General features: G+C 69.9%; 52 protein-coding genes and 1 pseudogene (2 of these 53 running past the window's edge). 29 read left to right on the top strand and 24 right to left on the bottom strand.

The window, feature by feature from the left end:
- Nucleotides 1-650, top strand: partial view of a hypothetical protein gene (locus F9278_RS18760; RefSeq protein WP_226967304.1) — the 3' portion only. Its footprint begins 472 nt before the window's first position; the window shows 650 of its 1122 coding nt (coding positions 473-1122); the start codon falls outside the window, past its left edge; the stop codon is at nucleotides 648-650.
- 71 nt (nucleotides 651-721) lie between these two features.
- Here the strand turns inward: F9278_RS18760 and F9278_RS18750 are convergent, their stop codons facing one another.
- Complete coding sequence (locus F9278_RS18750) at nucleotides 722-2266, bottom strand: peptide MFS transporter (protein WP_152169396.1); 1545 nt, start codon at nucleotides 2264-2266, stop codon at nucleotides 722-724.
- Between the two features lie 645 nt (nucleotides 2267-2911).
- On the opposite strand from F9278_RS18750, the gene F9278_RS18745 reads away from it, so the two are divergent.
- Together F9278_RS18745 and F9278_RS18740 are read left to right on the top strand one after the other, a co-directional pair.
- Nucleotides 2912-3589 carry a response regulator transcription factor gene (locus F9278_RS18745; protein ID WP_028797028.1) on the top strand — a complete coding sequence of 226 codons (678 nt, stop codon included), beginning with the start codon at nucleotides 2912-2914 and terminating at the stop codon, nucleotides 3587-3589.
- A gap of 208 nt (nucleotides 3590-3797) precedes the next feature.
- Nucleotides 3798-5066, top strand: coding sequence for an ATP-binding protein (locus tag F9278_RS18740; protein WP_152169395.1), 1269 nt, complete (start codon nucleotides 3798-3800; stop codon nucleotides 5064-5066).
- Nucleotides 5067-5303: 237 nt separating this feature from the next.
- Here the strand turns inward: F9278_RS18740 and F9278_RS18735 are convergent, their stop codons facing one another.
- Nucleotides 5304-5882: a GtrA family protein gene (locus tag F9278_RS18735; RefSeq protein WP_152169394.1), complete on the bottom strand. Its 579-nt coding sequence runs from the start codon at nucleotides 5880-5882 to the stop codon at nucleotides 5304-5306.
- A 227-nt stretch (nucleotides 5883-6109) separates the two neighbouring features.
- On the opposite strand from F9278_RS18735, the gene F9278_RS18730 reads away from it, so the two are divergent.
- From F9278_RS18730 to F9278_RS18710, 4 genes are all read left to right on the top strand, one after another.
- On the top strand, nucleotides 6110-7270 hold the full coding sequence (locus F9278_RS18730; RefSeq protein WP_152169393.1) for a 5-(carboxyamino)imidazole ribonucleotide synthase: 1161 nt from the start codon (nucleotides 6110-6112) through the stop codon (nucleotides 7268-7270).
- Nucleotides 7267-7791, top strand: coding sequence for a 5-(carboxyamino)imidazole ribonucleotide mutase (gene purE / locus F9278_RS18725; RefSeq protein WP_152169392.1), 525 nt, complete (start codon nucleotides 7267-7269; stop codon nucleotides 7789-7791). The genes F9278_RS18730 and purE overlap by 4 nt, the downstream gene beginning before the upstream one ends.
- 144 nt (nucleotides 7792-7935) lie before the next feature.
- Nucleotides 7936-9123 carry a dipeptidase gene (locus tag F9278_RS18720; RefSeq protein WP_152173945.1) on the top strand — a complete coding sequence of 396 codons (1188 nt, stop codon included), beginning with the start codon at nucleotides 7936-7938 and terminating at the stop codon, nucleotides 9121-9123.
- Nucleotides 9124-9307: 184 nt separating this feature from the next.
- The gene (locus F9278_RS18710; protein WP_226966804.1) at nucleotides 9308-10723 is read left to right on the top strand and encodes a dipeptidase; all 1416 of its coding nucleotides are present in this window, start codon (nucleotides 9308-9310) and stop codon (nucleotides 10721-10723) included.
- Nucleotides 10724-10947: 224 nt separating this feature from the next.
- Here F9278_RS18710 and F9278_RS18705 read toward each other — a convergent pair whose 3' ends face one another.
- Nucleotides 10948-11310 (bottom strand): VOC family protein, encoded by a 363-nt coding sequence (locus F9278_RS18705; protein ID WP_152169391.1) that lies wholly within the window; start codon nucleotides 11308-11310, stop codon nucleotides 10948-10950.
- A gap of 117 nt (nucleotides 11311-11427) precedes the next feature.
- On the opposite strand from F9278_RS18705, the gene F9278_RS18700 reads away from it, so the two are divergent.
- Entirely contained in the window at nucleotides 11428-11934 is a 507-nt protein-coding gene (locus F9278_RS18700) for a CGNR zinc finger domain-containing protein (RefSeq protein WP_152169390.1), read from the top strand.
- A 135-nt stretch (nucleotides 11935-12069) separates the two neighbouring features.
- Here F9278_RS18700 and F9278_RS18695 read toward each other — a convergent pair whose 3' ends face one another.
- Entirely contained in the window at nucleotides 12070-13413 is a 1344-nt protein-coding gene (locus F9278_RS18695; protein WP_152169389.1) for a UDP-glucose dehydrogenase family protein, read from the bottom strand.
- A gap of 226 nt (nucleotides 13414-13639) precedes the next feature.
- Between F9278_RS18695 and F9278_RS18690 the strand changes: the two genes are divergently transcribed.
- Nucleotides 13640-14797, top strand: coding sequence for an acyl-CoA dehydrogenase (locus F9278_RS18690; RefSeq protein ID WP_152169388.1), 1158 nt, complete (start codon nucleotides 13640-13642; stop codon nucleotides 14795-14797).
- 199 nt (nucleotides 14798-14996) lie between these two features.
- Here the strand turns inward: F9278_RS18690 and F9278_RS18685 are convergent, their stop codons facing one another.
- Nucleotides 14997-16172, bottom strand: a complete 1176-nt coding sequence (locus tag F9278_RS18685; protein WP_152169387.1) for a tyrosine-type recombinase/integrase — start codon at nucleotides 16170-16172, stop codon at nucleotides 14997-14999.
- Nucleotides 16173-16308: 136 nt separating this feature from the next.
- Between F9278_RS18685 and F9278_RS18680 the strand changes: the two genes are divergently transcribed.
- The 6 genes from F9278_RS18680 to F9278_RS18655 all read left to right on the top strand — a co-directional run bounded on the left by F9278_RS18680 (nucleotide 16309) and on the right by F9278_RS18655 (nucleotide 20853).
- Nucleotides 16309-16860 carry a hypothetical protein gene (locus F9278_RS18680; protein ID WP_152169386.1) on the top strand — a complete coding sequence of 184 codons (552 nt, stop codon included), beginning with the start codon at nucleotides 16309-16311 and terminating at the stop codon, nucleotides 16858-16860.
- A gap of 69 nt (nucleotides 16861-16929) precedes the next feature.
- Nucleotides 16930-17097: a helix-turn-helix domain-containing protein gene (locus F9278_RS18675; RefSeq protein ID WP_226966803.1), complete on the top strand. Its 168-nt coding sequence runs from the start codon at nucleotides 16930-16932 to the stop codon at nucleotides 17095-17097.
- Nucleotides 17098-17182: 85 nt separating this feature from the next.
- Nucleotides 17183-17794: a hypothetical protein gene (locus tag F9278_RS18670; RefSeq protein ID WP_152169385.1), complete on the top strand. Its 612-nt coding sequence runs from the start codon at nucleotides 17183-17185 to the stop codon at nucleotides 17792-17794.
- 331 nt (nucleotides 17795-18125) lie between these two features.
- Nucleotides 18126-18476 carry a hypothetical protein gene (locus F9278_RS18665; RefSeq protein ID WP_152169384.1) on the top strand — a complete coding sequence of 117 codons (351 nt, stop codon included), beginning with the start codon at nucleotides 18126-18128 and terminating at the stop codon, nucleotides 18474-18476.
- A gap of 15 nt (nucleotides 18477-18491) precedes the next feature.
- On the top strand, nucleotides 18492-19403 hold the full coding sequence (locus F9278_RS18660; protein WP_152169383.1) for a hypothetical protein: 912 nt from the start codon (nucleotides 18492-18494) through the stop codon (nucleotides 19401-19403).
- A gap of 157 nt (nucleotides 19404-19560) precedes the next feature.
- On the top strand, nucleotides 19561-20853 hold the full coding sequence (locus F9278_RS18655; protein WP_226967303.1) for a DUF3987 domain-containing protein: 1293 nt from the start codon (nucleotides 19561-19563) through the stop codon (nucleotides 20851-20853).
- A 53-nt stretch (nucleotides 20854-20906) separates the two neighbouring features.
- Here F9278_RS18655 and F9278_RS18650 read toward each other — a convergent pair whose 3' ends face one another.
- The 6 genes from F9278_RS18650 to F9278_RS18625 form a co-directional block, all read right to left on the bottom strand.
- Nucleotides 20907-21374: a hypothetical protein gene (locus F9278_RS18650; RefSeq protein ID WP_152169382.1), complete on the bottom strand. Its 468-nt coding sequence runs from the start codon at nucleotides 21372-21374 to the stop codon at nucleotides 20907-20909.
- 90 nt (nucleotides 21375-21464) lie between these two features.
- Nucleotides 21465-21698 (bottom strand): DUF397 domain-containing protein, encoded by a 234-nt coding sequence (locus tag F9278_RS18645; RefSeq protein ID WP_152169381.1) that lies wholly within the window; start codon nucleotides 21696-21698, stop codon nucleotides 21465-21467.
- 92 nt (nucleotides 21699-21790) lie between these two features.
- Nucleotides 21791-21997 carry a DUF7848 domain-containing protein gene (locus F9278_RS49035; protein ID WP_450373538.1) on the bottom strand — a complete coding sequence of 69 codons (207 nt, stop codon included), beginning with the start codon at nucleotides 21995-21997 and terminating at the stop codon, nucleotides 21791-21793.
- A 350-nt stretch (nucleotides 21998-22347) separates the two neighbouring features.
- A complete protein-coding gene (locus F9278_RS18635; protein WP_152169379.1) occupies nucleotides 22348-23178 on the bottom strand; it encodes a helix-turn-helix domain-containing protein in 831 nt (276 codons plus the stop codon).
- Nucleotides 23175-23699 carry a DUF6879 family protein gene (locus F9278_RS18630; protein ID WP_152169378.1) on the bottom strand — a complete coding sequence of 175 codons (525 nt, stop codon included), beginning with the start codon at nucleotides 23697-23699 and terminating at the stop codon, nucleotides 23175-23177. The genes F9278_RS18635 and F9278_RS18630 overlap by 4 nt, the downstream gene beginning before the upstream one ends.
- Nucleotides 23683-23874 carry a hypothetical protein gene (locus tag F9278_RS18625; protein WP_152169377.1) on the bottom strand — a complete coding sequence of 64 codons (192 nt, stop codon included), beginning with the start codon at nucleotides 23872-23874 and terminating at the stop codon, nucleotides 23683-23685. The genes F9278_RS18630 and F9278_RS18625 overlap by 17 nt, the downstream gene beginning before the upstream one ends.
- A gap of 436 nt (nucleotides 23875-24310) precedes the next feature.
- Here F9278_RS18625 and F9278_RS18620 point away from each other — a divergent pair, with 436 nt between their 5' ends.
- Nucleotides 24311-24676 carry a four-helix bundle copper-binding protein gene (locus F9278_RS18620; RefSeq protein WP_152169376.1) on the top strand — a complete coding sequence of 122 codons (366 nt, stop codon included), beginning with the start codon at nucleotides 24311-24313 and terminating at the stop codon, nucleotides 24674-24676.
- Nucleotides 24677-24743: 67 nt separating this feature from the next.
- Here the strand turns inward: F9278_RS18620 and F9278_RS18615 are convergent, their stop codons facing one another.
- Both F9278_RS18615 and F9278_RS18610 read right to left on the bottom strand, forming a co-directional pair.
- Nucleotides 24744-26012 (bottom strand): LCP family protein, encoded by a 1269-nt coding sequence (locus F9278_RS18615; RefSeq protein WP_193241541.1) that lies wholly within the window; start codon nucleotides 26010-26012, stop codon nucleotides 24744-24746.
- A gap of 115 nt (nucleotides 26013-26127) precedes the next feature.
- Nucleotides 26128-27567: an LCP family protein gene (locus tag F9278_RS18610; protein WP_450372217.1), complete on the bottom strand. Its 1440-nt coding sequence runs from the start codon at nucleotides 27565-27567 to the stop codon at nucleotides 26128-26130.
- Between the two features lie 178 nt (nucleotides 27568-27745).
- Here F9278_RS18610 and F9278_RS18605 point away from each other — a divergent pair, with 178 nt between their 5' ends.
- Nucleotides 27746-28774, top strand: coding sequence for a glycosyltransferase family 2 protein (locus tag F9278_RS18605; protein WP_152169374.1), 1029 nt, complete (start codon nucleotides 27746-27748; stop codon nucleotides 28772-28774).
- A 98-nt stretch (nucleotides 28775-28872) separates the two neighbouring features.
- Here the strand turns inward: F9278_RS18605 and F9278_RS18600 are convergent, their stop codons facing one another.
- The 4 genes from F9278_RS18600 to F9278_RS18585 form a co-directional block, all read right to left on the bottom strand.
- Nucleotides 28873-30564 (bottom strand): LCP family protein, encoded by a 1692-nt coding sequence (locus F9278_RS18600; RefSeq protein ID WP_152169373.1) that lies wholly within the window; start codon nucleotides 30562-30564, stop codon nucleotides 28873-28875.
- Between the two features lie 260 nt (nucleotides 30565-30824).
- Nucleotides 30825-32567, bottom strand: coding sequence for an LCP family protein (locus F9278_RS18595; protein WP_152169372.1), 1743 nt, complete (start codon nucleotides 32565-32567; stop codon nucleotides 30825-30827).
- Nucleotides 32568-32812: 245 nt separating this feature from the next.
- The gene (locus tag F9278_RS18590; protein WP_152169371.1) at nucleotides 32813-34009 is read right to left on the bottom strand and encodes an LCP family protein; all 1197 of its coding nucleotides are present in this window, start codon (nucleotides 34007-34009) and stop codon (nucleotides 32813-32815) included.
- A 229-nt stretch (nucleotides 34010-34238) separates the two neighbouring features.
- Nucleotides 34239-34994, bottom strand: a complete 756-nt coding sequence (locus F9278_RS18585; protein ID WP_152169370.1) for a TIGR03089 family protein — start codon at nucleotides 34992-34994, stop codon at nucleotides 34239-34241.
- A gap of 120 nt (nucleotides 34995-35114) precedes the next feature.
- Between F9278_RS18585 and F9278_RS18580 the strand changes: the two genes are divergently transcribed.
- Together F9278_RS18580 and F9278_RS18575 are read left to right on the top strand one after the other, a co-directional pair.
- Nucleotides 35115-36572, top strand: coding sequence for a peptidoglycan recognition protein family protein (locus tag F9278_RS18580; protein WP_152173941.1), 1458 nt, complete (start codon nucleotides 35115-35117; stop codon nucleotides 36570-36572).
- A gap of 277 nt (nucleotides 36573-36849) precedes the next feature.
- Nucleotides 36850-37932: a mannose-1-phosphate guanylyltransferase gene (locus tag F9278_RS18575; RefSeq protein WP_152169369.1), complete on the top strand. Its 1083-nt coding sequence runs from the start codon at nucleotides 36850-36852 to the stop codon at nucleotides 37930-37932.
- Nucleotides 37933-38135: 203 nt separating this feature from the next.
- Here F9278_RS18575 and F9278_RS18570 read toward each other — a convergent pair whose 3' ends face one another.
- From F9278_RS18570 to F9278_RS18555, 4 genes are all read right to left on the bottom strand, one after another.
- Nucleotides 38136-39137, bottom strand: a complete 1002-nt coding sequence (locus tag F9278_RS18570) for a DNA-3-methyladenine glycosylase family protein (protein ID WP_152169368.1) — start codon at nucleotides 39135-39137, stop codon at nucleotides 38136-38138.
- Between the two features lie 151 nt (nucleotides 39138-39288).
- On the bottom strand, nucleotides 39289-40602 hold the full coding sequence (locus F9278_RS18565) for a coenzyme F420-0:L-glutamate ligase (protein ID WP_152173940.1): 1314 nt from the start codon (nucleotides 40600-40602) through the stop codon (nucleotides 39289-39291).
- Nucleotides 40603-40613: 11 nt separating this feature from the next.
- Nucleotides 40614-41573 (bottom strand): 2-phospho-L-lactate transferase, encoded by a 960-nt coding sequence (gene cofD / locus F9278_RS18560; protein WP_152169367.1) that lies wholly within the window; start codon nucleotides 41571-41573, stop codon nucleotides 40614-40616.
- A gap of 59 nt (nucleotides 41574-41632) precedes the next feature.
- A complete protein-coding gene (locus F9278_RS18555; RefSeq protein WP_152169366.1) occupies nucleotides 41633-42130 on the bottom strand; it encodes a cysteine dioxygenase in 498 nt (165 codons plus the stop codon).
- Between the two features lie 627 nt (nucleotides 42131-42757).
- On the opposite strand from F9278_RS18555, the gene F9278_RS18545 reads away from it, so the two are divergent.
- From F9278_RS18545 to F9278_RS18535, 3 genes are all read left to right on the top strand, one after another.
- Nucleotides 42758-43021 carry a WhiB family transcriptional regulator gene (locus F9278_RS18545; RefSeq protein WP_003975777.1) on the top strand — a complete coding sequence of 88 codons (264 nt, stop codon included), beginning with the start codon at nucleotides 42758-42760 and terminating at the stop codon, nucleotides 43019-43021.
- A gap of 247 nt (nucleotides 43022-43268) precedes the next feature.
- Entirely contained in the window at nucleotides 43269-46904 is a 3636-nt protein-coding gene (locus F9278_RS18540) for a glycosyltransferase family 2 protein (protein WP_152169364.1), read from the top strand.
- Complete coding sequence (locus F9278_RS18535) at nucleotides 46901-48436, top strand: DUF5719 family protein (protein ID WP_152169363.1); 1536 nt, start codon at nucleotides 46901-46903, stop codon at nucleotides 48434-48436. Before F9278_RS18540 ends, F9278_RS18535 begins: the two co-directional genes overlap by 4 nt.
- Nucleotides 48437-48566: 130 nt before the next feature.
- Here the strand turns inward: F9278_RS18535 and F9278_RS18530 are convergent, their stop codons facing one another.
- Nucleotides 48567-49883, bottom strand: coding sequence for an IS4 family transposase (locus F9278_RS18530; protein WP_193241414.1), 1317 nt, complete (start codon nucleotides 49881-49883; stop codon nucleotides 48567-48569).
- Between the two features lie 305 nt (nucleotides 49884-50188).
- Nucleotides 50189-50644, bottom strand: a complete 456-nt coding sequence (locus F9278_RS18525) for a metallopeptidase family protein (RefSeq protein ID WP_152173939.1) — start codon at nucleotides 50642-50644, stop codon at nucleotides 50189-50191.
- Between the two features lie 293 nt (nucleotides 50645-50937).
- On the opposite strand from F9278_RS18525, the gene F9278_RS18520 reads away from it, so the two are divergent.
- Nucleotides 50938-51360 (top strand): DUF3499 domain-containing protein, encoded by a 423-nt coding sequence (locus F9278_RS18520; protein WP_152169362.1) that lies wholly within the window; start codon nucleotides 50938-50940, stop codon nucleotides 51358-51360.
- Between the two features lie 87 nt (nucleotides 51361-51447).
- Here F9278_RS18520 and F9278_RS47160 read toward each other — a convergent pair whose 3' ends face one another.
- A complete protein-coding gene (locus tag F9278_RS47160) occupies nucleotides 51448-51669 on the bottom strand; it encodes a hypothetical protein (protein ID WP_226967402.1) in 222 nt (73 codons plus the stop codon).
- Between F9278_RS47160 and F9278_RS18515 the strand changes: the two are divergent.
- The 6 genes and pseudogenes from F9278_RS18515 to F9278_RS18490 all read left to right on the top strand — a co-directional run.
- Nucleotides 51568-53166, top strand: a pseudogene (locus tag F9278_RS18515) (L-lactate permease). The gene F9278_RS47160 and the pseudogene F9278_RS18515 sit on opposite strands and share 102 nt — an antisense overlap.
- Before the next feature lie 103 nt (nucleotides 53167-53269).
- Nucleotides 53270-54634, top strand: a complete 1365-nt coding sequence (locus tag F9278_RS18510; RefSeq protein ID WP_152169361.1) for a phosphomannomutase/phosphoglucomutase — start codon at nucleotides 53270-53272, stop codon at nucleotides 54632-54634.
- 246 nt (nucleotides 54635-54880) lie between these two features.
- Entirely contained in the window at nucleotides 54881-55051 is a 171-nt protein-coding gene (locus F9278_RS18505; RefSeq protein WP_152169360.1) for a Trm112 family protein, read from the top strand.
- A 99-nt stretch (nucleotides 55052-55150) separates the two neighbouring features.
- Complete coding sequence (locus F9278_RS18500) at nucleotides 55151-56278, top strand: SIS domain-containing protein (RefSeq protein WP_152169359.1); 1128 nt, start codon at nucleotides 55151-55153, stop codon at nucleotides 56276-56278.
- Between the two features lie 66 nt (nucleotides 56279-56344).
- A complete protein-coding gene (gene manA, locus F9278_RS18495) occupies nucleotides 56345-57496 on the top strand; it encodes a mannose-6-phosphate isomerase, class I (protein WP_152169358.1) in 1152 nt (383 codons plus the stop codon).
- Between the two features lie 159 nt (nucleotides 57497-57655).
- A protein-coding gene (locus F9278_RS18490) for a cation diffusion facilitator family transporter (protein WP_152169357.1) crosses the window boundary here: on the top strand, nucleotides 57656-57671 show its beginning. 962 nt of this gene lie beyond the right edge of the window; the window shows 16 of its 978 coding nt (coding positions 1-16); the start codon lies at nucleotides 57656-57658; its stop codon lies beyond the right edge, outside the window.

Raw genomic sequence — 57671 nt, 5'->3', positions numbered from 1 at the left:
GGGCGCCGCCCGCACGCGAACTGGTCTTCACCGTCGGCAACGTCGGCACCTCCCCGGTGAAGAACCCCGTGTTCCAGGTCGGCACCTCCCACGGTGTGTTCGCGCCGGAGTGGGAGGAGCAGCAGTGGCGCGGCACGGTCCGGCCGGGCGGCGAGGCCCGCGTCACCCTGTCCGTGGAACTCGCGGCCGGGGCCCACGGCGACTACACCGTCTCCCTCACGTACGGCGGCAAGGTCCTCGCCGAACAGCCGTGGACCGTGGGCCGCCCCTGGGGCGTCACCCTCTTCTGGCTGATGCTCTGCCTGGTCGTCCCGGCCGCGCTGTTCCGCCTCGGCATGACGGCGGTGGACCGCGCCCGCCCCGGACGAACACCCCCCGACACGAGACGACGCGAACCCCGCCTCCCCGCACGCCCCGCCTGGCTCCCGGGCCCACGCCCCACGACAGCCGCCCACGCCCAGCCCCGCACCCCACCGCCCCAACCCGGCACGACATCACCCCTGCCGTGGTTCGCACCGGACACGGACACGGACACGGACACGGACACGGATGCGGACACGGATGCGGACACGGATGCGGATGCGGATGCGGATGCGGGGGCGTCGCGGGCCGCGCGGGTGTCCTCGTCGCAGGAGGACGCGTCCACGTGAGGGACGGGGAAGGGCCGCCGCACCCGGAGGTGCGGCGGCCCTTCCCATGAACCGTCAGGTGTCGGCCGGTCTCAGTTGACGTCGCCCGTCAGGGCCCTGACCTTCCTGCGGTACATGTAGATCGCGAAGCCGGCGAGGACGGCGAGCCCGGCCTCGACGGCGACCATGCCGGTGCCGCTGAGGTCGAAGCCGCCGACGGCCGGGTTGGAGAGCAGGCCGGTGACGGAGTCGCCCGCGGTGACCGCGAGGAACCACACGCCCATCATCTGGCTGGCGTACTTGGCCGGGGCCATCTTCGTCGTCACCGACAGGCCGACCGGGGAGAGGCACAGCTCACCGACGGTCTGGATGAAGTAGATGCCCACCAGCCACATCGGGCTGGCCAGGTTGCCGTCCGCCGCCAGGCCCAGCGGGATCAGGAAGAAGAAGAACGAGACACCGATGAGCACCAGGGCCATCGCGAACTTCACGGCCGTGCCGGGCTCCCTGCCCTGGCGGTTCAGCCACAGCCAGAGCCAGGCGAAGACCGGGGCCAGCGCCATGATGAACAGCGGGTTCAGCGACTGGTACCAGGAGGTCGGGAACTCGAAGCCGAGCAGTGAGCCGGCCACCTTCTGGTCGTTCGAGCCGAACGCCTGGACCGTGGACGCGCCCTGGTCGTAGATCATCCAGAACACGGCCGCCGCGACGAAGAACCAGATGTAGCCGGTCATCCTCGACTGCTCGGCGGTGGTCAGCTCCTTGTCGCGCTTGATGCGCAGCAGCACACCGGCGGGGACGATCAGGCCGATGACGGTCAGCGGGATCATCGCCCAGTTCAGGGTGAAGTGGCCGCTGAGGCCCACCGCGCCGTAGAAGACGGCCGCGGCGGCCAGCCAGAGCAGGCCCTTGCGCAGCCAGGAGGCGCGCTCCTCGGCCGCCAGCGGCTTGGGGACGACATCGCTCCGCGGGCTCAGGTCCCGGCTGCCGGCGAGGAACGCGGCGAGACCGATGGCCATACCGACCGCGGCCAGACCGAAGCCGAGGTGCCAGTTGACCTCCTGGCCGACGGTGCCGATGGCCAGCGGGGCGAAGAAGGCACCCGCGTTGATGCCCATGTAGAAGATCGTGAAGCCGCCGTCGCGCCGCGGGTCACCGGGGCCGTCGTACAGGTGGCCCACCATCGTGGAGATGTTGGCCTTCAGCAGACCGGAGCCGGCCGCGACCAGCGCGAGGCCCGCGAAGAACGGTGCCTGACCGCCCGGCAGGGCGAGCACCAGATGCCCGCACATGATCGTGACCGCCGCTATGGCCACCGTCTTGCGGGGGCCCCAGACACGGTCGCCGAGCCAGCCGCCGGGCATCGCGAGCAGGTACACCATCGCCGAGTAGACGGCGACGATCGTGGTGGTGGTGGCCAGGTCCATGGCCAGACCGCCGCCCATGCTCCCCTGGCCGGCGTCGGGGCCGCCGGAGAGCAGATAGACGGTGAGGAGGGCCTTCATGCCGTAGTAGGAGAATCGTTCCCACATCTCGGTCATGAAGAGAGTGGCCAGTCCGCGGGGGTGGCCGAAGAAGGTGCGTTCGGGGTCGGGGGTTCCCCGGCCGGCCGAGTCCTTCGTCAGGCTGGACGCCATGGTCGTTCCTTGCAGGTCGGGACGGCGTCGTGGGGGCGCGCGCCCGGTGGAGGGGCGGCCGGCACCGGCCGGCCGGAACGCCCACCCCACGCCCACGGGGATTCCGCCCCGGGTCGCGGGACGGCGGACGGCGACCACCGGGATCCACGCCCCTCTACGCGCGTCATCGCGTCATCGCGTCGACGCGTCCGCGTGTTCGGGGCCCGGCCACAGGTCATTACGCACAGAAAAGAGACCTTCAGCGCGGATGTGCCGCCAAAAGGTCCCCACGTGTTGCTACAGGCGTTCCGTCACCATACGTCAGAAGGCTGCGGGAAAAGGAAGGGCTTGAGAGCCGGATCACAGGTAAGAACGCAACCATGAGTGCACATTCGAAGGTCATACAGGGGTTCGTGGCGCGGAGATACGGGGCGTGACCGCACGCGGCGCGACGCGGCGGCGGCATGTTCACGGGATCGGCGCGCGATCCGCACCGAAGCCGGGCACCGCCTCCACGCACATGCCGTGGATCTTCACCGGGGAGGGACGAAACGCCCGCCGCAGTGGATCATGCCCCGGGGAAGTAAGAGAACCGTTGGACAAAGGTGTGAATCACGCTTGCCGATCACCCTCCACCTGCGGTTCTCCTCGGACTACCATCACCCCATGACCCGTGTACTGCTCGCCGAGGACGACGCGTCCATCTCGGAGCCGTTGGCTCGCGCACTGCGCCGGGAAGGGTACGAGGTGGAGGTCCGCGAGGACGGCCCCACCGCGCTGGACGCCGGAATGCAGGGTGGCGTCGACCTGGTCGTCCTGGACCTGGGGCTGCCCGGCATGGACGGCCTGGAGGTGGCCCGCCGGCTGCGCGCCGAGGGCCACACCGTGCCGATCCTCATCCTGACCGCGCGCGCCGACGAGGTGGACACCGTCGTGGGCCTCGACGCGGGCGCCGACGACTACGTCACCAAGCCCTTCCGGCTCGCCGAGTTGCTCGCCCGTGTCCGGGCGCTGCTGCGGCGCGGCGCCGCGGAGCCGGCGCAGCCGCCCGCCACCCACGGGGTGCGGATCGACGTCGAGTCGCACCGGGCGTGGATGGGGGACGAGGAACTCCAGCTCACCGCCAAGGAGTTCGACCTGCTGCGGGTGCTCGTGCGGGACGCGGGGCGGGTCGTCACCCGGGACCAGCTGATGCGCGAGGTCTGGGACACGACGTGGTGGTCCTCGACGAAGACCCTCGACATGCACATCTCCTGGCTGCGGAAGAAGCTCGGCGACGACGCGGCGAATCCCCGGTACATCGCGACGGTGCGGGGGGTCGGGTTCCGGTTCGAGAAGAACTGATCCCTGCCGGGTGGGGGTGAGTCGGGCGCCCCAGGGGGTGTGGGCTGTGTGGCGGCCGCAGGTGGGTGGTGGCTGGTCGCGCCCACGCGGCGGAGCCGGATGTCGATACAGCCCCGCGCCCCTGAGAAGCCGGGCCGAGGCCCGACTGTCCCGCACGGCAGAGGCACACTTGTCCACGTAAACACCCCGCCCCGCCCGGAGGGCAACCGTGCGTCGCCGTCTCATTCAGTCCACCCTCGCCGTGGTCCTCGTCGTCATCGCGGTCTTCGGTGTCTCCCTCGTCATCGTCGAGACCCGCACGATCAGCAACAGCGCCCAGGAACGCGTGGAGTCCGAGGCGGTCCAGCTGACGAGCATCGTGGACAGCCGCATCATCGGCGACGAACGGATCACCGCGGAGGTCCTCCGGGACCAGGTCGGCGACGAGCGGTACGCGCGTATCGAGATCCCTGGTCAGAGCACGATCGAGATCGGCGAGAAGCCCGTCGGCGACGTCATCCGCCATGAGGCCAAGGGTGAGAAGGACGAGGTCGTCACCGTCGAGGAGTCCCGCTCGGCGGTCAGCCGGGAGGTCGGCCGTACGCTGCTGATCATCGCGGCGGTCGCGCTGCTCGCCGTCATCGCCGCCGTCCTCCTCGCGGTACGCCAGGCCAACCGCCTCGCCTCCCCCCTCACCGACCTCGCCGAGACCGCCGAACGGCTCGGCTCCGGCGACCCGCGCCCCCGGCACAAGCGGTACGGCGTCCCCGAGCTGGACCGGGTCGCGGATGTGCTGGACTCCTCCGCCGAACGCATCGGCCGCATGCTGACCGCCGAGCGGCGCCTCGCGGCCGACGCCTCCCACCAGCTGCGTACGCCGCTGACCGCGCTGTCGATGCGGCTGGAGGAGATCACCCTCACCGACGACCTCGCCACGGTGAAGGAGGAGGCGCACATCGCGCTCACCCAGGTCGAGCGGCTCACGGACGTCGTGGAACGGCTCCTCACCAACTCCCGCGACCCCCGCAACGGCTCGGCGGTCTCCTTCGAACTCGACGAGGTCATCAAGCAGCAGCTGGAGGAGTGGCGGCCGGCCTACCGCAGCGCCGGGCGGGCCGTGGTCAGCTCGGGCAAGCGGCACCTTCAGGCGGTGGGTACGCCGGGGGCGGTCGCGCAGGTGCTGGCCGCGCTGATCGAGAACTCGCTGATGCACGGCGGGGGCACGGTGGCGCTGCGGACGCGGGTCACCGGGAACCAGGCGGTGATCGAGGTCACCGACGAGGGGCCCGGCGTTCCCGCCGACCTCGGGGCACGGATCTTCGAGCGGGCGATCAGCGGGCGCAACTCGACGGGCATCGGGCTGGCCGTGGCGCGGGACCTCGCGGAGGCGGACGGGGGGCGGCTGGAGATGCTCCAGGCGCAGCCGCCGGTGTTCGGGCTGTTCCTGTCACGGACCCCGGTACGGACGCCGTCCGGCGACGACCGGCCGGTGCGGTAGGCACGCCGGCGCTCACTTGGCACTCGGCGGCGGTGCGAGGGGGTTCGCGGATGCGCGGTGGCTCCGGCGCGCAGGACGGCGACCGCGGCGCCCAAGACGGTGGCTCCGGCGCGCAGGACGGCGACCGCGGCCCGGTGGGGCTTCTCGCGCAGTTCCCCGCGCCCCTGAAAAGCCGGGGCTGCGCCCCTTGCTTTTCCAAGGCCCCTCCAAGGCCCCTCCAAGGCCCCTCCAGGCCCTCTACGCCCTGCTGTTCGGTCGCTTCCCTGCACCGCCGGTGAGGGCGGGTGGGTGGGCGGCTCCCGCTTCGAGGAAGGATTCGGCGCTGGCCACCGCCTCGCGGGCCGGGAGGGCTCGGAAGACCCAGGTGCGGTAGGACCAGAAACGGAAGAGGGTGGCGACGCCGATGCCGAGGAACTTGAAGACGTTGGACTGCAGCGGGCTGTCCCAGCCGAAGCCGTACGTGGCGGTGTAGAGGACGCCGTTCTCGATCACGAGGCCGACCGCGCTGAACAGCAGGAAGAGCGAGAGTTCCTTCGTACGGCCGCTCTTGTCGCGGTCCCGGTACGTGAAGTAGCGGAACCCGACGTAGTTGAACGCGATGGCGACGACCGTGGCTATGACGCTGGCCCGGACGACCTGCAGATCGGTGGTGTGCCGCATCAGGTTGAATACCGCGAGGTTCACCAGGAGCCCCGCCCCGCCCACCGCGCCGAACTTGGCGACCTCCCGTACGAGCAGGTCGAGCCGGCGACGCAGGGCGCCGCGGGGCCTCGTATCAGGACGCTTCGTCGCGGGCCCCGAGCTGGTACTTCCCATCGTGTGCGGCCCCGTCGGTCGGTGAAATGAGGAGATCCGAATCGATCTGTGGTGATCTTCGGTCGAAATCCACTGGTTCAGCCATGCTAACCAGCGCCCCTGGGCAATGCCTGTGCGGAAGCTCACAGCCGGGATACGGGAGAGGCCCGGGGGCGGTCCAGGGGGGAAATGGGCGGGGAAATCGGGCACCCGGGAGTGGCCGATTCCGTGGCCGATACCCTGGGGTCGTGACGTTCCCGGTAGTCGGCATGGTCGGCGGTGGCCAGCTCGCTCGTATGACACACGAGGCGGGCATCCCGCTCGGCATCAGGTTCAAGCTCCTCAGTGACACCCCTCAGGATTCCGCGGCGCAGGTCGTCGGTGATGTCGTCATCGGCGACTACCGCGACCTGGACACGCTGCGTGCGTTCGCGCAGGGCTGCGACGTGATCACCTTCGATCACGAACATGTACCCACCGAGCATCTACGGGCACTGGAGGCGGACGGCATCCCCGTCCGCCCCGGCCCGGACGCGCTCCAGCACGCCCAGGACAAGGGGGTGATGCGCGCCCGGCTCGACGCGATCGGTGTGCCGTGCCCACGGCATCGCATCGTCGCGGACCCCGACGACGTGGCCGCCTTCGCCGCCGAGGGACTCCCCGAGGGCGCCGAGGGCGATGGGTTTCCGGTCATCCTCAAGACGGTCCGCGGCGGCTACGACGGCAAGGGCGTCTGGGTCGTCCGGTCGGTCGAGGACGCCGCCGAGCCCTTCCGCGCCGGCGTGCCCGTCCTCGCCGAGGAGAAGGTCGACTTCGTACGGGAGCTGGCCGCGAACGTCGTACGGTCGCCGCACGGCCAGGCCGTCGCGTACCCGGTCGTGGAGTCGCGGCAGGTGAACGGCGTCTGCGACACCGTCATCGCGCCCGCCCCCGACCTCGACCCGGCCCTCGCGCTGCGCGCCGAGGAGATGGCCCTGAGCATCGCCAAGGAGCTGGACGTCGTCGGCCACCTCGCCGTCGAGCTGTTCCAGACCCGCGACGGCCGCGTCCTCGTCAACGAGCTGGCCATGCGCCCCCACAACTCCGGCCACTGGAGCCAGGACGGCGCGATCACCAGCCAGTTCGCCAACCATGTCCGGGCCGTCCTCGACCTCCCGCTCGGCGACCCGCGCCCGCGCGCGAGGTGGACCGTCATGGTCAACGTCCTCGGCGGCGACTACCCGGACATGTACTCCGCGTATCTGCACTGCATGGCCCGCGACCCGCAGCTCAAGATCCACATGTACGGCAAGGACGTGAAGCCCGGTCGTAAGGTCGGACACGTCAACACCTACGGCGACGACCTCGACGACGTGCTGGAGCGCGCCCGTCACGCCGCCGGTTACCTGAGAGGCACGATCACCGAATGAGCCCCGTCGTAGGCATCGTCATGGGGTCGGACTCCGACTGGCCCGTCATGGAGGCCGCCGCACAGGCCCTCGACGAGTTCGAGATCGCGTACGAGGTCGATGTCGTCTCCGCGCACCGGATGCCGCGCGAGATGGTCGCGTACGGCGAGGAGGCCGCGGGCCGGGGACTCAAGGTGATCATCGCGGGCGCGGGTGGCGCCGCCCATCTGCCGGGCATGCTCGCGTCCGTGACCCCGCTGCCGGTCATCGGTGTGCCCGTGCCGCTGAAGTACCTCGACGGCATGGACTCCCTGCTGTCGATCGTGCAGATGCCGGCCGGCGTGCCCGTCGCCACGGTCTCCGTCGCCGGGGCCCGTAACGCCGGTCTGCTGGCCGCCCGCATCCTGGCCACGCACGACGAGGAACTCCTCGGCCGGATGCGGGAGTTCCAGCAGGAGCTGAACGACCAGGCCACCGAGAAGGGCAAGCGCCTGCGCGCCAAGGTCGAGGGCGCGGGCGACGGCTTCGGTTTCGGGAAGTAGACCCGGCGACGACGGGCGGACAAGGGCAGGGCGACGGGCAGACAGGGCAGACAGGGCAGACAGGGCAGACGGGGCAGACATGGCGGATATCGCGGACATCGCGGAATGACCGGGATCACGGGGGATATGAGTATGGGCATGGACATGGCATCGCTGGAGGCGGCCCGGGAGCTGCTGCGGGAGTTCCCGGTCGCGGACGGGCACAACGATCTGCCCTGGGCGCTGCGCGAGCAGGTCCGCTACGACCTGGACGCGCGGGACATCGCCATCGACCAGAGCGCCTTCCTCCACACCGACCTGGCGCGGCTGCGCGCGGGCGGGGTCGGGGCGCAGTTCTGGTCGGTGTACGTGCCCTCGGACAGCGCGTTCCTGCCGGGCGCCGTACCCGCGACCCTCGAACAGATCGACTGCGTACGGCAGTTGATCGACCGTTACCCGGCGGAGCTGCGGGCCGCGCTGACCGCCGCCGACATGGAGGCGGCCCGTGCCGAGGGCCGGGTCGCCTCGCTGATGGGCGCCGAGGGCGGCCACTCCATCGACAACAGCCTCGCCACCCTGCGGGCGCTGTACGCGCTCGGCGTCCGCTATATGACGCTCACCCACAACGACAACATCGCCTGGGCCGACTCCGCCACGGACAAGGAGGCGGTCGGCGGGCTGTCCGCCTTCGGCCGGGCGGTCGTGCGGGAGATGAACCGCGAGGGCATGCTCGTCGACCTCTCGCATGTCGCCGCGACGACGATGCGCGACGCGCTGGACACGTCCGTCGCCCCGGTGATCTTCTCCCACTCCTCGGCACGGGCCGTCTGCGACCACCCCCGCAACATCCCGGACGACGTCCTCGAACGCCTCCCGGCCAACGGGGGAGTGGCGATGGTGACGTTCGTACCGAAGTTCGTGCTCCAGGCCGCCGTGGACTGGACGGCCGCAGCCGACGAGAACATGCGGGCCCACGGACTGCACCACCTCGACACCACCCCCGAGGGGATGGCGGTCCACCGCGCCTTCGAGGAGCGCAGCCCGCGCCCGGTCGCCACGGTGTCCACGGTCGCGGACCATCTCGACCACATGCGCGAGGTCGCCGGTGTCGACCACCTCGGCATCGGCGGCGACTACGACGGCACGGCCTTCACCCCGGACGGCCTGGGCGACGTCTCCTGCTACCCGAACCTGATCGCCGAGCTGCTCGACCGCGGCTGGTCCCGGACCGACCTGGCCAAGCTGACCTGGCGCAACGCGGTCCGGGTGCTGGGCGCGGCGGAGGACGTGGCCCGGGATCTGCGGGCCCGCACGGGCCCGTCCAACGCGACACTGGCTCAGCTGGACGGGTGACACCGGGCGCCGCCCGGATCGGTGCCCGGACCGCCGCCTGTACGCCGTCCGGGCATCACCCGGGTGGCGTACGGCGGCCCCGTCGCGGCCGTACAACCCGAACGCCCCACCCCGCAGGAAGGCGGGCGGCCTCCGTGCCACGGTGACGAGTACTGCGATCACCCAACGGCTACGGAGGTCCGCCATGGCAGATCTGCAGGACGAACTGCAGGCCACCGGGGAGGCCGGCGAACTCGACACGCCCCCCACCCCCACCAAGCCCAAGCCCAAACGGGACCGACGCCCACCGGCACCGGAGCCGATAGCCCCCGGCGGCCAGGACGCTCCCGGCCGACCTGAGGACGGCCGACCTGAGGACGGTCGACCTGAGGACGGCCGACCTGAGGACGGCAGGTCCGAGGACGGCCGTGCCGAAGGCGAAGGTGAAGGCGGCGGAGCGGTCGGTGACCGGGCCGGTGGCGGTCGGCGACTCCGCGGCGGTCGTGCCGTAGCCACCAGTACCGCCCCGGCCTCCACCACCGACGCCTCCGAGGCCGTCGCCACGTTCGGGGCCGTCACCGAGCCCGAGGCGGCCGACCCCTCTTCGGAGCCCTCCTCCGAGCTGGCCGACGCGCACGCCTTCCTCGCCGCGCACCCCGTCGCCGACGGGTACAGCGGGCTGCCGTGGGTGCTGCGGCAGTTGCCCCGGTTCGACCTGGAGCTGGGCGGGGGCGGGGTCGACACCGATGTGCCGCGGATGCGCAAGGGCCATATCGGCGCGCTGTTCTGGTCGCTGCACCTGCCGGAGGGGCTGGAGGGCGAGCGGGCCGTCGGCGCCACGCTGGAGCAGCTGGACCTGGTCCGGACGGTCGTCCACGCCCACCCCGAGGGCCTGCGGCTGACGCACAGCGCGGGGGAGACCACCGACGCCCGCAACTGCGGCCGTGTCGCCGTGCTCCTCGGCCCCGCCGGAGCCCCCGCGATCGGCGACTCCCTCGGCATCCTGCGCGCCCTGCACGCGCTCGGCCTCAAGGCGCTGACCCTCACGGGCGCGTCCTGGGCGGGCGAGTCCGGGCTGAGCAGGTTCGGCGAGGAGGTGGTCCGCGAGATGAACCGCATCGGCGTCCTCGCCGACCTCTCCGGTGCCTCCGAGCAGACCGTCCGCCGGGCGCTCGAGGTCTCCCGCGCGCCGGTCGTGTGCACCCGCTCGGCGGCCGGCGCCCTGCGCGCCCACCCCGCCAACCTCGCCGACGACCTCCTCGCCGCGCTGGGCGAGGCCCGAGGCCTGTGCATGGTGCCGCTCACCGCCGAGCAGACCGGCCCCTCGATCCGCGATGTCGCCGACCACCTCGACCATGTCCGCGCGATCGCCGGCCCCGAGTGCGTCGGCCTCTCCGGCACCTACGACTCCGGTGCCGCCCACCCGAGGGACCTCACCGACGCCTCCTGCTACCCCCACCTCGTCGCCGAACTCATGCACCGAGGCTGGTCCGAACCAGACCTCGCCCTCCTCACCTGGGGCAACGTCCAACGAGTCCTCCGCACCGCCGACTTCACGGCCAGAGCGGCGAAGGACCGCCGAGAGGCCTCGACGGCGAGCATCACGGAGCTGGACGGCTGACGGGGGCCGCGCCCGTCAGGGGTGCGGGGAACTGCGCGACCAGCCACATTCGACCCGCGGTCGCTCAGCTCCCCGCACCCCCTCCCTCTACCGCGAAATCAGCGACTCTGCTGCGCAATTCGGCTGAGCAGCAGGGACCCGCTGGGAAAGCCGCACCGGCCACCGCGTCATCGCAGGTCTCGGTCCGGGCGGCGGAGGCTCCCTGGAATTGCGCAGCAGAGTCATCAGCCTCGGCAAAGACAGAACGGATGCCCCGCCGGATCCGCGTACACCCGCCACCCCCGCTCACGATCCGCCGCGTCCAGCACCGTCGCCCCCAGCGCCAGCACCTCCTTCTCCGCCGCGTCCATGTCCTCCACGTAGAGATCGAGATGGAACTGCTGCGACCGCTCCGCCGAGGGCCACTCGGGCGCCACGAACCCCGGCGCCCGCTGGAACGCCAGCCGCGCACCCCCGCCCGGCACCTCCAGGTCCACCCAGTCCCCCTCCCCGCTCGCCTTCCCGCCGACCACCTCGGCATAGAACCCGGAGAGCGCGGCCGGATCGGGACAGTCCAGAACGACGACGTTCAGCTTGGCGATGGCCATGGCCTTCTCCTTGCTCGTTCCTGCTCACGTGACCTCGGTCACCCGTGCGGTTACCTATAGGGAAGGGTAACCAGTAACGGTTACCTCATGCATTCCCATAAGAGGTAACGTCGTCGCATGAGTGAGAGAGCGTCCGCCCCCGGCGGCCTGGCCCTCGTCGAGAGCCTGGTGAACACGCTGGACCTGGAGTCGGGTGCCGACGCCCTGGAGACCCCGGAGGGCCGCGCCCGCCTGGACCTGACGGACGGCGAGGACCTGACGGACGTACGCGATCTGCGGGAGTCCCTGCGCGCGACCCTGCTGGCCCACGCCGGTCACCCACCGCACGGCCCGGTGACCCCGCTCGGTGAACTGCTGGCCGCCGCACCCCTTGTCGTCGCGGTCTCCACCGAGGACGGCTCCGCGACCCTGCGCCCCGCCGCCGACCCGGCCCCCCTGCTCTCCCGCGTGGCCGCCGCCGTCGCCGAGGCCCTCACGGCGGGCACCTGGCAGCGCCTCAAGGCCTGCGAGGCCCCCGACTGCCATTGGGCGTACTACGACCGCAGCCCGGCCGGCCGGGGCCGCTGGTGCTCGATGCAGGTGTGCGGCGCCCGCGCGAAGATGCGCCGATACCGAGCGAAGTAAGCGCTTCGCCCCCGCCGGGCGCCGGAACGGTGGAGAATAGGGAAAGACGCCGTTCCGGCCGACTGAGCCTCGGCCGGAACGGCGTCACCCCGCGCTGTCCCGCACGAAGCCACGGCGTCCGCCGCGGCCGTGGCGTTACGCCGTCGGCCGCCCCATCGCCCGGTACGTCCAGCCCGCCCGCCGCCACAGCTCCGGGTCCAGCGCGTTACGGCCGTCGAGCACGAGCCGCGTCGACGCCACCTCGCCGAGCGCCGCCGGGTCCAGCTCGCGGAACTCGCTCCACTCCGTCAGATGCAGCACGATGTCGGCGCCCCGTACGGCCGCGAGCGCGGACTCCGCGTACCCGAGCGTCGGGAAGAGCCGCCGGGCGTTGTCCATGCCCTTGGGGTCGTAGACGGTGACCTGGCCGCCCTGGAGGTGGATCTGCCCGGCCACGTTGAGGGCGGGGGAGTCGCGTACGTCGTCGGAGTCGGGCTTGAAGGTGGCGCCCAGCACCGCGACCCGCTTGCCGAGGAAGGAGCCGCCGCCCAGCGCCTGCCGGGCCAGCTCCACCATCTGACCGCGCTGGCGCATGTTGATGGAGTCGATCTCACGCAGGAACGTCAGCGCCTGGTCGGCGCCCAGCTCACCGGCGCGCGCCATGAACGCCCGGATGTCCTTCGGCAGACAGCCGCCGCCGAAGCCGATCCCCGCCCGCAGGAACTTCCTGCCGATCCGGTCGTCGTACCCGATGGCCTCCGCCAGCTTGGCGACATCGCCCCCGGCGGCCTCGCACACCTCTGCCATGGCGTTGATGAAGGAGATCTTGGTGGCCAGGAAGGAGTTCGCGGACGTCTTCACCAGTTCGGCGGTCGGGAAGTCGGTGAGCACGAACGGCGAGCCCTCGCCGACCGGCGTCGCGTACACCTCGCGCAGCAGCTTCTCGGCGCGCTCGCTGCGCACCCCCACCACGATCCGGTCCGGGTGCAGCGTGTCGTTCACCGCGAAGCCCTCGCGCAGGAACTCCGGGTTCCAGGCCAGCTCGGCGTCCTCCCCGGCGGGCGCGTGCTCGGCGAGATAGGCGGCCAGCCGGTCCGCCGAACCGACCGGCACGGTCGACTTGCCCACCACCAGCGCCGGGCCCGTCAGATGCGGGGCGAGCGAGGCGAAGGCCGCGTCGACGTAACTCATGTCGCAGGCGTACTCGCCGTGCCGCTGCGGGGTGTTCACACAGACGAAGTGGACATCGCCGAACGCCGCGACCTCGGCGTAGTCGGTCGTGAAGCGCAGCCGCCCGCTGGACCCCTCGATCCCGGCGACATGCCTACGCAGCAACTCCTCAAGACCCGGCTCGTACATGGGGACCTCGCCCCGCCGGAGCATGTCGATCTTCTCTTCGACGACATCGAGCCCGAGCACCTCGAACCCCAGCTCGGCCATGGCCGCGGCGTGCGTCGCGCCGAGATAGCCGGTGCCGATCACGGTGATCTTGAGGGCCATGGGTGTGCTCCTGGGATGTCCGGCCGTGGGGGGTGCGCGCCCGCACAGTCAGTGCCAGTCGATGCGCGGGCGTGCCCGTGAGCATAGTCGGGGCGTGTTCGACCCCTTCACGGGGCAGATTGCCCGGAGATCGGGGCCTGTCGGCAAACTCACGTACCCGTCGCACGGGCAGGGCTCTAAAATTCGTGTTACTTAACGGTAGTTAGCGTCAGGAGCGTGAGAGACCTTGGCCGGATCGGCTGATTTCGACCTGTACCGCCCGTCCGAGGAGCACGACATGCTCCGTGACGCGATCCGTTCCCTCGCCGAGGCGAAGATCGCGCCCCACGCCGCCGCCGTGGACGAGGAGGCGCGCTTCCCGCAGGAGGCGCTGGACGCGCTGGTCGCCAACGACCTGCACGCCGTTCATGTCCCCGAGGAGTACGGCGGCGCCGGCGCCGACGCGCTCGCCACGGTCATCGTGATCGAGGAGGTGGCCCGCGCCTGTGTGTCCTCCTCCCTGATCCCGGCCGTCAACAAGCTCGGCTCGCTGCCGGTGATCCTCTCCGGCTCCGAGGAGCTGAAGAAGAAGTACCTGGGCCCGCTGGCCAAGGGCGACGCGATGTTCTCGTACTGCCTCTCCGAGCCGGACGCCGGTTCCGACGCGGCCGGCATGAAGACCCGCGCGGTCCGCGACGGCGACCACTGGATCCTCAACGGCGTGAAGCGCTGGATCACCAACGCGGGCGTCTCCGACTACTACACGGTCATGGCCGTCACGGACCCGGAGAAGCGCTCCAAGGGGATCTCCGCGTTCGTCGTCGAGAAGGCCGACGAGGGTGTCTCCTTCGGCGCCCCGGAGAAGAAGCTCGGCATCAAGGGCTCCCCGACCCGTGAGGTCTACCTCGACAACGTCCGCATCCCCGCCGACCGCATCATCGGCGAGGAGGGCACCGGCTTCGCCACGGCGATGAAGACCCTGGACCACACCCGTATCACCATCGCCGCCCAGGCCCTCGGCGTCGCCCAGGGTGCCCTCGACTACGCCAAGGGCTATGTCCAGGAGCGCAAGCAGTTCGGCAAGCCGATCGCCGACTTCCAGGGAATCCAGTTCATGCTGGCCGACATGGCCATGAAGGTGGAGGCCGCCCGCGCCCTGACGTACCAGGCGGCGGCCAAGTCCGAGCGCGGCGACAAGGACCTCACCTTCCAGGGCGCCGCCGCCAAGTGCTTCGCCTCCGACATCGCCATGGAGGTCACCACGGACGCCGTCCAGCTCCTCGGCGGCTATGGCTACACCCGCGACTACCCGGTCGAGCGCATGATGCGCGACGCCAAGATCACCCAGATTTATGAAGGCACGAATCAAGTCCAGCGGATCGTGATGGCAAGGAACCTTCCGTAGCAGGATTTTTGCAGGTCAGGAGCTGTTTCGAAGGTCCGAAGGGGCACTCTCGGCTTTCTGCCCGTTGCGGCCCGATCAGGGCTGTTCCTGGGCGTCATACTGGGGGAATCCTGGGTAGATGCCGGGCTGAAAACAGCCACTGACCTGCACAAACAACACAGCCCCCGGCATGACGCCGGGGGCTGTTGTCGTAGGTGGATCAGGCGACCTCTGACGCCTCCGAGGGGTCGTCCGCGCCGGGCGTCAGCATGGTTGCGATGGCTGCGCGGCCGCGCTGCTCGGCCCCTTCGAAGATGTAGTGATAGTGCTCCCTGAGCACGTCAGTACTGCTGTGGCCCATCCAGTCGGCCACGTCGTTCTCGGGGACTCCGGCGTACAGCAGCCGCGACCCGTAGTAGTGCCGGAGCGAGTGAGCCTTGCAGTACTTCACCTGTCCCTTGCCCAGAGCCTCCATCCAGATCTTCGGGTAGAAGTACGACGCGTAGAGGTAGCCAGTCCGCGTCACGTTGGGGAAGAGAAGCCGCTCCGGCCCCCATACGCCGTGGTTCTTGATGTGCCGCCGAAGCTCGAAGGCGACGTTCGGCGGGAGGGGGACGGAACGCCCTGGCTCGCCTTCGTCACGAGACTTGATGTGCCGACGCTGGATGGCGCTGTTCTTCCCCGATGCTGTGTCTCCGTCCTCCGCAATCTGGAAGTCGACGCGAAGCGTCTCGGCCTTGAAGTCGATCTGATCGCGGGACACCGCCATGGCCTCACCCAGCCGCAGGCCACACCCGGCCATGAGCCACAGCATCGCGCGGTATCGCGGAGGAGCGGCATCGAGCATCGCCAGGACTTCCCGCGTCGTGAGTCGCCGGGCGGTGCTTTTGTGCTCCCGGATCTCCTTGGCGCGGCTCCCTGCGCCCTTGACCCTCTTGCACGGGTTTCGGCCGATGATCTCGTTGACGACGGCCCAGTCCATCATCCCGGAGAAGAACGAGAACCGCTGACGCCGTGTGCGAGCGGACAGTTTCCGGTCCTGTTCCATCCACAAGAGCCACTGCTCAACGTCAGCGACCTTCAGGGACACGATGGAACGGGCCTTGAAGAACGGCTCAATGGTCGTGTTGAGGATGGATCGGTACTGCTTCTTGGTGCTGTTCTCCAGCTTCCTTTGATTGGTCCACTGCTCCCAGACGGCTGTCACCGGCTGCTTGCCCAACCGATCGTCGAGGTACGTTCCGGCGTCGAGTTCCTGTTCCTTGCGCTTGCGCTGGTCGTCTGCCCGCGTCTTGGTGGCGAACGTCTTCTGCCGTTGCTTCCCGTCAGGGTCGTACCAGAACGTCGTCCACTTCTTCGGGTCGTCCTTGGATCGCGCGACCCATGCCCTTGCCACTGAGGCGGCCCCCCTCTGTCGATGACGCACGGACGGCCCGGCGTCGCGCCGGTTGTCCGGCGTGATCCAGTCTGCGCATGGTCCACCCTGGGTTGTCAACACGGGGTGGTACACCCTGTGTGGTACGTTCGAAAGTGTGGAAGCGAATGAGAGCGGGTTCGAGATCACCCAGCAGCAAGGGGCTTGGGTGATCCGCATGTGGTGGCCGACGGGACCGATCACCGGAGGGCCGCAGCGGATCACTGTTGAGGCGGCAGAAGGCGCCGCGACTCGGGACGTGGCGCGCGGGATCTCTACGACTGTGCTGCGCAGGCTCGACCTGGCGGCGGCCATGAAACTGGCGGAGACGGCACCTGAACTGCAACAGGGCATGGAGGAGGTGACAGCGAAGGTGGAGGAAGCGGGATCGTCGGCGGGCCTACTGCTGGCCAACGAGGGTGTGTCGGAGCCTTACTTGGCTACGTTGGCCGCGACCTACAAGACCATGGCCGACTTGGGGGCTCCGGCGCCTGTTCCGTGGTTGGCACGGCTCATCGGCCGCCGCCCCGAGACCGTGAAGGACCATCTCAAGCGCGCGAGAAGAGAGGGATATCTGACCACCGTTGCGGGCAAGGCTGGCGGTGACCTGACAGAGAAAGCCACGCAGGTGCTGGCGGCCTTCACTGAATCTGGAGACGGTCGGAACTGAGATTCGCTATTACTGATACTGCGCACAACTAGCCCCCAGGGAACTGGGGGCTTTTCTTTTAGGGGATCCATGCGTGCAAAGCTGATGACGGTAGACGACGTGGCCGACTACCTGAACAAACCCCGGTCGTGGGTATACGGAAACTGGAAGGCTGAGCAGATTCCCTTCCGAAAGGTGGGCCAGTCGCTCCGGTGCCGACCGGCCGATTTGGAAAAGTGGCTGGACGACCAGAACTGAAGAACTGCTAGAACTGTACGCCCCCGAGGCAATTCGGGGGCTTTTTGTTTGCTGAGAGGACTTCATGAATCGGACCATCCCGCCCATGGACCGGAAGGGGCAGGCCAGGCTGGAGGCGCGAGCAGACGCGATCCTGAATGAAGCTGGAGAGGAAAAGTGCGAGGACTGGCCCCAGCCTTGGCGCAACAGCAGTGAGACGGAACACGAGCGCATCGCAGCCGCCCATACAGGAGTGTTCCCCTTGCTTGTCGCGGCACTGCTCTGCTCCGCACCTTCCTACGAGCCAAATACCCAGGTTTTCTCGGAACTGATGGAAAAGGCGCCGGGGGCCGACACGGTGGATGAGGGGGTAGACCTGGTGGCTGCGGGCGGTTTCCAACTGTCAGGGAAAGAGCAGCCGAAGCGGGAGGTCTGGGAGCGCTGCCGCTGGAGTGGTTGCGGAGTAGCCCTGTATAGCCCCGACAGGCCCCGAAAGCGGGGGAATCCACGGAAGTATTGCGACATCCACAAGAAGAAGGCCAGGGCACGTACGCAGGCCCGCAGAAGCAAGAAGATATGGGTGGGCAAGCATCGGAACCTGTCCTACATCGAAGAGCACCCGTCTCCGGTTGCCGAGTGGTTCCGGCCACTGTTGGAGGACTGTTATCAAGCGAACCGGGACTACTGGCTTCCGTTGAACTTGCCCGGCCGGATGTGAGTCTGGCATTTATTCCCCATGAGTGGAGGAGTGATCCTCCGGGGCCATGCACACTCGGCGGTGTGCCTCTGGCGCGGACAGTCCACGGAAGCTGTCCGGGGTGCTATCCAAGTCGTTATGGGGTCTCGTCGGAAACCTGCCTGTGAGGCATCAGGTCAACGGTGAGAGGCAAGTAGCTCCTTCCAGTAGGAAACGAAACAGGTGTTGATCTGGGGAAACCTACGGAAGGGGGTACTTGTCTCTTCGTTTTCCTGTTGTGAGGTATAGGGCCGCCCTCAAGCGGCCCATGTTAGTTAGAAGTCTTCCACTTGATTACTGAGGAGGTGTCGCCGTGAGCGACGCAGAACGGATTTCCGAGGGCGTGTCGGCCGACCCTTCCGATGCGGTCCGGGCTGAGGTTGAACGGGAGTTTGCAGGACGACTGGCGCGGGCCGAGATGGAGAATCAGGCAGCAAAGGCCGGAATCACCCTCCCTCAGGGATTCACTGATTACCTTGACAGTTCCAGGCTCATTAGAGAGGACGGCAATCCGTCCGCCGAAGCGATAGCCAAGGTGCTTGAGCCATTCCAGACGGAGAAGGAACCTCTCTTCCCGCAGCTTACCGGGGCGGGGCGCTCACATCCGGACGCATTCCAATATCAAGGTCCTCGCGTGTCTCTCGATGCGCGTCATCGAAAGTAAGAAGGAGACACCTATATGGCCTTTCAGTATCAGCACACCGGAACCCTCACCTTCGTGCCGGAAGCATGGGCAAGCTCACTGCTCGTGCAGTTCGACCCCCTGCTTGTTTGGTCTTCCCGCCTGGTCTCCAACCGGGACTATGAGGGCGAGATCAGAAACAAGGGTGACGTTGTTCATGTGAACTCGCTGATCCGGCCCACCGTGGGCGAATACTCGCTGCCCGAAGGCATGATGGCTCAACGGCCGGAAACTGTCGACCAGGAAATCCCCATCAGCCAGGCGGACTACCTACAGCTCTTGATCGAAGACGCTGAGCGGGTGCAGCTCGCTACGGGAGACTTCAACTCTCCGATCAACAAGCAGATGATCCGTGCCCTTGCCGCAAAGGCTGACACTTTCATGGGCAACGTCATCGCCAGCAGTGCCACCGCTCTCCCGAACATCACCCCAAGCGCGGGCACCATTCCAGCGAGTCTCTACGGCGCCATCCTTGACATGATGCTGGAACTCGACGAAAGCGACGTTCCAGAAGCCAACCGATACGTCGTGGTTTCTCCGAAGGCGAAGCGATATCTCGTTGAACACCCGGCAATTGCCAACGCTGCTGCTTACGGCGAAGGCGGAGTGACAGCTAATGGCGTTGTTGCCCGTCTCTCAGGGTTCACAGTTGCCGCCACAACGGCAATGCCGACCGGTGTGGATATTGTGGCTGGCCATCCCGACTTCGCTACGTTCGCCAGCCAGTTCAACGAGCCAAGAGCGGGCCAAAGCGAGAAGTACCGCGCCGATTACGTAGACTCTCTCCACCTGTGCGGCGGCAAGGTCCTCCGCTACCCCGGCCTGGACACCAAGAAGGCCGACAACACCTGGGACGAGACACTTCCGAGCAAGGGAATTGTGAAGGCTGCGGTTACCTGGCCTTCCTGACACAAACCCGAGAACGGTGCCTCTGCTGAAATGGCGGAGGCACCGTTTCTTTGTTTGCGAGGACGGCACCCCGGTCGGTCTGTGTCACGCAGCGTCCACAACGGGTCGCGGCCGGCCCAAGCGGACAGTAACGGAACTGGAAACGGACCCCTTGGGGGTGTACGTGGCCGCCCTGTCGATGTGGTCCGCCGCCATCGGCGGCACGGTCAAGGTGTCCTCCCGTGGCAACACCCGGCCCGTGCTGCTGTGGTCCGCCCTGGTGGCCGGAACGGGCAGGGGCAAGGGCTCAGCGCTGAGGGCCGCCCATCACGTCCTGGACAAGTCCTTGGGTCGTTTCGTAGCGACTCACACCACCAGCGGGATCACTTCCGGGGCGAGCATGGTCAACCATCTGTGGGAGCAGCAGGAAGCAACTGCCGAGACCGAGCATGGGCGCGACGTGCGCGCCCTGGTGGTGGAAGAGGAATGGTCGGAAGTGCTCCGCAGGGTCAAGCGGGATGCATCGTTCACGACCAAGCTGCGGGCCGCGTGGGACGGAGCGACCCTGCGCAACACGACCAAGGAAGAGGCACAGGAAGTACGCGACCCCGCCATGGTTCTGCACTGCCACGTCACCCCCTCCGACTGGAGCAAGTACGTGGGCGAGTCGGAAGCGGCCGGAGGCTCGTACAACCGCATCCTTCCCTTCCTGCTCGGGTCGGTCCCCATGCTGGACGACGACCGCGTGAGCCTGCCGAAGGTGGACGGTTCGGAGCTGTCCGACGCGTACGGGTGGGCGACCGCACGACCCCGAGTGATCACGCTTGCGGAGGATGCCCGGCCGCTGTGGCGGATCGTGCGCCGATACGCCCGCATCCTGGGTGAGACCCTGCCCGAGAACCAGGCTGTCGATATCGAGCGGACGGCGGAGCAGACCGTACGAGTTGCGGCCTGCCTGGCAGCGTCCGAATGCTCGGAGACGGTCACGGAAGAGATGCTGTCCGCCGCCTTCACCCTGGTTCGCCGGTCCGTGCAGGACGCCGTGCGCATCACCAAGGGTGCGACCTCCCCTAAGGTGAAGCGGCAGTCCCTCACTCTTGAGGACAAGGTGCGGGCCCGTATCGAAATGCGCGGCGGACGCGCCACGTCCTCCCAGGTACTCCCGTACGTGGGAGCAACCGCAGCGGAGGTCAAGGAACTGCCTGGAATCGTCGTGACTGTGGAACGCGCCGGGAAGACCGGCCGACCGGCTACCGTCTTCACGCTTCGCGGTGACACTCCGGTTCACTCACAGCAGTCGAACCGGGCCCCCAGGCCGCAGCCGGCCAGCGCAGAGCGTAGGCAGAATCGCACAACGGTCGTCCGTCTGGACGCCTACCGCCCGGAACCGAAGCAGGCCCCCGAGTCCGCACCCGAACCGCAGCGCTCGGAACCGTTCGCGGACTCCAACCCCTTCCGCGCGCTGCTCTAACCAACCCAAAGAAACAGCCCCGGCCATTGGCCGGGGCTTCTTTGTTGCTTCGACTAGTGGGCAGGGCAGGCCAGTTCGGACTTCGAGCGATTCGGGGAACACGTCACCGCGGCCAGGGACAGGTACGAGGGGCGTTCGAGGTAGAAGCCGTGGGACACATCACCGCCCTCCCCCAGCCGCTCAGCGGCGGAGTTCACGAGAAGCGTCAGATAGATGGTGTCACGCTCCGCTTCCGAAGCGAACCGAGGCGCGTACTCGGCCAGTCGTTCCCCGATCCAGGCCGCCGCCTCCTTCGGTTCATCCCACGTGCCACGAACTAAGGAACGTGGCTTGATGAGCCAGTACGCCGTTTCCAGCGGCGGCAGATCAGAAGTCGGAAAGTCCGCCGCCACCTCGCGGTAGCGCTGGATCAGTTCCGGCCTGCTTCCGGCCGGAGGCGGCTCAGGATGCGGGGGCCGTCGTAGCGCTTCCTGGTCGAAACGCTGTTTCGGGCCGGTCCACAGATAGCCGTGATGATGCAAGTCGTTCCCGTTCAGTTCTCTTGAGGGACGAAGGGGCAGCCGGTCCCGGCCCGATGGAGGAGTGGACCGGGACCGAGTGGAGGGGTTGGATCAGACGGACAGGCCGAACCGCGCCGGGTCGATCCCGGCCGCGTCCAGCTCCTCCGTGGTGAACCGCAGTGGCTCGGCGGCCGGCCGTTTGCTGTCACTCAGGGCCCAGGCGTCCTCGCCGATCCGGGCCAGGGCCACGCACGACTCGCCGTCCGGGTGGGTGTTTCCCCCGCACGCCTTCACGAACGAGGCCCCGTTGATGTCGAGCGCGTACAGGTCGATTGCGTTCTGCATCACTGCACCTTCCTGCTCAACTAATCGCGGTCATGACTGACCGCCGCCACCCGTTTTGGGTGGGAGTTCAGGGTTTCGCTGTTGGAGGGTCGCTACTCGGCGCGAACGACCATGGCGAACGAGGTCCTGATACGTCGGAAACCGGCGTGACCGGACCGGCCCGTATGGCTCATGCACTCCACATCGACGGACTCCGACTCAGTGGAAGGTGTCGCCTTCCACTGGCAGTGCAGGCACTTGGCCTCAAAGGTCACGTCCGCATCCGGATGCTCGGTGATCCGGTGCATCACGTACCGCATGGCCGCTCTGACGCTCACAGCCCACCCCTACGGCTCCGCGCGTTGGCCTCGGCAACTCTCCTGCTCAGTCCTTCTGGTGGCCGACTCGGCGGGGCCTTGTAGTCAGGACACTTCGGGCTCCCGCACTCACAGCGGGGCCAGCGCAGAGCCGAACCGGGCGCCAGGTCCGCGCCTTCAGGGCCAGGGTTGCTCTTCTGCACCATGAGCACCCCGCCGACGCCGAATGCTGCGGAGAGACGGGAGAGAAACTGTCGGGCCTCACTGCTGCCCAGATGACCAGCTGCTTCGGTCCTATGCGCCCTGCTTTCGCTCACCATGGCCCCCATCTTCGGTGGGCCACGATCGCACCTCTAGCCTGTTTCCTGTTCTCGCAAAAACTTGTTGCGGATACCGTCGATCAGATCCCGCATTTCGTCGTCGGCCAGTGCTGCTCGCTCGAATCCTTCGAACTTATCAATGTAGAGACTCACATCTCGCGGATCTGTAACGACGACTTCCGCATGGACGGTTTCAACGGTCACCATGCTGTGGTCACGGATGACGAAGGCGTGATTTGCGATGTCGTGTTGCTGAGCCCGTAGAGGGACTATCCGGATGTCCACATGGGAAAGCCGCGAAATAGAGACGATGCGGTCAAGCTGAGCGGCCATCATCTGCGGTCGCACGATGCGCCAGCGTAGAACAGGTTCGGTGATGATGAACCGTAGCGACTTTGCGTTGTCGTAGAGAACTGCCTGCCGTTCAAGTCGCCCATTGATTGTTCGCGTGAGTGCGTCTTCACTCATGTTGTGGCGTTGCAGAATGGCCCGGATGTACTCGGGAGTCTGGAGCAGGCCCGGAACGAGCGCGGGTTGAAACAGCCGCAGTACAGACATCTGGGCTTCCAGGGCCTTGGCGGCCTGCTGGCCTTTGTGGACCCCGATCCGCTTGAGCAGGCGCCACGCCGTCGCTTCTGTCGCTGACGCGCGTGCGGCTTCCGCGTACTCCGCCTTGACCTCGTCCGAGACGCCGATGGCGGTCAGGATGCGCTCTACATCCGTCGCGCTGGGCGGCAGCTTCGCATTCTCGATCTTGGACAGTTTGGAAGGAGACATGAGGGCGCTGCGGGCCACCGCTTTGGCTTCCTTGCCGGATGCCGCTCGCAGCGCCCGCAGCGCGGCGCCAAGCTGTGCTCTGTTCACGTCCCGTACTTGGCCCACCATTCTGTGAACGGTTCCGCGTGCGCGAGAGCCGCGTCACGGTACCGCGTGAATTCCGCTGTTCGTTCCGGAGGTAGCACTTTCGAACCCAGGTACTTTCCGCTTCCGTCGTAGTTCATCACGGTCACGGATTCGGAGTCGAAGAACCAGAAATCCGGAACGTCCTGCAAGGGGTTGGGCTTGTCGGTGATGTCGAGGATGAAGAACTCTTCGCCCCCGCTCACGTTCTTGTGGTAGCCCCAGCCGAGTTCGAACCTAAGATAGTCCGTGAGTGGGCGGGACAGGATATGGACCCGGTATACGCGCTTCCCCTTCTCGGTGTGCGAGCGTAGTTCTTCGACCCATCCTGCGTTGTAGTCGTCCGGCTGTGGCTCCCCGGCCAGGAATGCCTGATAGGCGTCGACGCTCCCAGACTTGCTGTAGTCGTCCAGGGTCTCCAGTCGGAATGCCTCGCGCTCGAACGCGTCGAAGAGGTCGACGAGGCTCCTAGATGAGGTTGTCACGGATGGCCTTCTGGATCAGTTCCATCGGAATCTCGACCAGGGTTTCGTGCGCGGGAATCTGAAGCCCGTGATCGGTTGGCGTCTCGCCCTGTACCAGGAAGGTGCCGCGATCCGTAGCGTAGATCGTCGGGCAATCCTTGATGTCGCACGTGCTGACCAGTTTGGTGATCTTCATGGTCTGGGTTCCCCTCTCCCGTGCCGCTGCCAGTACCCCGCATCTGGGTTGATGCTCCCGAGGGCCGGGCGCACCGGTCAAGCGATCACGATTGACGGAACGGGAAACCGCGTAACCCGAGCCCAGTCTGCTCGTATACCGCGCGACTGGTGGGGTGCCTCCAGCGGGCCTCCTGCCTGCGCAGACTGCTGACGATCATGGGGAAATGCTGGGGACACCCCCTCTGGGAGGGGTCTCCGTACAGGTCAGGGTCATATGGCCTGTAAAGCACCCAGATTTATGAGGGCACCAACCAGGTCCAGCGCATCGTCATGGCGCGCAACCTGCCGTAACAACCCCCTCCGACGCGGTGGCGGACGGGGGCGGGGAGGCGTAGGACGGAAGTGCGGGGTCCGGTCCCGGATCCCGCACACTCCCACCACCCCCAGGAGGAGCCATGACGCAGCACACCGGAGCCATGACCGCCATGAGCAAGGAGATGCAGGACTGCGTCGACGCCTGCATGACCTGCCACAGCGTGTGCGAGGAGACCATGAGCTCCTGCATGCAGGCCGGCGGCCAGGCCCAGATGCAGATCATGCGCGCCCTGATGGACTGCGCCGAGATGACCCGTATGTGCGCGGACATGATGATGCGCCGCTCGCCGCTGTCCGCCGAGATGTGCGCGATGTGCGCCCGCGCCTGTGACATGTGCGCCGAGGCGTGTATGTCCATGCCGGACGATCAGCAGATGATGCGCTGTGCGGAAGCGTGTCGCCGCTGCTCGCAGACGTGCCGGACGATGGCGGGCGCGACCGCCTGACACCACCCGTCGCACGACTGAGGGGCACCCCGTCACGGGATGCCCCTCAGCCGGTTGTTCGACGGGGTCAGTCGCTCGACACCGTCACCGTCTCGTCGTTCTTCAACTGCTCCACCAGCTGCTTCACCTTCGCGGTGTCCCACTGGAGATTGCCGTTGGCGGCGTTGCCCGAGATCGGCATGTTCATCGACTTGCCGTCGCCGCCCGTCACGCCCTTCATCGCCCAGAACATGGCGGCCAGGTCGAACAGGCTCATGTCCTTGTCGACGATCAGGGTGTCCAGACCGGCGCTCATCGTCGGGTACAGCTTGAACGGGTTCAGCACCGTGCTCGGCGTCGCCGTCTGGCCGGCGAGGGCCGCGAGGAACTTCTGCTGGTTCTTCGTACGGTCCAGGTCGCTGCGCGCGAGGGCGTAGCGGGTGCGGACGAAGGCGAGGGACTGCTCGCCGTTCAGGGTCTGCTTGCCCGCCTCGAAGTTCGCGCCGGACTTGGTGTCCTTCATCCCGCCCTTGGGGATGTCGATCTCCACGCCGCCGACCGCGTCGACGATGTTCGCGAAGCCCGCGAAGCCGATCTCCACATAGTGGTCGATGTGCAGCCCCGTGTTGGCCTCGACGGTACGGACCAGCAGCTCGGGCCCGTCCTCCGCGTACGCCGCGTTCAGCTTCACCTGGCGGCCGGTGCCCTTGAAGGTCTTGCCGGACTCGGAGCCGACGAACGTCGGGATCTCGACGTTGGAGTCACGCGGCAGCGATATCAGCGTCGGGCCGTTCGAACCGGTGTGCAGGATCATCATCGAGTCCGTGCGCTTGCCGTCGGCGGACCCGGTGTGGAGTTCCTTCTTCTGCTCGTCGGACAGGCCCTCACGGCTGTCGGAGCCGACGATCAGATAGTTGGTGCCGTCGCCCGCCTCCGGCCGGTCGATGACCTTCGACAGGTCGACCTCGCGGTTCAGCTTGGAGTCGGCCCAGAAGTACGTGCCGATCGTCGTCGCCAGCACCACCACGGTGACCGTGATCGCCGTGAGCTTGATACGACGCCGCCAGTTCGGCGCGGGACGCTCGCCCCGGCCGCCGCCGTAGCCGTCACCGCCGGAGCCACCGCCGTACACCTGGCCGGTGTTGTAGTCGCTGTTGTGGCCGCCGCCGTACTGGTCGGAGCCGTTGTTGCCGTAGCCGTCGCTGTACGAGTCGCCGTACGCGGGCTGCTGGGGCACGCCACCCTGAGGGGGTGCCGACGGGCCGCGACGGACCTGGCGCATCACACGCGGTCCATCGGGCTGGGCGTAGTCGCCGCCGCGGTTGTTGCCGGACCATCCCTCGGGCCAATCGTTCATGCGCCCCAGTGTGCCGGGTCCGGCTATGTCCTTTACAAGGGTCGACGAAAAACCAGGGCAGTGCTGTTGCCAAGCTGACACAAATCGCACTCAAGTCGAACAGCGGCGGGTCTTCTCAGGCGCACGACACCTGGTCGCCCCGTACCACTCCCGACTCGCCCTGCTCCGGGTCCTCGGCGCGCACCTTGCGTACGCCCTCGAAGTCCGTGCCGGCGATCACCCGGAGGGTGGGGCCCTGGGCGCGGACCGGGCGGAGTTCCGAGCCGGGGAGGGCGGCGGCCAGGGAGCGGGCGGAGCGGTCCCAGCGGGGGTCGTAGAGGACGACGGTGCGGGTGACGTTCTGCCGCGGGGCGTTCACCGGGATCCTCGTGGTGCGGAAGCCGGTCGCGGCCAGCTCACGGTCCACCTTCCTGCCGAGGCCGGCGACGGCGGTGCCGTTCTCGACCTGCACCCGGATCTGCTGCGGGGCCACGTCGACGACGGCGTACGTGCCGCGCGCCTTGAACGGGGCGAGGGGGCGGTCGTCGCGCAGGGCCCCGAAGAGCCGGGCGGACTTGGCGTCGTCCCACTTGAGCGTCGAGCCGATGCCCTCCACGGCGTACCCCATGCGCCCGATCGGCACGGTGGTGAACTCCGAGGACGCCGGTGTGAGGTTCCGCATCGCGCGGCCGAGGTCGATCAGCTCACCGGTGCCGAACTCCTTGTCGGCGCGCACGGAGCCGAGGACGGCCTGGGTGATGTCACGGAACTTCATCGGGTTGAGCAGCACACCGGAGGAGGTGGCCTGGGACATCAGGGACGCCATGAAACGCTGCTGCCGCTTCATCCGGCCGAGGTCGGAGGAGCCGTCGGCGTGCCGGGAGCGGACGTACTGGAGGGCCTGGCCGCCGTCCAGGTCATGGGTGCCGGCGGGGAGGTCGAGGCCGGTGTACGCGTCTTTGAGCGGGCGGGTGGTGCAGATCCGGACGCCGCCGAGGACGTCCACGGTCCGCATGAAGCTGGTGAAGTCGACCTCGACGTAGTGGTCGATCTTCACCTTGGTCATGTGCTCGACCGTGCGCACGGTGAGCTGCGGCCCGCCCTCCGCGTAGGCCGCGTTCAGCTTGACCGGGTGCGCCGGGTGGGTCTTCCCGGTGGTGCGGTCGGTGTGCTCGGGGATCTCCGCGTACGAGTCGCGCGGCAGGCTCACGACGCTCGCGCGCTCCCGGTCCTCCGAGATGTGCACGATCATCATCGTGTCCGTGCAGTGGCAGGGCGCGCCGCCCAGCCGGTACTTGCGCCGCTCCTCCTCGCTGATCCGGTCGCGGCCGTCGGTGCCGACCAGCAGGACGTTCATGCCGTGGCCCGCCTCGGGGCGGTTCTTCATGTCCTTGAAGGCGTCGACCCGGGTGATCTCGTTGTCCAGCCGGGTCACCACCGCGTGCCCGATGCCCGCGGCGGCCAGCACCACCACCGAGAGCGTGGTCACCGCCCGCATGGCCCAGCCCCCCCGCCGGGGACGCACGGGGGGCCGGGGCTGTTGCGGACGGGCTGGGCGGCGGGGCGGCGTGGACACGGGGGACACCTCCGCGGGACCGGTCAGGGGAAGGGGGAGAAGAGGAGAGAGAAGACAGAGAGAAGACAAAGAGAAGACAGAGAGCCTTGAGCACCGTAGGGTCCCGGGATCCGTGCCCCGCGCACGCGACCGGGCGGCGCGCGTTCGTGTCCCCCGTTCGCGGTAACGTGAGGCCCCTATGAACGCCAAGCCCGATGTGCGGCTCCCCGCCGTGTCCGTGATCATGCCCGTCCTTGACGAGGAGCGGCATCTGCGCGGAGCCGTCCAAGCGATCCTCGCGCAGGAGTACGCCGGCGAGATGGAGGTCGTGATCGCCCTCGGTCCCTCCAGGGACCGCACGGACGAGATCGCCGCCGAGCTCGTCGCCGAAGACCCGCGCGTGCACACCGTCCCGAACCCGACGGGGCGTACGCCCGCCGCGCTCAACGCCGCGATCAAGGCCTCCCGCCACCCGATCGTGGTCCGCGTCGACGGCCACGGCATCCTCTCGCCGAACTACATCGCCACCGCCGTACGGCTCCTGGAGGAGACCGGCGCGCAGAACGTCGGCGGCATCATGCACGCCGAGGGCGAGAACGACTGGGAGCACGCGGTCGCCGCCGCCATGACCTCGAAGATCGGCGTCGGCAACGCCGCCTTCCACACGGGCGGGCAGGCGGCTCCGGCCGAGACCGTCTACCTGGGTGTCTTCCGGCGCGAGGCGCTGGAGCGGCAGGGCGGCTACAACGTGGAGTTCATCCGCGCCCAGGACTGGGAGCTGAACTTCCGCATCCGCGAGGCGGGCGGCCTCATCTGGTTCTCGCCCGAGCTGCGGGTGTCGTACCGGCCCCGGCCCAGCGTGAAGGCGCTCGCCAAGCAGTACAAGGACTACGGGCGCTGGCGGCATGTCGTCGCCCGCTACCACGAGGGCTCCATCAACCTGCGCTATCTCGCCCCGCCGACCGCGGTGTGCGCGATCGTGGCCGGTGTCCTGGTGGGTGCCCTGCTGACCCCGCTCGGTTTCGTCGTCCCCGGCGGCTATCTCGCGGCGATCGTCGCGGGCTCGGTCCCGGCGGGCAAGGGGCTGCCGCTCAGGGCCCGCCTCCAGATCCCGGTCGCCCTCGCCACCATGCACATGTCCTGGGGCTTCGGCTTCCTCACCAGCCCCCGGTCCCTGGCGAAGAAGGTCATCGCCTCCCGCCGCCCGGCGGTCCTGGCCGAGAGCTGACCGCGAACGCCGTACGCGCGCACGAGCCGGGCCCCTCTCCTGATCGAGAGGGGCCCGGCTCGTGCACGGGGCGGCCGGGGCGCGCCCCGGGGCGCCGGTTACCAGGTGAAGGAGGGGTCGACCTCCATGCACGCCTTCTTGTTCGCGCCGTTGAGGGCGTCCGCCGACTCGGGAGTCGTGTCGTCCTCCTTCACGGCCTTGTACGTGGTCCCCTCGCGCCAGTCGGCGCCGACGACGAGCGTGACACCGGAGACGTTCGTGGACTTCTCCACCTGGCTCAGCGGGATGCCGAGGGCCTCGGCGACCGCCTGGGCGTCGCCCTCCAGTTCGGCGCTCGGATAGCGCACGACCGTCTTGTCCTCGGTGGTCGCCGTGGTCGCGTCGGACGAGGACTTGGCGAAGCCCTCCTCGACCAGCAGCTGCGACACCGTGTGCGCGCGTCCGCCGACCGGGGCGAGCGTGGAGGTCATGGTGCCGTTCTGCACCAGCACCCCGATCTCGTCCTTCGCCGCCGCCGGGTCGTCGGAGGTCGCGTCCTCGGTGGTGGTCTTCTTCTTGTCCTTGCCGTCCAGCGCGATGTCCTCGCGCACCAGCCGGAACAGCTTCTCCGCGTCGCCCTCCTTGGGCACGACGCGGGCACCGACGTAGGTGTACGGCATCGTCGTCATCGTGATCCGGGCCGGCTCGACCTTGCGCAGCTCGGTGCTGAGGTCGTAGAGCTTGGTCACCGTGCCCAGGCTCTCGTCGACGGTGAGCGCCTTCGTGGCCTCCTCGGCCAGGTTGCGCAGCTTGTTCGGGTTGGTGATCGTCGCGTTCTCGCGCAGCTCACGGACCATCGCGTTCATGTACTGGTGCTGCGCCTTGGCCCGCGCGATGTCGCTGCCGTCCTCGAAGCCGTACCGGGTGCGCAGCCACTGCAGGGCCTGCTTGCCCTTGATGTACGTGGTGCCCTTCTCCAGCTTCAGCCCCGAGCCCTTGCCCGCGCTGGTGTGCGAGTAGATGTTGTCGGTCACGCACACCGGTACACCGCCGATGGCGTCGGCCATCGACACCACTCCGGAGAAGTCGACCATCATGAAGTGGTCGATGCGGATCCCGGTCAGCTCCTGCCAGGTGGCGACCGTGCAGCCGGGACCGCCGCGCTCCAGCGACTGGTTGGTCATCGTGTTCGTGAGCGCCCCGTACTCCTCGCCGCTGTCCGGGTCGGTGCACTTGGGGATGTCGAGCAGGGTGTCGCGGGGCATGCTGACGACCGACATGTTGCTGCGGTCGGCGGACAGGTGCAGCAGCATCTGGACGTCGGCCAGCGGCGGGCCGTCGAAGGTGTCCTTGGCGCCGCCGAGCTTCTGGTTCTCCGCGGTGTCCCGTGCGTCCGAGCCGATGAGCAGGATGTTCAGCGGGGTCTGGCCGGCCGCGTTCGGCGTCGGCTCGGCGATCTTCGTGTCGCCGAGGTTCAGCTTCTCCTTCTTGATGTTGCCGTTGAGGTGCTCGTAGTAGAGATAGCCGGCACCGGCGGTGCCGAGTATCACGACCGCCAGCACTGTCGCCGACCAGCGCAGCGCCCGTCTGCGCCGGGGTCTCCCGGCGGTCTTCGCGCGCCCCCGCCCACCGCCGTCGCCGCCGGCGCCGTCACCACCGTTCCGGCGCTTCCGTCCGCCCTGCTCGGGGACTCTGACATCCGCGTCGTCGTCCGAGCCGGACGACTCCTCCCGCGGTTCCAGGTCCCCGTCCTCGCCGGGTCCATCGACGCGCGGTCGCCCCCCGTCCCCGCGCACGTCACTCCGTACCATCTCCCTGCCCCTCCCCACCCTGCCGTGGCGGGGCCGTCCCCGCCTCCTGTTGGACTGTCGAGACCCCAACTCGGATGTACTCATGTTCTGTTGAACGCGTCATGTGTTCCGGCCGGATGACATGGCGCCGGATGACATGGCGAAGGCACGGAGAACCGACCGGCCGGGCGCGTCCTCGCGCCCGACCGGCAGCCGTCAGTGGTGTATCGCCCCGAACCGCACTCGCGTCCGGTAAGACGCGCCATGACCCCCTCAGGTCATCAACTGGCGCACTTTTCCTTGTCCGCGGTGTTCTTCTCGACGTCCAGGTCCGCCGCCGATGTCGCGCTCAGCGACACCCCGGCGCCCTTGAAGTCCTCGCCCAGGGTCAGCACCATCGAGGGCAGGCCCTGGGAGTTGGTCTCGCTGTTGCCCTCGCCGGGCTTCAGCGCGGACGCGGACAGCCCCATCAGATCGGCCAGCTTGCGCGCCTGGTCGGCCTGGTCGGGGTCGTACGCGAGGGTCGTCTTCTTCAACGTCTTGTCGGCGTTGCCGAGCTGGCTCGACTTGGTCACGCCGACATCATTCTGCAGCCAGTTGAGAGTGGCCTGTGCGCTGCCCGCCTCGGCGCCGCCGTTGTAGACGCTGACCCGGACCTCGGAGGCGTCGGCGCGCGTGCCCTTGAGCTTCGCGGCCTCCTTCTCCTTGGCCTGCTTCTTCACCTCGGTGAGCGAGACGTCGTTCCTGATGGTCTCGAAGAGGTCCTCGGCGCTCTGCGGCTTGGGCAGCACGGTCGCGCCGTCGGTGTTGTCGATGACCGGGACGGTGGTGAAGGTGATGTTCTTCGTCTTGACCTTGCCGACCTCCTGGCCGAGCGAGGCCAGCTTCTTGATGTCGGAGATCTTGGAGTCGACGGACAGCGCGCTGGTCGCGGCCTCCGCGAGGTCCAGCACCTTCGTCGGGTCGGTCAGCGTGTCCTTGGACTTCATCTGCCGGATCATCGAGCTGAGGAACTGCTGCTGCAGCTCGATCCGGCTCAGGTCGCTGCCGAGGCCCACGCTGTAGCGGGTGCGCAGGAACGCCAGCGCCTCCTCGCCCTCGATGGTGTGCTTGCCGGCGCTGAGGTCCAGCTTGGACTTGGAGTCCTTGATGTCCTTCGCCAGACAGACCTCGACACCGCCGATGGCCGTGGAGAGCGTCTTCACCGCGTTGAAGTCGGCGACCATGAAGTGGTCGGACTTGATCCCGGTCAGCTCTTCCACCGTACGCATGGTGCAGCTCGGGGTGCGGCCGTACTGGCCGAGGCTCGTGTTGAACCGGACGTTGGACGTGGCCGCGATGTCCTTCGTCGAGCCGTCCTCCTGCGTCGTCGGGCACTCCGGCACGTCCACGATCATGTCGCGCGGGATGCTCATCGCGGTCGCGTTCGAACGGTCCTTGGAGACGTGCAGCAGGATCGTGGTGTCCGCGTGTCCGACGCTCTCCGCGTCGCCGTACTTGGTGTTGCCCGTGCCGGTCCGCTTGTCCGTGCCGATCACCAGCAGGTTGATCGCCCGGTCCTTGCTGAAGCCGCCGGTGCTCGCGCCGTCGTCCGAGATCTTCTGGATGTTGTTGTTGAGGTGCTGGTAGTACAGGTAGCCCGCGGTACTGATCCCGACCAGCAGGAACGCCAGCGTGCCGCCCGTCCACACCAGTATCCGCTTGCCCGTCGACTTCTTGGGCTTGGTCTTGCCCCGGCCGCTCCGGCGGCCCGGCAGCGGGTCCTCCTCGGGCGCGCCGCGCCGACGCCGGGGTCCCGGCAGCGTGTCGGGGATCTCCCGGGTGTCCGTGCCCGCGGAGGCCGAACGCGCGGTGGCGCCCGTCGTCGCCCTGGTCCCCGCCGCCGCGGCCCGGCGCGGCCTCGGCACCGCCGATTGCGGTGCGGAAGGACTCAGTCGCAGTTCGTATTCACCGGTGCTCGGGTTGAGTACCCACTGGTCTGCGGGGTCGATGTCGTCCGCCCGCCCACGGCCTTGCGCGTCCACGGTTGTCTGATTCCTCCGTCGGGGCCACGCGGCGCCTTCCCCCTCAAAAGACGCTCGGGTCTCGATGCAAGTGGTGCGCGACCGAGAAGGCCTGACGCACCGGATCGCTCACACTAGCCGCACGATCAGGCGCCAAGCGACGGCGGTGACAAATTGCACGTCCCTACAACTGGGCAATCTGCCCATTTCCTAGAGCATTTGTTCCTTGTGTTGACGTGGGTTTTACCTGGAGGGCCCTGTCCAGGTCACCCGCAGTCCTCCTCGGCGGCCGTACTGCCGCGGAAAGTCGGCATCGGATCCGGGGCTCCGGAGAGGCTTCCCGAAAGCTCTTCCGTATCCCCTTCCCGCATCCCCTCGGGGAGTTCCCCCGCGACCGCCAGCGGCGCGTCGGCGCGCAGTCGCGCGAATAGGGTCCGCGCGGCCGGTTCGACGAGCTCATCACGATTGGCGTCGTACGCATATGACTTCCGTGGAACGGTCAGGAACTGCACCTTTTCCATGGGGATCGTTCTCAGCCCGCGCACAAGGTCGTAGAGCCCGCGCAGGCTCGCCAGTCCCGGGTCCGTGGTGAGCGATGACGTGGCCGCGTCGAGCACCGGATACAGCTTCACCGGATTCAGCAGGACGCCATTGCTGCGCACCTTCGTGGCCAGCGCCGCGAGGAATCGCTGCTGCCGGTCCATCCGTTCGGTGTCGCTGCCGTCCCCGATCGACTTACGGGCCCGCACATACCCCAGCGCCTGCTCGCCGTCGAGCTTCACCTTGCCCGCGGGAAGGCGCAGTTTGGCCTGCTTGTCGTGAATGGGTTCGGTGAGGCACACGTCGACCCCGTCGACGGCGTCGACCATCTCCTTGAAGCCGCTGAAGTCCACGACGACGTGATGGTCGATACGAATGTCGGTCATCCGCTCGACCGTCCGAATGGTGCAGGCGGAACCACCGCTCTGGAACGCGTAGTTGAACATGGTGAACACCGGTTCGGTGCGACTTCCGTCCGGCCGCCGGCAACTCGGCACATCCACCATCAGATCCCGTGGCAGCGACACCGCGGTCGCGCTGCGCCGGTCCGCCGCGAGATGCAGCAGGATCGTGGTGTCCGACCGCTCGGTGCCCGAATCCCGCCCGTACTCGGCGTTCCCGTCGCCCGACCGCGAGTCCGACCCGATCACCAGGATGTTCTGCGCGCCCCGCACCAGCGCGGTCGGCCGCTCCTTCTCGTAGCGCGCCAGCTCGTCCGCCGCCGTCCGGTCCGAGGTGATGTTCCCGTCCAGCTTCCGGTACGCCACCCACCCCGCCCCGAGGGCCGCGACGACCACCAGCACGGTCCCGCCGCCCACCCACCGCGCCCACCGCCGCCGGCGCCGACGCCTGAGCCCGACCCCGGTGGGCGTTCCCCCCACACCGGGCCCCAGGCCACGCGCCCTGCCTCCGACGTCGTCCATTTCCGGCCACCCCTCACGGCGTACGAGCGAGTCGTTGCTCCTACGACGATGGCGCCAGCGGGCCCGAGGGGGCGGCCGGGACTAGGCCGAACGGGGGACGGGTGCCTTGTGAAGAGGGGGCTGACCTGCCCTTGAGGGGCGCGGGGAACTGCGCGAAAAGCCATACCGGCCCCGCAGCCGCCGTACGACCGCCCCACCCGCGACGTCACCGCGTCTTCAAGTCACCCCATCACCGCGAAACCGAAGTGACCCGCTCACTCTCGATCCGCTTGGCCAGCGCGTCCTCCCCCAACTGCCCGAGATGTCGGCACAGCACCACGGACCCCCCACTGGCGAGCGGCCCGTACAACCCGGCCGCAAGCCCCTCCCACGTGTCGTACCCCAACCCCGACAACACCCGGGACCCCGGCCCCGTCAGCCCGAGGCCACCCGCGTCCGCGCGCGCCCGCTCCACGACCTCCGCCCCGCTGAACTCCCGCCCGGCCACGACCAAAGCCGCCTCCTCGGGGGAGACGGGCGCGTACGCCACGAACCGGTCGCCCTGCGACGGCACCTCGACGGCGTAGTCGGCGAACCCCGAGGGGGCCTGCGGGAACCGCCCGCCGAGGGGCCGCAGCGCGAGCGCGACCCGCTCCCCGGAGCACGCGCGGGCCGCGTCCAGCGTGTCCGGCCCGCTCACCACGATGTCGGCGGCCCCGGGGTCCCCGGCGACCTCGGCGACCACCCCCACCGACGAACACGCCAGCAGCCACACCGCCGTCTGCCAGTGCGCCGGCAGCAGCAGCGCGACCCGGTCGCCCGGCTCGGCGGACAGCTCGCCCTGAAGGAGGTTCGCGGTCTTGGCCACCCAATTGGCGAAGGTGGCCACGGACAATTCGACCCGCTCGCCCGTGGCGTCGTCGTAGAAGGTCACCAGGGGGCGGGCGGGATCCGCGGCCAGCGCGGATCGCAGCAGGTCGGCAGGGGTGCGGTCGGTGGCGTTCACCCGCGTAAGCGTACGCGGGGACCGTTCGCCCGCCGTGTCCGGGCGGACCGGAATCGCCACCGGTTCGGCGGAGCGCGGCCGACGACCCGTCAATTCCGCGATGGACAGACATGTATGACTATGTCCAGGATCGGACACATGCGTAGATCACGATTCCTCGCGTCCTCGATCGGCGTCACCTGCGCGGCGGCCCTCGCCCTCCCGGCGGCACTCCCGGCGACGGCATCCGCGGCGACCCCGACGGACTCGTCCTCCACCGCACCCCTGGCCCCGGCGCGGATCGCCCCGACAGGCCCGCTCGCGCTCGCGCCCGCGTCCGGCGGCACCCAGTCGCTCCCCCTCGTCGCCCTCGGCGCGGACCGGAACCTCGGTCCGGCCGCCGCCGAACAGGGCCTCGGCAAGCGGGACGTACGGTCCTTCTCGCTGGTCGGTGTCGTCTGGGACAACCCGGACACCGAACTCCAGGGCCGCGTCCAGGTCCGTACCCGCGCCAAGGACACCTCCCGCTGGTCCGGCTGGCAGGACGTCGAGACCCACAACCACGAGCACGCCGCCGACCCGGACACCGCCGAGCGCTCCTCGGGCCGTGTGCGCGGCTCCACCGCCCCGCTGTGGGTCGGCGAGTCGGACGGCGTCGAGGTGCGCGTACGCGCCGAGACCCAGGGCCGTACGACCGCTCCGGGCGTCCAGATGCTCCCGGACGGCCTACGTCTGGAGCTGGTCGACCCGGGCTCCGGCGTCCCGGAGGGCGCTGCGGGCCCGCAGGCCCTGACGGGAGCCGGGCAGGCGGCGGCGGAACCCCCGCCGGTCGGTACCGTGGACACCCCGCGCCTGGGCACGCTGACCGCCGAGTCGGCCGCCGCCTCCGCCGTCAACGCCGATCTCGCGCCGCTCGGCGCCACCACGATCCCGGCGCTGTCGCGCAAGGAGACGGTGGAGCGGCTGGCGAACGTGGCGCCCGGCGCCAAGCCGTACATCGGGCCGCGACCGAAGATCGTCACCAGGGCCGGCTGGGGCGCCGACGAGAAGCTGCGCGAGCGCGACTTCCGCTACACCACGCGGGTCGGCGCGGCCTTCGTGCACCACACGGCGTCCGGCAACAACTACAAGTGTGCGCAGGCCCCTTCCGTCATCCGCAGTATCTACCGCTACCACGTGGTGAGCAGCGGCTGGCGGGACATCGGCTACAACTTCCTCGTCGACAAGTGCGGAAACATCTACGAGGGGCGCGCGGGTGGTGTCGCGAAGGCCGTCATGGGTGCCCACACCCTCGGTTTCAACACGAACAGCACGGGCATCGCGGTCCTCGGCAGCTACACGACCACCAAGCCGCCCGCGGTGGCGGTCAAGGGGATCGCGCAACTAACAGCCTGGAAACTCGGTCTTTACGGGGCGAACCCGAATGGCAAGACATACCTCACTTCGGGTGGTGGCAATCTCTACCCAAAAGGTAAGAAGGTACGACTGCACGTGATCTCCGGCCACCGGGACGGGTTCGCGACCGAGTGCCCGGGGGGGCGCCTTTACGGAAAGCTCGGTACGGCCCGCAAGGACGCCGCCCGCTATCAAGGCAGATAAGGCAGACAAGGAAGACAGCGAGGCGGCAGGGTGATGGGGGGAACCGGGGCGCGAGTCCCGGTCGAACACCAGCGACCCGCCGGAAGTCATGCCAGACACGACCCGCAGCACAGGCCGAGGGCACGCCCGCCGTGCCCTCGACGGACATCACCGTCGACGTGCCTCGCCGCACGCCGACGGCCATCCGCACGGCCATGAAGGCGCCATGGAACGGTCTGCATACACTGGCCGGTCGAATGACAGTTCGGCCGGTCCCGGCAGGAAGCAGAGACGACAGGTGACAGAAGCGATCCTCCTGGTCGGCGGCAGAGGCACCCGGCTGCGCCCGCTCACGGTGCACACTCCGAAGCCCATGGTCCCGGCGGCCGGAGTCCCCTTCCTCACGCACCAGTTGGCGAGAGCGAAGGCGGCGGGAGTCGACCACATAGTTCTCGCCACCTCCTATCTGGCCGAGGTCTTCGAACCCCACTTCGGCGACGGTTCCGCCCTCGGCCTCCACCTCGAGTACGTCACCGAGGAGGAGCCCCTGGGCACCGGCGGCGCGATCCGCAACGCGGCCTCGCACCTCCACTCCGGTCCCGAGGACCCCGTCCTCGTCTTCAACGGCGACATCCTCACCGGCCTGGACATCCGCCGGCTGGTCGCCACCCACGAGTCCACCGGCGCGGACGTCTCCCTCCACCTCACCCAGGTGACCGACCCCCGCGCCTACGGCCTCGTCCCCACCGACGCGACGGGCCGGGTCCTCGCCTTCCTGGAGAAGCCCCAGACCCCCGAGGAGATCGTCACCGACCAGATCAACGCGGGGGCCTATGTCTTCCGCCGCTCGGTCATCGACACGATCCCGGCGGGCCGCCCGGTCTCGGTCGAACGCGAGACGTTCCCGGACCTGCTGGCGGCCGGCGCCCACCTCCAGGGCATGGTGGACTCCACCTACTGGCTGGATCTGGGCACCCCGGCGGCCTTCGTGCGCGGCTCCGCCGACCTGGTCCTCGGCCGCGCCCCGTCGCCCGCCGTCCCCGGCCGCTGCGGCGACCGCCTCGTCCTGCCCACCGCCCGGGTCGCGGGCGACGCCAAGCTGACCGGCGGCACGGTGGTGGGCGAGGGCGCGTTCGTCGGCGAGGGCGCCCGCGTCTTCGGCAGCACGGTCCTGGCAGGCGCGGTCGTCGAACCCGGCGCGGTCATCACCGACTCCCTCATCGGCGCCCGTGCCCGCATCGGCGAACGTTCCGTCCTCACCGGCGCGGTCATCGGCGACGGCGCGGTCATCGGCGCCGACAACGAACTCCGCACGGGCGTCCGCGTCTGGTGCGACGCGCAGATCCCCACGGGGGCGCTCCGCTTCTCGTCGGATCAATAGCCGGGGTGCGTGTTCGGGTGCGGGTGGGTGGGGGCTGGTCGCGCAGTTCCCCGCGCCCCTGAAAAAGCGGGCTGCGCCCTGCTTTTTCGGGCCGAAGAGCCCGGGGCGCAGCCCCGGCTCTTCAGGGGCGCGGGGAACTGCGCGACCAGCCCCCACCGGACCCGCACGTATCCACCCGCCCCCAAGCGGAGCGCAAACGCGCCCTACAACCGCCCGATGTCCCCCCGAGGCATCCGCGGCGCCCGCCGCCCCGGCACCCGCCCCGACAACAACACCAACCGAGCCGCCCGATGCCGCTGCCCCGCATACGGCTCCAACAACGCCAGCATCACGGCGTCGTCCGCGTCCCGATCCCCCGCCAACGCGAACCCCACGATCCCCGGCAGATGCAGATCCCCCACGGTCACCTCGTCCGCCGCCCCATGACTGCGCTGCACGGTCTCCGCCGACGTCCACGGCCCGATCCCCGCCACCAGCTCCAACCGCGCCCGCGCGTCTCCCGGCGCCATCCCCACGGCCTCCTCCAGCCGCCCGGCCACCCGAACCGCCCGCAGAACCGTCGACGCCCGCTTGTCGTCGACCCCGGCCCGATGCCACTCCCAGGACGGGATCAACGCCCACTGCCGAGCCGTGGGCATCACGAACATCCCCGGCGGCACGGGCCCCGGCGCCGGCTCCCCGTACTTCCGTACGAGCAGCCGCCACGCCCGATACGCCTCGTCCGTCGTGACCTTCTGCTCCAGCACCGACGGGATCAACGACTCCAGCACCAGCCCGGTCCGCGTCAGCCGCAGCCCCGGCCGCCGTCGCCAGGCCAGCGCCACGGCCCGATGCCGAGGCACGAAGACATCCGGCTCGTCCAGCGCCCCGAGCATCGAGGGCACCTGATCGAGCAGCCACTCACCCCCGGGCCCCCACGCCTCCGCCTCGACGACCCCGCTCCGCAGCGCGACCCGCAGCGTCCCGGCCCCCACCGGCGTACGGCTGGCCCGCCACACGGACCCGTCCGGCACCGCCCGAAAGGTCGGGTCCCCGGGCCCCCGCCGCAACGGCCCCAGGACGAGCCCCAGATCGAGCGCCCCCTCGGGCACCCAGCTCCGCCGCCTTCCGGCCACCGCCCCCTGCCGAGGCACCCCACCGGGCACGACGACATCCCCACCCCGCACAGTCGTACGAGTGGGCCGCTGAGGAAAACGTCCGGCCAAGGCAGGTCCTAGGTCCTAGGCAGAGATACGGCGCGCTATGAGACTAGGGGCGCTTTCAAGGGGGCGCGGGGAACTGCGCGAGCAGCCCACTCACCCGCACGCCCACCAACCGGAAACCACCCCCGAACAGCAGGCGCACCGCCCCCTGGGGTCACCGCACCTCGATGAACGCCCCCGCATCCCGCCGGCCCCGCGCCGCAGGCGCGACCGCCCCATGCCCCACAGCCACCGCCCCCATCGGATCCCACCCCTCCGGCAACCCCAGCACCTCCCGCACGACATCCCGGCAGAACATCGTCGAGGACACCCACGCCGACCCCAGCCGCTCCCCGGCCAGCGCGACGAGGAAGTTCTGCACCCCCGCGCCCGCCGCGACCACGAACATCTCCCGCTCCGCACCGTCCCGCCGCGCGTCGCCGTAGTGGTGCGATCCGTCCATCACCAGACACGGCACCACCAGATACGGCGCGTCGCGCAGCACGTCCCCGCGCCGCACCCGCTTCGCGATCGACTCCTCGCTCTTGCCGTCCCGCCGCAGATCGGCGATCCACGCGTCCCGCATGGCGTCGAGCAGCCGTACCCGCGACTCCTCGGACTCCAGCAGCACGAACCGCCAAGGCGTCGTGTGATGCGGCGCCGGCGCGGTCACGGCGGCGGCAACGGCCCTCCGTACCGACCCCGGGTCGACCGGCTCGTCCGTGAACGACCGGACCGTACGCCGCTGGGTCACCGCGAGCCGTACGGCCTCGGAGGTGCCGAGCCGGAACATGTCGTCCGCCGCGCCCCGGACCAGCGCCTGCGTCCCCTCGCCATGGTCCTCGGCCACCACGTGTCCGAGCCCCCGGACGACGGCGACGGGCAGCCCGGCGGCCTTGCCCTTCACCAGGTCACCGGCGGCGGCCAGCTCGTCACCGGTGGCGACGACGGTCGCGCTGAGCGGGTTGCCGTGCGCGTCGGTGCCGCCCCTCAGGTCGTCCAGGACGCGTACCCCGGCCGCCCCGATGGCGACGTCCGTCAGCCCGCTGCGCCAGGGTCGCCCGAACGTGTCGGTGACGACGACCCCGACCTCGATGCCGAGGGTGTCCCTGAGGCCGTCCCGGATCGCGCGCGCGGAGGCGTCGGGGTCCTCGGGCAGCAACAGCACGGTCCCGGAAGGTGTGTTGGAGGCGTCGACCCCGGCGGCGGCCATCACCAGCCCCTGCCGGTTCTCCACGATCCGCAGCGCCCCGCGCCGGGCCACCACCCGGACCGTCTCGGCGTCGATCGCGGCCTCCCGGTCGACCGCCTCGACGATCCGGCCCTCCGCCTTGGACACGATCTTGGAGGTGACGAGCAGTACGTCCCCGTCGATCAGCCCCGGTTCGGCCGCGGCGATCAGCTTCGCGAGGTCGTCGCCCTGCCGCACCTCGGGAATCCCGGCCAGGGCCCAGACGCGGTACCCGCCACCGGGCGTCACTCTGTCCATGATCTCCTCGCTCACGCGCCCCGTACCTCCTCCGCCAGCGCCAGCGCCTCGCGGGCCATCTCCGCCGTCGCCTCCAGGTCGGTCATCATCAGCGGCACGGCCCGGCACCGTATGCCGGCGCGCTCGACGCGCTCGACGACGCCCGCGTCCACGGTGTCGACCAGCCAGCCGTCGAGCAGCCCGGAGCCGTAGTGCTCGGCGACGGCCGCGGCCGTGGACTCGACGCCGACGGCGGCGAGCACCTTGTCGGCCATCCCGCGCACGGGCGCGTCGCCGACGATGGGGGAGAGGCCGACGACCGGCACCCCGGCCTCGGCGATCGCCTCCCGGACACCGGGCACGGCGAGGATGGTGCCGACGGAGACCACGGGGTTGGACGGCGGGAAGAGGATGACGTCCGCCTCGGCGAGGGCCTCCAGGACCCCGGGCGCCGGCTTCGCCTGCTCGGCGCCGACCGGCACGATCGCCTCGGCCGGCACGGAGGCCCGCAGCCGCACCCAGTACTCCTGGAAGTGGATCGCCCTACGCTCGCCGTTCTGCTCGACGGCGACATGTGTCTCGACGCGGTCGTCGGTCATCGGGATCAGCCGCACACCCGGCTTCCAGCGGTCGCACAGCGCCTCGGTGACCGCGCTCAGCGGATACCCGGCACCGATCATCTGCGTCCGCACGATGTGCGTGGCGAAGTCCCGGTCGCCGAGCCCGAACCACTCGGGCCCGACCCCGTAGGCCGCGAGCTCCTCCTTGAGATGGAAGGTCTCGTCGGCCCGGCCCCAGCCCTGCTCCTCGTTGATGCCGCCGCCGAGGGTGTACATCACCGTGTCGAGGTCCGGGCAGACCTTCAGCCCGAAGAGGTGGATGTCGTCCCCGGTGTTGCCGATGACCGTGATGTCCGCGTCCGGCACGGCCCGCTTCAGACCGCGCAGGAACCGGGCACCACCGATGCCGCCTGCCAGAACCACAATGCGCATGGGAGAAGTCTCGCAGGCGGGTACGACAGCGGGCCGCCCACCCGCGACCCGCGGCCGGATCAGGCCGTGACGGTCGCCGCCCCCGCCGCGCAGGCCTCCGCGTGCATCGGCATGTCCGTCAGGCCCGGGTAGTACACGTGCAGGCTGATGGCCGGTTCCAGCGTGTCGTTGACGACCTCGTGCGCGTACCCCGGCGCGAACACGCGCTGCGCGCCCGCGCCGAGCACGCGCGTACCCCGGTCGGTGCGCTCGGTCAGTGTGCCGTCGAGCACCGTCAGCACGCCGGAGGAGCCCCCGTGGTCGTGCAGCCCGGTGCCCTGCCCCGGCAGCCACGACAGCAGCCACACCTCGTACCCGGGCCCGGTCTCCAGGCGGTGGTACCAGCGGGTGGTCGCGTCGTACTCGACGAGGTGCTCCCAGCGGGAGCGGTCGTCGGCCAGGGAACGGGCCAGGCCGGCGAACTCGGCCACGGTGAGCGGGTGTTGGCGCGGCGCCTGGAGGAGGTGCGGTACTTCGAGAAGGTCGCCGGCGATCTGGAGGTCGCTGTCGCTGTTCATGAAGTGAGGTGGTCCTCGACGATGAGTGCGTGGGGGAGGGCTGGGTGTCGCGTGAGGAAACAACGGTCGAGCCCGTAGGGGCTCAGTGACAGCCGGAGCGAGTGAGGCTCAACAGCTGGGACAGCAACAGCTACAGCGACGGCGAGCAGCACCGGGGGACCCGGCGGTGCGGGTCGAGGTGAGTGCCAAGTACGCGAGCATGCCCACAAGGACAGCGGTTCACACCTCTGCTGTCAACTTCGCGTCCGGTATATGGATGCCCGTTCACCTCTTCCGGTGCATCCGCGCGACGAAGGGTTTGTGCGTGGGGTGTCGGGGACACATGGCGCACAACCCGGAACGAGTGAGTCGGATCGCGCCGGAACGAGATCGAACTCCTGGGCGTCTTTCCCCGTAAGGAAGGGTGATCCGGTGAGAACTCCCCTCTGCCGCCGCGCTGCTGTCAGGGTTTATGCCGATTTGAACACTTTCCGCATAGCCTTGGTTCCGCAGAGTGAATAAGGGGCTCAATAGCAGATCTCGGCTTGACTCGCCCGTAGCAGCACACTTGTAATTTCACTCGTGTCGTTCAGCCGAAATCGGTAACGGCCGCACGACGGGGACGCGAAAGACGGACGAGGGGCGCACATGACCGAGCTCGTGCAGCAACTGCTGGTCGACGACGCGGACGAGGAACTCGGCTGGCAGGAGCGCGCGCTGTGCGCCCAGACCGATCCCGAGTCCTTCTTCCCCGAGAAGGGCGGCTCGACCCGCGAGGCCAAGAAGGTCTGCCTCGCCTGCGAGGTCCGCTCCGAGTGCCTCGAGTACGCCCTCGCCAACGACGAGCGGTTCGGTATCTGGGGCGGTCTGTCGGAGCGCGAGCGCCGTCGCCTCAAGAAGGCCGCGGTCTGACCCGCCCGGAACAGCGGCCCGGAACAGCACCTCGGAGCGGCGGCCAGGAGCAGCGGCCCGGAAAGACCGCTCGGCGCAGTCGAACAGGAACAACCGAACATGTACGGCCCGTCGCCCGTGGGTTATCCACAGGCGGCGGGCCGCTCTCCTGCTCAGCCGTTAGTGTGGGCCCTCGTCCGAGACGTCCCGCTGTCCTCGCCGGACACAGACGTCCACCGCAGTCCATCGAACCGGGGCCCGTACCTCGATGTCCGTGCACAGCCACACCGCAGCCCACCAAGACGCTGCCACGCCCGAGTTCCCACGTCATGTGGTGACCGCGGTCCTCGTCGCGCACGACGGCGCCCGCTGGCTGCCCGACGCGCTCGCCGGGCTGCTCGGCCAGGAGCGCCCCGTGCAGAGCGCCATGGCGGCCGACACCGGCAGCGCGGACGACTCCGCCCGGCTCCTGTCCGACGCCCTCGGCGCCGACCGCGTCCTGCACCTCGCCCGGCGCACCGGTTTCGGCCAGGCCGTCGAGGAGGCCAACCGCACCGCGGGCGTCCTCACCCAGGACGACCTGGCCTACCTCCGGCGCCCCAGCGGCTGGGACCCGGTCACGCGGAGCTGGCGCGACGACGCGTACGACATGCCGGAGCTGCCCCACGGGGAACCGGTCCAGTGGCTGTGGCTGCTGCACGACGACTGCGCCCCCGAGCCCGACGCCCTCGCCCAGCTGCTGCGGGTCGTGGAGAACGAACGCGAGCTGGGCCGGGACGACGTCGCCGTCGTCGGCCCCAAGCTGCGCGGCTGGTACGACCGCCGTCAGCTCCTGGAGGTCGGCGTCACCATCGCCAACTCCGGCCGCCGCTGGACCGGCCTGGACCGCCGTGAGCAGGACCAGGGCCAGCACGACCACGTCAAGCCCAGCCTCGCCGTGTCCACCGCCGGCATGCTGATCCGCCGCGACGTCTTCGACGAACTGGGCGGCTTCGACCGCCGTCTGCCCCTCATGCGGGACGACGTCGACCTGTGCTGGCGCGCCACCACCGCCGGGCACCGCGTCCTCGTCGCCCCCGAGGCCGTCGTACGCCACGCCGAGGCGTCCTCGCGCGAGCGCCGCACCGTCGACTGCGTGGGCCGCGGCGCCGCCTCCCCGCACATGGTCGACAAGGCGGGCGCGATCTACACCCTCCTTGTCAACTCCCGTACGGCACAGCTCCCCTGGGTGCTGCTGCGGATCGTCCTCGGCACCCTGCTCAGGACCGTCGCGTATCTCGTCGGCAAGGTCCCCGGACAGGCCGTCGACGAGATCCGGGGGCTGCTGGGCGTGCTGCTGCGGCCCGAGCGGATCATCGCCGGGCGGCGCCGACGAGGCCGGTCCCAGCTGGACAAGGCCGAGCTGCGCCCGCTGTTCCCGCCGCCCGGCGCGACCGTCCGGGCCACCGTCGAACAGGCCGCGGGCGATCTGTTCGGCCGCTCCGACACCGACACCTCCCCGGCCGGACGGCACGGCGGCGCGGTCGAGTCGGGGCCCGGCGACGACGCCGACTTCCTCCAGGTCGAGCAGTTCGCCCGGCTCAAGCGCATCGCGCGCGCCCCCGGGCCCCTGCTCTTCACCCTCCTGCTGCTCGCCTCCCTCGTCGCCTGCCGCGCGCTATTCGGCGGCGGCGCCCTCGCGGGCGGCACGCTGCTGCCCGCGCCCGCCGACTCCGCCGAGCTGTGGTCGCGCTACCTGGACGGCTGGCACCCGGTCGGCGCGGGCGGCGCCGAGGCCGCGCCGCCGTATCTGGCGATCGTGGCCATGCTCGCCTCCGTGCTGTTCGGCTCCGCCGGGCTCGCGGTCACCGTGCTCCTCGTGGCCTCCGTGCCCCTGGCCGGCTTCACCGCGTACTTCGCCTCACGGCCCCTGGTCGAGTCCCGGCTGCTGCGCGCCTGGGCGGCCGTCGTGTACGCCTTCCTGCCCGCCGTCACCGGCGCGCTCGCCACCGGCCGCATCGGCACCGCCGTCCTCGCGATCCTGCTGCCCCTCATCGCCCGCGCGGGCGCCGCTGCCGCCGGCCTCACCAACAGCACGGGGGCGCGCGGCAGTTGGCGTGCCACCTGGGCGTACGCCCTGCTGCTGACGATCACCACCGCGTTCACCCCGATCGTGTGGCCCCTCGCGCTGCTCCTCGGCCTCGGGCTCCTCGCCGTGCGCCGCCGCGAGATCACCGCCTACGGCCCCCGGTTCCTCGCCCAGCTGGGCACCCCGCTGCTGATCCTCGCCCCCTGGTCGCTGACGCTGCTGCCGTTCGGCTTCTTCGAGGAGGCGGGACTGGAGTACGGCGGGAGCACGGCCTCGGCGACCGATCTGCTGGGCATCAGCCCCGGCGGGCCCGGCACGGTCGGCGGACTGACGCTCATCGGCGTCGTCCTGGCCGCGCTGGCCGCCCTGCTGCGCTCGGAACGCCAGCCCGCGATCCGGACCGCCTGGATCGCCGCCCTGCTCGCCCTCGTCTTCGCGGTCCTCTCCAACGGCTCCACCTGGGCCGGCCCCGCGACCCTCGTCTACGGCATCGCCCTCCTCGCCGCCGCCACCCTGGGCGCCGACGGGGCACGCCACCGCGTCGCCGAGCAGAGCTTCGGCTGGCGCCAGCCGGTGGCCGTGCTCATCGCGCTCGCCGCCGCCGTCGGCCCGCTGCTGGCCGCCGCCGGCTGGGTGCTCGGCGGCGCCGACGGCCCCCTGGAGCGCCGCGACCCCGTCCAGGTGCCCGCGTTCGTCGCCGAGGAGAGCGGCACCCGCGACCAGGCCCGCACCCTGGTCCTCGACAGCGATTCCACCGCCGAGGTCGGCTACACCCTGGTCTGCGGCTCCGGCGTGCGCCTGGGCGACGCCGAACTCACCGCCGCCGCCGGGGCGAACCAGCAGCTCGACAAGGTCGTCGCCAACCTCGTCGCGGGCTCCGGCGCCGACCAGAGCGACGAACTCGGCGGTTTCGCCGTGCGGTACGTCCTGGTCCGGCCGGGCGCGCCCCGCGAGGTCAGCCGGGTCCTGGACGCCACACCCGGCCTGAGCCGGCTCAGCCAGCAGGACGGCAGTGCTCTGTGGCGGGTGGACCGCCAGGTCTCCCGGGTCACCGTCGAGGCCGCCTCCGGCGCCCCGAAGGCCGTCGCCGCGGGCCCCGTCGAGGTGCACACCACCCTCCCGGACGGCGGCTCGGGCCGTGTCCTGCGCCTCGCCGACACCGCCGACGAGTCCTGGACCGCCACCCTCGACGGCAAACCGCTCACCCCGACCACGGTCGACGGCTGGGCCCAGGGCTTCCAACTGCCCGTGGACGGCGGCAGGCTGGACGTCACCTTCGACGCCCCCGTCAGCCACACCGGCTGGCTGTGGGCCCAGGGTTCGCTGGCCGTGGTCCTCGTGGTCCTCGCCCTGCCCGGCCGCCGCCGGGACGTCGACGACGACCTCCCGGACGAGCCGGTCGCCGTGCCCGCCCAGGACATCACCGGCGACGGCCGCCGCGCCCGCCGCCTGCGCGCCCAGGCGGAGGCGGAGGCCGAGGCCGAACAGTCCGCCGACCCCGATCTGCCGTCCGCTCCGGAGGAGATCCCGGTCGCCGCCCCCGTCCCGCAGCAGCACGGATACGGCGAGTGGGACGACCAGCACCACGCGGGCGCCGAGTACGGCCAGTACGACCAGCAGTACCAGGGCGCCCCGCAGTACCCGGCGGGCACGTACGAGCAGCAGCAGTACTACCAGGCCGACCCCAACCAGGGCGGCCAGTACGACCCGTACGCCTCCTACGGGGGCAACACGGTCTCGTACGACCAGACGTACACCCAGGGCTACGACGCGACGTACGACCCGTCGCACGGCACCGGCGCCGACAGTGAGCGCCCCGACGGGAGCCAGCAGTGAACCGCCAGACCCTGTCCCTGATCGCCGGCGCGACCGCCCTGGCCGCCGTCACCGGCTTCGCCACGCTCTCCGCGCCCGACGCCTCCGGTGACGCCACCACCACGAAGGCCGCCGCCCAACTGCCCGTGCAGCGCACGAGTCTGCTCTGCCCGCAGCCGAGCACCTCGGACATCGCGGAGACCGCGTACACCTCCTTCACCCCCGTCACCGACGGCGCCGGCGACGACGGCAGCGCCCAACTCGTCGCGGCGGGAGCCGATTCGACGGACACCGGCACGGGCGACAAGGACACGGACAAGGACACGGACAAGGGCGAGGACGGCGGCAAGGGCACGGCCGCCAAGCCGGTCGTGGAGGTCAAGGAGCCCGGCAAGCCCGTCGCCGGCAGCACCGACGGCGGCGACTCTCCCGCGCTGATCGGCACGGCCGAGGGGAGGTTCGCGCCCGGCTGGACGGTCCAGGAGACCACCGAGGTCGCCGCGGGCACCGGCCGAGGTCTGCTCGGCGTCAACTGCGCTGCCCCGGACACCGAGTTCTGGTTCCCGGGCGCGAGCACGGCCACGGGCCGCACCGACTACGTCCACCTCGTCAACCCGGACGACTCGGCGGCCGTCGTCGACATCGAGCTGTACGGCAAGGACGGTGAACTCAAGTCGACCGTGGGCGACGGCATCACCGTCCAGCCCCGCTCCGGCGAGCCCGTCCTGCTGTCCACGCTCGCCACGGCGAAGGAGGCCGGCCTCACGGTCCACGTCAACGTCCGCAGCGGCCGGGTCGCCGCCGCGGTGCAGGCCCTCGACGACAAGCTGGGCGGCGACTGGCTCTCCGCCGCGGCCGACCCGGCGGGCACCCTGGTCCTCCCCGGCATCCCGAAGGACGCCACCTCCGTGACCCTCGTCGCCTACGCCCCCGGCGAGACCGACGCCGACCTGAAGCTCCGCCTCGCCTCTCCCAGCGGCGCGATCACCCCGGCGGGCAACGAGACGCTGCACGTCAAGGGGGGTATGACCGCCTCCGCCGACCTGGGCGACATCACCCGAGGCGAGCCCGGGTCCCTCATCCTCACCCCCACCGACCAGTCGGTCCCGGTGGTGGCGGCGCTCCGGGTCGTCCGGGGCAAGGGGGACAACCAGGAGACGGCGTTCATCCCGGCGACCCGCCCGGTCGGCGCGCGCGCCACGGTCACCGACAACCGCGCCAAGGGCACGACCCTCGCCCTCACCGCCCCCACCGGTGCGGCCGAGGTCGAGGTCACCGCGTCCGCCGGCAGCGGGGGTGGGAAGCCGGTGACGAAGACGTTCACGATCAAGGCCGGCACCACGCAGAACGTCGAGATGCCCGCCCCCGGTGGTCTCAAGGGCACCTATGCCCTCACCGTCGAGACCACGTCCGGCGGGCCGGTCTACGCCTCCCGCCTCCTGGAGTCCAGGCTCGACAACGTCCCCGCGTTCACCATCCAGACCCTCCCCGACGACCGGGGCACGGTAGCCGTCCCGGAGGCGCGCCAGGATCTGTCGATCATGCAGAGGTAAGAGGTGAGGTAAGAGGTGAGGTAAGGGGTGGCGGCGCGGGAGCTCGGGGGTGCGGGTGCGTTGTCGTGCGCGGGTCCGGTGGGGGCTTCTCGCGCAGTTCCCCGCGCCCCTAAAAGACAAGGCCGTGAAGTTATGGGCTGATCGTCGGCGTCAAGATGTTGATGCTGAGGGTGGCTGTGTAGGTGCGTCGGTCGATATTGAGGCTTTTGTAGGCGTATCGGGACAGGGGTCGTTTCACTGCGCGGGGGCTGATGCGGAGGCGGCGGGCGGGCATGAGGTGTTCCAGGACGGTTCGGCCGATCGTCCCGACGAGGTCGATCGTGGTGCCGGCGATGATGCCCGCGGCCTGGACGATCTGGTCGCGGGCGCATCGCAGGGCAACGCTGAAGCTGGCCCGGTCCGGGTCTGTTCCGGGTGTGGCCCCGGTGGCGTCGGCGATAGCGATCCGCAGGGCCTGGTAGGCGCTCAGCAGGGCGTAGACCTCCTGGGCGATGCCGGGCGGAGTGGTGGAGCGCAGGACCCGCCGGCCCAGCATCGTTTTCTTGATCGCGAAGTAGGCGGACTCCACTTCCCACCGCTCGTGATACAGACTGACCAGGTCGGATGCCGGGTAGCGGTGGTGGTCCAGGAGGTTGGTGGCCAGCCGGTAGAGCCCGGTGCGGCGGCCCTGGCTGGTGGTGACGGTGATCTCGCATTCGATGATGCGGACCTCGAGGGCGCCGAAGCGGGAGAGGTGGGAGCCGTCGCCGAAGCGGGCCAGGACGGGAGGTTTGCGGGTGGCAGTGATGCGTGCGAGGAAGGAGGCTTCGGTGGCGGCGACGGCTGTCAGGAACGCGTTGCCCGAAAAGCCCCGGTCCAGCAGGACGATCATTCCGGCGTGCAGGGAGCGCATGAGCCGCCTGCCGTGTCCGGTCTCTCCCTGGGAGCGCGGTCCGAAGGCGGCATCCAGGATCGCCCGGGTGCCACAGGCCACCAGCGCGGTCAGGCAGATCTGCGGGTAGCCGGCAGTTCCGAACCGGTTGGACCCCTTGCCCAGACGGGCCCGGTGCGGCGGGCTGTCGGGAACGTCGAGGTAGGTGCCGTCGATCGCAACGGCCAGCAGGCCCTTGAAGCGGGCGCCGCGGGTGCGGATCACCGTGGCCGGCCCGCGCAGCAGATCGAACAGGGCCCGCATGGGCCGCACGCCCAGACGCCTGCGGGCGTCCCAGAGCCCCGCGCCGGTGATCTTCACGACCGGTATCGTCTCCAGCGCGGCGGTGAGCCTGCGCCAGACGGCCAGGTAGCCGCAGTCCTCGAACAGGGCCGCGGCCAGCAGCAGGTAGACCACCACCCGGGCGGGAATCTTCCGCAGCCGTTGCTGGACAGCACCGGTCTCGGCAAGGACCGCATCGACCATCTCGAACGGGATGATCCGGGTGAGTTCCCCCAGATGCCCCGGGGCGAACACGCCCTTGGCTACCGTGATTTCCCGCGTGATGACACACTGATCGGACAGCGGAGCCTCCGGTCCTGTGAACGGCTGTCTTGGTCGACTGCCAGTTCTACCGGGGCTCCGCTTCCCACGTTCCAAGAAGCCATAGAACCAGAGCGCACTTGCCAACGCTCCCAAAGCCCTAACTTCACGGCCTTGCCTGAAAAGCAGGGGCTGCGCCCCATGCTTCTCAGGCCCGCAGGGCCTGGTCTCTTTGGGGCGCGGGGAACTGCCCGACCAGCCCCCACCGGACCCGCACACGAAGAACGAATCCCCGCCCGTCAGTCCTCGCCGTACCGAGGATCCACGTTCTCCGGGTTCAGTCCCAGCAGCTCGGCCACCTGTTCCACCACGACCTCGTGCACCAGCGCGGCCCGCTCGTCGCGCCCCTTGGTACGGATCTCCACCGGCCGCCGATAGACGACGACCCGGGCCGGCCGCCCCTCCCGCGCCGCCACCGTCCCGCCGAGCGGCACGGCCTCGTCGTTCCACGCCCCGTCCACCGGCCCGTCGAGCCGCGGCACCTCAAGGACGAGGAAGTCGATGTCCGCCAGCTGCGGCAACCGCCGCTCCAGCCGCTCCACCGAGTCCTGTACAAGATCCGCGAACACATCCGCACGGCTCGCCGCGAGCGGCACCTGCGGTGGCGCGATGGGCCCACGCATCCCCCTGCCGTGCCGATCTCGGCGGCGGGGCCCGGGTGCGGAGGCGGCGCGGGGCGGTACGAGGTTGTCCATCACCTGTGAAGCGTAGTCCCCGGCAGGTCCGCCCGCCCTGCTCCACACCCTCGGCGGCCCCACCGGCCCGAGCCGTACGGCATGTCGCATGATGACCATTCCAGCCAAGGTTGGGCTCGATTCCGTATCTCTCCGAGACCGGCGAACTCGCGCCAATTGGCCTGGTTTATACCGAATATTGACCGAACCCAGGCCCGTTCGGCATTCCGGACGCGGGGTTACCCGCAGGTCAACGCTGTGGGTTCGGAGGGGCGTGTGGGACGTTTCACAACACGACACGGTGGAGTGACCTGGTGGAGAGTCGTCGCGGCCCGCTCAAGAGTGCGGTACCGTCCAACGTCGTGAGCCCTGTACGTCGCTGTTCGCGCACCGCTTGCGGCCGCCCCGCCGTCGCGACGCTGACGTACGTCTACGCCGACTCGACCGCGGTCCTCGGCCCCCTCGCCACCTACGCCGAACCCCACTGCTACGACCTGTGCGCCGAGCACTCCGAGCGCCTCACCGCGCCACGCGGCTGGGAGGTCGTACGGCTGCTGGACGCCTCGGCCCCCGCGCGCCCCAGTGGTGACGACCTGGAGGCGCTCGCCAACGCCGTGCGCGAGGCGGCCCGTCCACAGCGGCGCGCGGCCGAGGCCGGTGGCGGCGCGCGTACGGCGGACCCGATGGAGGTCGCCCGCCGCGGCCATCTCCGGGTGCTGCGCTCGCCCGACAACTGACGTCCCGCGAGGGGCCGTTGCCGTGATTCCGTAGCCGCACGCATGGCTGCCGCCCCGTTGTGGCTCTTTCTGATCGCACCGTTTCGCTCAGTGGCGCACGCCTGTTGACGGCGTGTCAGCGCGGACGCGATCATTCCGGGTGCCCGTGCCGTGAGAAGCCGCTTCCGCATCGCGGAATCCGGGGAGGCTCTCGTGTACGTCCAGCAACTGGAACCCGTGGCCGGTTCGCTCGGCCTGTCCGCCCTGATCGCGACCCTGCCCTTCGTCCTCGTCCTGGTGCTGCTCGGCGGCGTGCGCCTGAAAGCGCATCTGGCGGGCTTGATCGGCCTTCTGGCGGCCGTTCTGGTCGCCTGCTCGCCTTCCGCATGCCGATCGGCCAGACGCTCTCCAGCGCGGGCCAGGGGGCCGCCTTCGGCCTCTTCCCGATCATGTGGATCGTCGTCAACGCCCTGTGGGTGTACCGGATAACCGTCCACACCCGGCACTTCGACATCCTGCGCCGCTCCTTCGGACGGCTCTCCGACGACCCGCGCATCCAGGCGCTCGTCGTCGCGTTCTGCTTCGGCGCGCTCCTGGAAGCCCTCGCCGGCTTCGGCGCGCCGGTCGCCATCTGCTCGGTCATGCTCGTCGCGCTCGGCTTCGAACCGGTGAAGGCCGCCGTGGTCGCCCTCGTCGCCAACACCGCGCCCGTCGCCTTCGGCGCCATGGGCACCCCGGTCGTCACTCTCGCCCAGGTCACCGAACTGCCCCTGGACACCGTCGCGTCCGTCGTCGGCCGCCAGACACCGCTGCTCACCCTCGTGGTGCCCCTGGTCCTCGTCTGGCTCGTCGACGGGCGGCGCGGGCTGCGCGAGACCTGGGTGCCCGCCCTGGCCTGCGGATTCGCCTTCGCCGTCGGCCAGTTCGTCGCCTCCAACTACGTCTCCGCCCAACTCGCCGACATCGGGGCCGCCCTGCTCGGCGCGGGCGCCCTCGTCGCCGTGGCCCGGGCGCGTCGGCCCGCCGCCGAGCCCGTACGGGCCGCCGTGCTGACCGGCGCGCGCCGAGGACCTCGACGAGGAGGACCCGCCGCGCGAAGTCCTGCGCGCCTACGCCCCGTACGCGCTGATCGTCGCCGTCTTCTCCGTCGCCCAGATCCCGGTCGTGAAGGACTGGCCGGCCGGGGCGACACAGACGTACGACTGGCCGTTCCCGGACGTCGTGAACCCGGACGGCGATCCCGTCGGCGGCAATGTCTTCACCTGGCCGATCGTGTCCACCGGCGGCACGCTCGTGCTGCTCGCCGGCCTGTGCACGGCCGTCGTACTGGGCGTCCACGCGCGCGTGGCCGTCCGGGAGTGGGCGGCCACGGTCCACGAACTGCGGTTCGCGATCCTCACCGTGACCTCCGTCCTCGCCCTCGCCTACGTCATGAACCTTTCCGGACAGGCCGCCACCATCGGCCACTTCGTGGCGGCGGCCGGCGCCGGACTCGCTTTCCTGTCGCCCGTGCTGGGCTGGTTCGGCGTCGCCGTCTCCGGCTCGGACACCTCCGCCAACGCGCTCTTCGGCGCCCTCCAGGTGAGCGCGGCCCGGGAGTCGGGCCTGTCGCCGGAACTGCTCGCCGCCGCCAACAGCTCCGGCGGTGTCCTCGGCAAGATGATCTCCCCGCAGAACCTGACCATCGCCTGCGCCGCCGTAGGCCTCGCGGGGCGCGAGGGAGACCTGTTGCGCAAGGTGCTGCCGTGGAGCCTGGGACTGCTGCTGGTGATGTGCCTGATCGTCGTGGGGCAGAGCACACCCGTACTGGAATGGATGCTTCCGTGAACCGCTTCCGCCGGGCCGGGCCCGACCTGCGAGATCACACGGACCACTGTCACAGCGGACGGGTAGTTTGGGTGCCCGGTGAGGACTTCAGGAGGGTTTGGCCGTGGCTGCTGATCTGACGACGATCGTGAAGGCGTACGACGTACGTGGGGTGGTCCCGGACCAGTGGGACGAGCCCCTGGCCGAGCTGTTCGGGGCGGCCTTCGTACGAGTGACCGGCGCGGACGCCATCGTGACCGGCCACGACATGCGGCCCTCCTCGCCCGGCCTCTCGCGTGCCTTCGCGCGCGGGGCGGCGGCCCTCGGGGTGAACGTCACCGAGATCGGCCTCTGTTCGACGGACCAGCTGTACTACGCCTCGGGCGCGCTGAACCTGCCCGGCGCGATGTTCACGGCCTCCCACAACCCCGCCCAGTACAACGGCATCAAGATGTGCCGCGCCGGCGCCGCCCCCGTCGGCCAGGACACCGGCCTCACCGACATCCGCGAACTGGCCGAGGCCTGGAGCGAGTCGGGCGCGCCGGAGCCCGCCGCGACACCGGGAACGATCACCCGGCGGGACACGTTGGAGGGGTACGCGGCGCATCTGCTCGGCCTCGTCGACCTGACCTCCGTCCGCCCCCTGAAGGTCGTCGTCGACGCGGGCAACGGCATGGGCGGCCACACCGTCCCGACCGTCTTCGCGGGCCTCCCCCTCGACCTCGTCCCGATGTACTTCGAACTGGACGGCACCTTCCCGAACCACGAGGCCAACCCCCTGGACCCGGCCAACATCGTCGACCTCCAGAAGCGGGTCCGCGAGGAGGGCGCCGACCTCGGCATCGCCTTCGACGGCGACGCCGACCGCTGCTTCGTCGTCGACGAACAGGGCGACCCCGTCCCGCCCTCCGCCATCACCGCCCTGGTCGCCGCCCGTGAACTGGCCAGGCACGGCGGCAAGGGCACGGTCATCCACAACCTGATCACCTCCTGGTCCGTCCCCGAGGTGGTCAAGGAGCACGGCGGCACGCCGGTGCGCACCCGCGTCGGCCACTCCTTCATCAAGGCCGAGATGGCCAGGACCGGCGCGATCTTCGGCGGCGAGCACTCCGCCCACTACTACTTCGCCGACTTCTGGAACGCCGACACGGGCATGCTGGCCGCCCTCCACGTCCTCGCCGCCCTAGGCGGTCAGGACGGCCCCCTCTCCGCCCTCGTCGCCCAGTACGACCGCTACGCGGGCTCCGGCGAGATCAACTCCACCGTCGACGACCAACCGGGCCGCCTGGCCGCGATCCGCTCCGCCTACGAGAACCTCGACGGCATCACCCTCGACGACCTCGACGGCCTCACTGTCACGGCCACCGACTGGTGGTTCAACGTCCGCCCCTCCAACACGGAACCACTCCTGCGCCTGAACGCCGAGGCAAGGGACGAACCGACGATGGCGAAGATGAGGGACGAGGTCCTGGCGATCATCAGAGCGTGAGAGACGCCCCTTTCAAACGGCCGCAGGCCCTTGAGTGGCCGCAGGCCCTCAAGGGGCGCGGGGAACTGCGCGAGAACCCCCACTCGGCCGCAGAGGGGGGTCAAAGGGGCGCAGCCCCTTGAGGATGGGACGGGTAGGGGGGCGGGGGCGAGGAACCCCCCGCCCCCCAACCCCGGCACCAACCCCCACACGGCGGTACTCTGACCAGGCCGCACCGCACGAACCCGCCCCCGAAGGGACCCCGACATGCCGCTCGAAGCCGGCCTCCTGGAGATCCTCGCCTGCCCGGCGTGCCACGCCCCCCTCACGGAGGAGGACACCGAGCTGACCTGCACGAGCCAGGACTGCGGCCTCGCCTACCCGATCCGGGACGGCATCCCCGTACTCCTCGTCGACGAGGCCCGCCGCCCCGAGTGACCCGCGCGATCAAGCTCGCGCGCAAGGCGTAACCCCGTACGAGCCGGGAAACCCGGCGTACGGGCGACCAGGGCACCCGGCGATCGGAGACTGCCGCCCATGCTCGACGAATCGTTGCTGGACACCCCCGACGCCTTGTCGGAGGCGGACCGCCGCGACCTGCTCCGCGGCGCCGCCGAGGCCGGCGCCCGGGTCCGTACGGCCATCCGCCTCGGCATCGAGGCCGGCATCCCGGACCTGAAACCGGACGGCCGCCCCCGCGCCCTGCTGACCGCGGGCCCCGGCATGGCCTCCGCGGGCGTCGCCGACCTGCTCGGCGCCCTCGCGGGATCCGGCTGCCCCCTGATCCGTCTGCACCCCACCGGTGTGGCCCCCGCCGCGGGCGCCCTCCGCTGGGAGCTGCCCGGCTGGGCGGGCCCGGTCGACCTCCTGCTGATCGCCACCGCCGACGGCAGTGAGCCCGGCCTCGCGCTCCTCGTCGACCAGGCGTACCGCCGGGGCAGCACGATCGTCGCCGTCGCCCCGCCCCGCACCCCGGTCGCCGAGGCCGTGGAAGGCGCCCACGGCCTCTTCGTACCGATGGCGACCGGCCCGTACGAGCAGGAGGTGCCCCTCGGCGCCGCCGCCCCCGGAGTCCTGTGGGCGCTGCTCACGCCGATGCTGGCGCTGCTGGACCGCACCGGCCTGGTCGCCGCCCCGCCGGACGCCCTGCAGAAGGTCGCCGACCGCCTCGACCGCGTCGCCGAGCGCTGCGGCCCGGCGATCGCCACCTACAGCAACCCGGCCAAGACACTCGCCGCCGAGCTGGCCGACGCCCTCCCGCTGATCTGGACCGAGGGCCAGTCCGCAGGGCCGGTGGGCCGCCGCTTCGCCGCCGCGCTCGCCGAACTGGCGGGCCGCCCCGCCCTCGCCGCCCAGCTCCCGGAGGCCCTCGCCTCGCACACGGTGCTGCTGTCCGGCCCGCTCGCCGCGAACGCCGACCCCGACGACTTCTTCCGCGACCGCGTCGAGGACGCGCCCGTCCTGCACGCGCGCGTGGTGCTCGTCCGCGACCGCCCCACCGGGGGCCTCAGCGCCGTACCGGCCGCCCGCGAGCTGGCCCTCGGCCACGACGCCGCGATCAGCGAGCTGGAACCCGAGGAGGGCAGCGACCTGGAGACCCTCGCCGAGATGATCGCCATCACGGATTTCGCCGCCGTTTACCTGTCGCTCGCTTCCGGAGCCTGATCTTTACCGGAGCCCGACCCTGACCGGGGCCTCGGCCGGCCTCCCACCTACGGAGAAACACACACCATGGACCGCCTCGACAACACCGTCCGTCCCTACGCCTGGGGTTCGACCACCGCCATCCCGCAGCTCCTCGGCGTGGCCCCCACCGGCGAGCCGCAGGCGGAGATGTGGATGGGCGCCCACCCCGGCGCGCCCTCGCGCACCGGGCGCGGCCCCCTCACCGAGGTGATCGACGAGGCACCGGAACGCGAGCTGGGAATCCCGACGGTCGAGAAGTTCGGCCCCCGCCTCCCCTTCCTCCTGAAGCTCCTCGCCGCCGGCGCCCCCCTCTCCCTCCAGGTCCACCCCGACCTCGAACAAGCCAGGGAGGGATACGAGGACGAGGAGCGGCGCGGCATCCCGATCGACGCGGGCCACCGCAACTACAAGGACGCCAACCACAAGCCCGAACTCATCTGCGCCCTCACGGAGTTCGACGGCCTCTGCGGCTTCCGCGACCCGCTGCGGGCCGCCGACCTGCTCGCCGGCCTCGACGTCGACTCCCTCAAGCCGTACGTCGACCTCCTGCACGCCCACCCCGAAGAGGCCGCGCTGCGCGAGGTGTTGACCGCCGTCCTGGCCGCGGACCCCGCGGAGATCGCCCACACGGTCACCGAGGCCGCCGCCGCCTGCGCCCGCCTCGGCGGCGACTACGCCCCGTACGCCGACATCGCCCACCACTACCCGGGCGACCCCGGCGTCATCGCCGCCATGCTCCTCAACCACGTACGTCTGCAGCCCGGCGAGGCCCTGTTCCTCGGCGCCGGCATCCCGCACGCCTACCTCAACGGCCTCGGCGTCGAGATCATGGCCAACTCCGACAACGTCCTGCGCTGCGGACTCACCCCCAAGCACGTCGACGTCCCCGAACTCCTGCGCATCGTCCGCTTCGAGGCGACCGACCCCGGCGTCCTGCGCCCCGAGGCGTCCCCCGACGGCGAGGAGGTCTACGAGACCCCCATCGACGAGTTCCGTCTCTCCCGCTTCGTCCTCCCCGAGGCCGGCGCCCCGCACGACCTCACCCGCTCCACCCCGCAGATCCTGCTCTGCACGGCCGGTTCGGTCCGCGCCGGCGAACACACCCTCGCCCCCGGCCAGTCCGTCTTCGTACCGGCCGACGAGAAGGCCGAGGTGTCCGGACCGGGCACCCTGTTCCGCGCCACCGTGGTCGCCTGAGCGACGGGACCCGTGCGACCCGCCGGACCGGGCTGCAACAATGCCCCCTGCAAAAGGCGGGCAAAGCCCGGCCGGTGACGGACGGAGACGTGGGTACGCGTGCCAGGTACGCACACCCACGCACAGATAAATGCGTAGGCGAAGGGACACCCCGGACACATGAGCGCGTCAGGCG

Source organism: Streptomyces phaeolivaceus, assembly GCF_009184865.1.
Taxonomy (GTDB): Bacteria; Actinomycetota; Actinomycetes; order Streptomycetales; family Streptomycetaceae; genus Streptomyces; species Streptomyces phaeolivaceus.
The sequence above is the reverse complement of the archived record's forward strand: the minus strand, read 5'-3'. Positions and strand labels throughout refer to the sequence as shown.

Coding starts and splice junctions, on each gene's coding strand:
- F9278_RS18750 (WP_152169396.1), bottom strand. CDS start 2,266: ATGGCGTCCAGCCTGACGAAGGACTCGGCCGGCCGGGGAACCCCCGAC.
- F9278_RS18745 (WP_028797028.1), top strand. CDS start 2,912: ATGACCCGTGTACTGCTCGCCGAGGACGACGCGTCCATCTCGGAGCCG.
- F9278_RS18735 (WP_152169394.1), bottom strand. CDS start 5,882: ATGGGAAGTACCAGCTCGGGGCCCGCGACGAAGCGTCCTGATACGAGG.
- purE (WP_152169392.1), top strand. CDS start 7,267: ATGAGCCCCGTCGTAGGCATCGTCATGGGGTCGGACTCCGACTGGCCC.
- F9278_RS18720 (WP_152173945.1), top strand. CDS start 7,936: ATGGCATCGCTGGAGGCGGCCCGGGAGCTGCTGCGGGAGTTCCCGGTC.
- F9278_RS18710 (WP_226966804.1), top strand. CDS start 9,308: ATGGCAGATCTGCAGGACGAACTGCAGGCCACCGGGGAGGCCGGCGAA.
- F9278_RS18705 (WP_152169391.1), bottom strand. CDS start 11,310: ATGGCCATCGCCAAGCTGAACGTCGTCGTTCTGGACTGTCCCGATCCG.
- F9278_RS18700 (WP_152169390.1), top strand. CDS start 11,428: ATGAGTGAGAGAGCGTCCGCCCCCGGCGGCCTGGCCCTCGTCGAGAGC.
- F9278_RS18695 (WP_152169389.1), bottom strand. CDS start 13,413: ATGGCCCTCAAGATCACCGTGATCGGCACCGGCTATCTCGGCGCGACG.
- F9278_RS18675 (WP_226966803.1), top strand. CDS start 16,930: ATGCGTGCAAAGCTGATGACGGTAGACGACGTGGCCGACTACCTGAAC.
- F9278_RS18670 (WP_152169385.1), top strand. CDS start 17,183: ATGGACCGGAAGGGGCAGGCCAGGCTGGAGGCGCGAGCAGACGCGATC.
- F9278_RS18660 (WP_152169383.1), top strand. CDS start 18,492: ATGGCCTTTCAGTATCAGCACACCGGAACCCTCACCTTCGTGCCGGAA.
- F9278_RS18645 (WP_152169381.1), bottom strand. CDS start 21,698: ATGCAGAACGCAATCGACCTGTACGCGCTCGACATCAACGGGGCCTCG.
- F9278_RS49035 (WP_450373538.1), bottom strand. CDS start 21,997: ATGCGGTACGTGATGCACCGGATCACCGAGCATCCGGATGCGGACGTG.
- F9278_RS18625 (WP_152169377.1), bottom strand. CDS start 23,874: ATGAAGATCACCAAACTGGTCAGCACGTGCGACATCAAGGATTGCCCG.
- F9278_RS18620 (WP_152169376.1), top strand. CDS start 24,311: ATGACGCAGCACACCGGAGCCATGACCGCCATGAGCAAGGAGATGCAG.
- F9278_RS18615 (WP_193241541.1), bottom strand. CDS start 26,012: ATGAACGATTGGCCCGAGGGATGGTCCGGCAACAACCGCGGCGGCGAC.
- F9278_RS18605 (WP_152169374.1), top strand. CDS start 27,746: ATGAACGCCAAGCCCGATGTGCGGCTCCCCGCCGTGTCCGTGATCATG.
- F9278_RS18600 (WP_152169373.1), bottom strand. CDS start 30,564: ATGGTACGGAGTGACGTGCGCGGGGACGGGGGGCGACCGCGCGTCGAT.
- F9278_RS18590 (WP_152169371.1), bottom strand. CDS start 34,009: ATGGACGACGTCGGAGGCAGGGCGCGTGGCCTGGGGCCCGGTGTGGGG.
- F9278_RS18580 (WP_152173941.1), top strand. CDS start 35,115: ATGTCCAGGATCGGACACATGCGTAGATCACGATTCCTCGCGTCCTCG.
- F9278_RS18565 (WP_152173940.1), bottom strand. CDS start 40,602: ATGGACAGAGTGACGCCCGGTGGCGGGTACCGCGTCTGGGCCCTGGCC.
- cofD (WP_152169367.1), bottom strand. CDS start 41,573: ATGCGCATTGTGGTTCTGGCAGGCGGCATCGGTGGTGCCCGGTTCCTG.
- F9278_RS18555 (WP_152169366.1), bottom strand. CDS start 42,130: ATGAACAGCGACAGCGACCTCCAGATCGCCGGCGACCTTCTCGAAGTA.
- F9278_RS18545 (WP_003975777.1), top strand. CDS start 42,758: ATGACCGAGCTCGTGCAGCAACTGCTGGTCGACGACGCGGACGAGGAA.
- F9278_RS18540 (WP_152169364.1), top strand. CDS start 43,269: ATGTCCGTGCACAGCCACACCGCAGCCCACCAAGACGCTGCCACGCCC.
- F9278_RS18525 (WP_152173939.1), bottom strand. CDS start 50,644: ATGGACAACCTCGTACCGCCCCGCGCCGCCTCCGCACCCGGGCCCCGC.
- F9278_RS47160 (WP_226967402.1), bottom strand. CDS start 51,669: ATGCGCTTTCAGGCGCACGCCGCCGAGCAGCACCAGGACGAGGACGAA.
- F9278_RS18505 (WP_152169360.1), top strand. CDS start 54,881: ATGCCGCTCGAAGCCGGCCTCCTGGAGATCCTCGCCTGCCCGGCGTGC.
- F9278_RS18500 (WP_152169359.1), top strand. CDS start 55,151: ATGCTCGACGAATCGTTGCTGGACACCCCCGACGCCTTGTCGGAGGCG.
- manA (WP_152169358.1), top strand. CDS start 56,345: ATGGACCGCCTCGACAACACCGTCCGTCCCTACGCCTGGGGTTCGACC.